Consider the following 55832-nt stretch of genomic DNA (forward strand, 5'->3'; position numbering starts at 1 on the left):
CAGGAACGTGGTCGCCTTGGAGACGGACGCCGGGCTGACCTGAAGGCGTCCGGCGAGTTGGGAGGCGCTGAGGCTGCCGGCGTCGGTGGTGTAGAGGCCGGCCAGCACCCGTGCCGTCATCTTGGGCAGGCCCGATTGCATGAAGACCGTGGCCAACACCTCCTCGTACTCGCGCACCGCCTCGGCATCGCGTCCGTGGGCCTGGGAGGGGGCGCCGGGCTCCCGGGGCGCGGTCTTCCTGCGGCGGTGGGTGCGGTGTTCGGTCGCGCGGTGGGCCAGGTCGGCGCGGTAGGCGGTGGGGCCGCCGTTTCGCATCACCTCACGCGTGATCGTCGAAGTGGGGCGGCCGAGTCCTCTGGCGATCTCCGCGTAGGCGAGGCCGTCGGCCAGTCCCAGCGCGATCTGCTGGCGGTCCTGCTGGGTGAGCCTGCCTCCCGGCATCGCGGTCTCCTCCGTGGTCTGTGGCCCCTCCACCATAGCGTTCACTTTCTATCGGTTGCAACGAACGAGCGAAGCTAGGTTGCGTTGATTTCAGAACCATTGCAACGATTCTATGGCTGTGAACTGCGATTATTGGTCTACAACGCAAGAATCAAGTTGCAGTAGTTGGAAACGCAACGTAGCGTTTTCGGTGTACGAAACGAGCGTCCGACTCATCGCCGACCTGAAGGAGCCCCACCATGTCCGTCACTCTCACCGGCCAGGGCCGCCCGGAGCTGCAGAAGATCATCGAGGAGATGGTCGATTCCGGTTTCGTCGGGGTGACGCTGCGGGTGCACGACGAGCACGGCGAGTGGACCGGCAGCGCCGGGCTGCGCGAGCTGGGCGGGATCGAAGAGCCGCCGATCGACGGGCACGTCCGGATCGGCAGCAACACCAAGACCTTCACCGCCACGGTGGTGCTGCAACTGGTGGCCGAGGGCAAACTCGGGCTGGACACCGCGGTGGACGACTATCTGCCCGAGTTCGGGCTGGACCGGCGGATCACGGTGCGGATGCTGCTGCAGCACACCAGCGGGGTGTTCAACTTCACCGGCGAGTACTTCGAGGACGGCACGTTCGTTTCGGGGATCCCCGCCACCCCCGCGGGCAGGGAATGGGTGGACAACCGGTTCCGCACCTACCGGCCGGAGGAACTGGTCCGGCTGGCGTTGTCCAAGCCCGCACGGTTCGAGCCGGGCACCGATTGGAGCTACTCCAACACCAACTACGTGCTGGCCAGACTGCTGATCGAGAAGGTCACCGGCTGCTCGGTCGCCGAGGAGATGCAGCGGCTGATCCTGGGACCGCTCGACCTGACCGGCACCATTCAGCCGGCCGTCGAGACCGGGATCCCCGAGCCGCACGCCCACGCCTACTACCGATATGAGGAGGACGGCCAGACCCGGACGGTCGACGTCACCCGCCACAACCCGTCCTGGATCTCCTCCGGCGGCGACATGATCTCCACTACCTGCGACCTGCACACGTTCATCTCCGCACTGCTGGGCGGCAGGCTGCTGCCGGCCGGGCTGCTGGCCGAGATGTGCACGCCCGAGACGAAGGCCGGCTACGGCCTGGGGGTGTTCGTCCAGGAGAGGCCGGGCGGCGGAACCGTCATCACGCACAACGGCGGCATGGCGGGTCACGCGGCGCTGATGTACAGCACGCCCGACGGCAGCACGACCCTGACCGCCGCCCTGAACTATGTGGACGACGCCACGATGTCCATGGGAGTGGCGTTCCAGCAGGCGACGCAGCGCCTCGTCGCCGAGGTGTTCGGCGACGGGCGGGCCGGATCGGCCGAGGCGGCCGAGCCGGCCCGGCAGACGCGCTGAGCACCCGGGGCGGAGGGCCCGGCGGTGGGCTCAGGGACGGCGGCGGGCCGTCCAGAGCCACATCGCCGTCAGGGCGGCGATCGCGACGACGCCCCCGACGGCCATGCCGGCGAGGAAGCCCGGCTCGTCGCCGTCCGACGGCTCCCACAGGATCGCGGGCACGACCACGGCGAGCAGGGCCGCGGCCAGCACGAGGTAGAACCGCCGGCTGAAGAAGACGCTGCGCCCGGGGGCCGCGGGCGGGGAGTCGAGCTGCGCGGCCGGTCCCATGCTGGCGGCTCTGGGCCGCTTGAAATACCGGTAGTACACCCAGGTGCCGCAGGGCTCCCAGCCCTCGGGCGCCAGGCGCGCGGCCAGCGCGGAGCCGCCGATCGACAGTTCCCGGCGATACTCCCACCGCTGCGGCCGTTCCGGGTCGCGGTGGCTGACGAACCTGCCGAGATGGTCCACCCGGTCGATCTCCCAGCCCTGGTCGCCGAGCCGGGCCAGCATCTGGCGGTCGGTGAAGATGTCGGCGGTCCACCGCCACTCGGTGGCGTCCGTCGCGTCGGCCTCGGGCGCTCGCGCCGCCAGCAACTGCCCGGCGAACTCGCCCACCGGCCCGAACTCCTCCTCCGGGTCGCCGCCGGTCTCCGCGACGTACGACGCCAGGTCGGCGATGGTGGCCTCGACCTGATCGGCGGGCACGCCGCCCGCGTGTAACAGGGCCTTCAGCTCGTCGAGGTAGGCGCTCACTTCAGCCCTCCCGTGGCCAGCCCTCCCGAGGCCAGCATCGTGCGTACGGACTCGTCGAACGCCAGCCACAGGCGGCCCTGCTCGGCCAGCGTCCGCCTGCCCTGCTCGGTCAGCCGGTAGTAACGCCGGCCCCGCCCGCGCTCGGTCACCCGGAACTCGGCCGACACCAGGCCCGCCTCCTCCAGGCGGTTGAGCACGGGATAAAGCGTGCCTCCCCGGATCTGCCCGAGCCCCGAACCGGCGAGCATCTTGGCGATCTCGTAGCCGTAGTTCTCGCCCTCCGTCAGGCTGGCCAGCACCAGCAGGTCGAGGACGCCCTTGAGCCAGCTCGCGCGGCGGTCGGTCGCCATGTGCTTCATCCTCGCACGGTAGGACCACTATCTAGACCGCGTGACCGACCGTCTTCGGGGCGGGCCGTGGCGTGAACACGAGGCCCCTGATGTCCATCAGGGCGTGCATCAGGATCGGCAGCAGGAGGCTGCCGGTGGTGAGGTAGAGGGCGGTGAACACGCAACCGGCGATGGCCACCCCGAGCATGCTCGTCCATCCCTGGTAGAGGTGGCCCACCACGAAGACCGCCAGGGCCAGGGCGGCGGCCACGGTGGTGTTCAGGCCCAGCGCGCCGACGCCGAGCGCGATGAGCAGGCCACGGTAGACGATCTCTTCGCAGACACCGGCGGTCACCGACATCGCGAGGGCGTGCCACCGCTCGGCGGACGTGCGCGGCAGCAGCTCCCGCACACCCTCCAGACCGGGCATGCTCCGGCCGGAGCGGGCCAGCCGGCGCGCCGTCACGATGCTGATCACGAAGGCCCCCGCCATGCCGGCGACCGCCGGGGCGACCGTGCCGAAGTGGCTCGGCATCGCGAAGCCCAGATCCGCGAGGCCGACCCCCGGCGACAGCACCAGGACCAGCGCCGTCACGGCGACCCAGGCCCACTCCTCGGCGATCCACAGCCGGTAGGCCCGCACCAGCGCCCCGGGGTCGTGGTCGCGGAGTCGCGCCAGCCGGTCGTACTGACGCTTGCCCAGCACGGGGGCGGCGAAGGCCAGATAGGCGGCCAGCGCGCCCGCCAGGAGCAGGCCCGGGGTCGAGAAGCTCGCAGAGATGTCCATGGATCGCCGCCCTTCTTAGCCATGTTGGCGATCTAGACGATAAGGCGAGCTAGTTAGGAATGCAATCTATTCGGATCGCGATGGGTCAGAGATCCGCCGGACCGCGGCGACATCGAACTCCAGCACCACCTTCTTGCCGACCAGGCCCGCGGCGGCGATCGAGGCGACACCCCAGTCCTTGCGGTTGATCGTGGCGCCGCCCGTGAAACGAACCCGGACACCGCCCTGCGGGTCGTGCTCGGCGCCGATCCGTTCGAGGACCACGGTGACCGGCTTGGTCACGCCGCGGATGGTCAGGTCACCGGTGACTTCGAAGGTGGTCGCGCCGGTCTGCCGTGCCGCGGTCGAGACGAAGGTGATGGTCGGGTGGGCGGCCAGGTTCAGAAACCTGCCGCGCAGCATCTCGTCGCGTCGCGCATTGCGGGTATGGATGCTGCCGGCCTGGATCGTGAGCTCGACGTTCGACTTGGCCGGGTCGTCGCCGTCCAGGTGCGCGCGGCCCTCGAACTCCTCGAACCACCCGCGCACCTTGGGACCGATCGTGTGCCGGGCGACGAAGCCGATCCGGGTGCGGGCGATGTCGAGGGTGTAGTCGCCGGTCAGAGCCGCGGTTGTCACGCTGGTCGCTCCTGGGGAAAAGGGGAGGCGGTGATCCTTCGCCTGCCGCCTCTCCGGTGGTGTGGTGTGTCCAGCATCAAGGCACGTCAGCGGCGGAACAATGTACGATTCGCGGGGCGATCCATAACAGTGGGGTTATCAGTGGAGCTGCGCGACATCGAGATCTTCCTCACGCTGGCGGAGGAGTTGCACTTCGGCCGCACGGCGGAACGGCTTCACGTGTCCCAGGCCCGCGTCAGCCAGGCCATCAGCAAGCAGGAACGGCGCCTCGGCGTGGCCCTGTTCGATCGCACCAGCCGGCGGGTGGCCCTGACCCCTGTGGGCCGGCGCCTCCGGGAGGACCTCGAGCAGGCCCTCGACCTGATCAAGGCGGGGCTCGCCCGCGCCGAGGCGGCCGGTCTGCGCACGGGTCAGACCTTGCGGCTGGGCGTGTTCGGTCATGCCGCGCACGAACTGCGCCCCCTCGTCGACGCGTTCCGCGCCCGCTGCCCGGGCGGCGACGTCCAGTTCGGCGAGATCTACGGCAGCGACCCGTTCACCGCCCTGCGCACCGGAGAGCACGACGTGAACGTGCTGTGGTTGCCCATCGCCGAACCGGACCTCACGGTCGGCCCGACCGTGCTCACCGGGGGCCGCGTGCTGGCCGTGCCGGCGGACCATCCGCTCGCCGGGCGCGGCACCGCGTCCCTGGAGGACCTCGCCGACAACCATGTCGTCGACCTCGGCCCCGGCGCCCCCGAGTATTGGGTCGAGTCCATGGTCCCCACGCGTACACCGCTCGGCCGCCGTATCCCGCGCGGGCCCGCGGCGCGGACTTTCCACGAGATCCTTTCCCTGGTGGCCTCCGGGCAGTGCGTCCACCCGCTGGGCGAGATCGCCGCCCGCTACAACAGACCTCCCGGAGTCGTGTTCCTGCCCATCCACGACGCCCCCGCCCTCCACTGGGCCCTGACGTGGCGCTCCACCGCCGACAACCCCGCGATCCACGTGCTGGCGCAGACCGCCGCCGACCTCGGCCCCATCTCGCTGTGAGAGCGGCGACGGGAACGCGGTCCGCCGCGCGGTGAGAAAGCGGTGAGAAAGTGGTTCAGAGACGATCAACGGCTGTGCTAGCGTTCGCGGCATGAAGCGCGCCTGCCTGACGACGACGCCGGAGACCGTCCCGGCGCGCTGACACGTACTTTCGACGAAGCCCCGGGGCGAGTGCCCCGGGGCTTCGTCGTCCGGTCACTCGCCTCGCCGCACACGAACCGCGAGGAGACCGCGATGCACGACCACCCGATGCACGACCACCGCAAGCTGGGCCGCGAGCTCGGCCTGTTCGACACCGACCCGCTGATCGGCTCGGGGCTGCCTTATTGGCTGCCCGACGGAGCCGTGATCCGCCACACCCTGGAGGAGTACATCCGCGACGCCGAACGGCGCGCGGGCTACCGGCACGTGTACTCCCCCGTGCTCGGCAAACGGGAGCTGTACGAGATCTCCGGGCACTGGTCGCACTACAGCGACGACATGTTCCCGCCCATGGACCTCGGGGGAGAGCAGGTCGTGCTGCGGCCGAGCCTGTGCCCCCACCACGCGCTGATCTACCGCTCGCGCTCGCACAGCTATCGCGAGCTGCCGCTGCGCGTCGCCGAGCTGGGCGGCATGTACCGCTCCGAGCTGTCGGGCGTGCTCGGCGGGCTCACCCGCGTGCGGGCGATCCAGCTCAACGACGCGCACATCTTCTGCACCCTCGACCAGGTCGCCGCCGAGGCCGCCGGGGCACTGGAGATGATCGGGCGCGCCTACGCCGCCCTCGGCATCCGCCCGGTCCGCTACCGGCTGTCCCTGCCCGGGGCCGGCGGCAAGTACGTCGCCGCCCCCGAGATGTGGCGGCGGGCGACCGCCATGCTGACCGACGTCCTCGACCGCTCCGGCCTGCCGTACGAGGCGGTCGAGGGCGAGGCGGCGTTCTACGGCCCGAAGATCGACGTGCAGATCGCCGACGGTGCGGGACGGGAGGCCACCCTGTCCACCGTGCAGGTCGACTTCCACCAGCCCGAGCAGTTCGACCTGCACTACATCGGCCCGGACGGCGGCAGGCACCGACCGGTCATGGTCCACCGCAGCATCATCGGCAGCGTCGAGCGGGCCGTGGCGCACCTCATCGAGGTGTACGGCGGCGCCTTCCCGGCCTGGCTCGCCCCCACCCAGGTGGTGGTCCTGCCGGTGACCGAGGCCGAGCTGCCCCGGGCCGAGGCGCTCGTACGGCGCTGCGCCGAGCTGGGCCTGCGGGCGGAGGTCTCCGGGCCCGAGCACGGCAGCCTGGGCGCCCGCGTCCGGGCCGCCCGGCTGGCGCCCTACCAGGCCGTGATCGGTGCGAAGGAGGCCGCGGGCGACGAGATCGCGCTGCGCCTGCGCGACGGCCGTGCCCTCGACGCGATGCCCGCCGCCGAGGCGCTGGCCCGCATCGGCGACCTCGTCGCGGCCCGCACCACCGCCCTGTGGGAGCCGGCCGTCCAGCGGGCCTGACGTGCACCGGCGAGGCTGACGACGCCGGTGCGGTCAGCCTCCGTCGCCGGTGAGCCGGGCGAACAGGCGCGCGGCGTCGGGCTGCTTCCACTCGATCCGGTTCGGGTCCTTCTCGTAGGGCCGCCAGGGCACGGTCAGGGCCGTGACCCGGGTGCCGGCCCGTCGCACGTCCTCCGCCAGCGCGAGCATGGTGTCCAGGTCCAGACCCGCGTCCGTGGTGACGGACGTCGCGGCCACGCGGACGAGAGCGGACAGGGCGGCGGGGGTGTCGATACGCGAGACCTTCTTGAGCATCGCCTGCATCAGGGCCATGTTCCGCTTGATGCGGGCGATGTCGGAGCCGTCGCCCACATAGCGCAGGCGCGCGTACGCCACGGCGGTCTCGCCGTCGACCACCGAGCGGCCGGCCGGCAGCCTGAGCTTCGACCTGGGGTCGTCCACGGCACGGGGGAGGGTGACCTCGACGCCGCCGAGCGCGTCGACCAGCTTCGCCAGCCCGTCGTAACGGACGGCGACGGCGTGGTCGACGCGCACGCCCGTGGCGGTCTCCACCGTCTTCCACGCGCAGGTCAGGCCGCCGATCGCATACGCCTGGTTGATCATGTCCTCATGTGCGGCGATGGTCCGGCCGTCGGCCGACCGGCACTGCGGGATCCGGACCATGGAGTCGCGGGGCAGGCTGACGGCCGTCGCCTGCTTCCGGTCGGCGGACAGCCGCAGGAGGACCATGAGGTCGCTGCGCTCGCCCAGGTCGCCGACGCGTGCGGACGTCGGGCGCCGGTCGGAGCCGAGGAGCAGCACGGTCAGGGCCTCGCCCTTCCTGGGAGGACGGTCTCCCGCGGGCGGCGCCACGGTGTGCGCGCCGGTCGTCCCGCGCAGCAGCACGGTCGGCAGCACAACCAGCGCGGCGGTGACCACGGCGACCGCCGCCAGCGCGATCCAGCCCGCCCGGCGTCCGCCGGTGAACCACGTCGGGCGCCGGCGGCGCCCGCCCGCCGCCTCGTCGAGCAGGCGGCGCCGCCGGCGCGCGAGCCCTGCCGGGGGCTCATGTTCGAGGTCGCGGCCGAGGTCGCGGAGCATCGTGAGGTCGTCCATGGCTACTCCTCGTCCCGCAGCGGATTGGTGTGGCCGAGCGCCTCGCGCACCTTGCGACGCGCCCGGTTGAGACGTGAACGCACGGTGCCCACGGGGATGCCGAGGGCCTGCGCCACCTCCTCGTACGTCAGGTCGGCCCACGCGATGAGCAGCAGGACGTCGCGGTCGCCCTTCGGCAGGCGCGCCAGCGCGGCGGCCAGCAGCGGGCGTACGGCCGTGGCACGCACGCCGTCCTCGACGCGCTCGGCGGGGGACTCCGCGACGTCGTCGAGCGGGCTGCGGGTGAGCGCCCGATAACGGGCGGCCTCGTCACGGTGGTGCCTGGAGACCAGCTTGCTGACGATGCCGAACAGCCAGGGACGGGCGTCGGGGCGGGTCAGGTCGTAGCGGTCCCGGCGCCGGAACGCCACCAGGAACGTCTCGCCCACCAGGTCCTCGGCGACCTCGGGGCCGAGGCGGCGGGACACGTAGCGGTAGAGCATCGAGGCGTAGCGGTCGAACAGCGCCGCGAACGCCTCGGGCCGCGCCCTGGACTCGGCGATCAGATCCGAGTCCAGGCGTGGAGTGGCAAGGGGAATCATCGACGACACCATGGCATCGAGCCGGCCTGACCCTTCGTGGGGGAACGGACAGCCATGTCTCGCCACTCGCCGCGTTCCGGGTTCACGGCATGGACGGCCCCGGCCGGTACGCCTGCGGCCCGCCGCGCGGCGTCCGGGCCGGCGAGCGGCCGTCAGTGCGACGCGGCCGGCACGCTCGCGGGCTCGTCGCCGGTGACCCGCAGACCGCGTACGCCCGGGGCGAGCAGCGCGGCCAGCGTGACCAGGATGATGATCGCCCCGCAGGCGACCAGCGCCGGCCGAGGCCCCACCGCGATGGCCACCGGCCCGGCCAGCAGCAGGCCGAGCGGCCCGAACATCAGGGACCCGAGCGCGTCGTAGGAGCTCACACGCGACAGCGACTCGGGCGGGATCTCGCGCTGCATCGTGGTCTGCCACAGCACGCCGAAGATGTCGAAGCACACCCCCATCACGAACGCCCCGCCCACGACCGTCCACAACGGCGCGTCGATGCCCAGCAGCACGTACGGCAAAGCCGTGGGCAGCGTGAAGAGCGTGCCGAGCAGGATGGGCCGCCGGGGTCGCAGGCGCAGCGTGACGACCACCCCGACGATCGTGCCGACGGCCTCGCCCGCGAGGACGGCCGACCAGGCGGGCGCCCCGCCCAGCGACTGCTTGGCGACCAGCGGCCCGAGCACGCCGTGGGCGGCCTGCAGCGCCATGACCAGAATCGAGAACTGGGCGACGACCACCCACAGCCACTGCCGCGAGACGAACTCGCGCCAGCCGTCCCGCAGGTCGGCCAGCACCGAGTGCCCGCCGCCGGCCGCGCGCTCGGCGGGCGTGAGGCGCAGCAGCGCGATCAGCACGGCGGCCACGGCGAACATCGCCCCGCTGGCCGCCAGCGCCCACCCGCCTCCCAGCAGGACCACGGCCGCGCCGCTCAGCACGAGGCCGGCGACGCGGGAGATGTTCTGTCCCAGGCCAAGCAGCGCGTTCGCGGTCTGCAACCGGTCGGCCGGCACCACGTCCGGGATGATCCCGGTGAGGGCGGGGAACAGGACCGCGGAGGCGACCCCGCTCACCGCGCTCGCCGTCACGAGGGCGGGAAGCGGCGTCCAGCCCGTGAGCATCATCGCGCCCAGGCAGAAGTACGCCGCCGCGTTGAGCGACTCCCCCGCCATCATGACCCGGTTGCGCGGCAGCCGGTCCGCGATCACCCCGCCGACGAGCATGAACAGCACCATCGGCAGCGCCTCGGCGGTGAGCACGGCGGACAGTGTCTTGGCGGTCGCGCCCGGCAGGCCGAGCACGCCGAAGGCGAGGGCGACCGGCGCGAAGGCCGTGCCGAGTACGGAGATCGTCCGGGCGACCAGCAGCAGGGCGAACCGCCGATCCCTGAGCAGGCCGAGATCACGGTTGAGGCCAGGCATGGGGACAACTCCGGAGGACGTGGAATTACGTGGAGCGTGGAAAGGAAGGCGACAAAAGAAAGCGACCCAGAAAGGCCGACACTTCATCGTGCCGTCCCCGCCCGCGCCCGTCACCTCATTTACGCCCGGGCGCGGCGCTTCGGTCAGCCCCGGGATCTCGCCGTACGGGTGTGGCGATCCCGGGTCGCTGGACGACGAGCGCGGCACATCGGCTGGGCCTGGGGCCTCGCTGGACGGCCAGCGTGCGTGACCGTCCCCGCCCGCAGCGCGTCCCCGCCCGGCCGTAGTGAGCGCGCCCGGCGTCGCCGTTCCCGGTCAGACGTCTTTGGTATAGCGGTGGCACCTGCCGTCGAGCCAGGCGCGGTAGTCCGCGGTGTGGCTGGTCATCACGCTGTTGGCAGCCTCGTCGAGCACGGCCTGCCATCGCGGTTCGTTGAGCTGCCAGGGAGGCGGCGGCTCGTCCCACTTGACGCCGTCGGTCCACTTCGCCGCCGAACCACGCAGGTGGTCCGGCAGCCGTTCGGCGAGCTCCGCCTTGATCCACTTGTCACGTGAGTAGACGAGGATCGGCTGCGCGTCCTGCCGTTCGACGATGGGATCGATGATCTCCCGCCAGGCGGCGGCGCCGTGCACCGGGTCGGCGAGCACGGGCGCGACGGACTTCTTGATCTCCAGCAGCGCGAGCAGCCCTCGGGCGCGGACGTGATCGAGCCACTCCCGCAGGGTCGGCACCCGCTCACCCGCGTACGGCCCGCGGGCGATCCGGCGGTCGCGCAGGTTGCCGGGTCCCTCGGCCCACCCGATCTCGCGGATCTCCTGCAGGGGGCCGGTCAGCCCGTTGGTCGTCCTGTTGTGCCACATGACGGCCTTCGTGCCGCGCCGGGTGAGCTGTACGTCGGCCTCTACGCCGTCGGCGCCCCACGAGGCCTGGTCGTCGACCGCCCGCAGCACGTTGGGCTGGCGGATCAGGTCCTTGGCCTTGGCGCCGGTGCTCTTCGGGTAGCCGCCGTGGCCGATCACCAGCGGACACGGCGGCGGCTCCTCCGCCTGCGCGAGTGCGGGCGTGGCGGTCATCGCGACCACGAGCGCCATCGCGATCACGAATACCCGCACCGCGACCACGGAGGCCCGGGTGACGACGAGCGCCGCGGCGACCACGAGTACACCCGCTGCGACCACGAAGGCCCGGGTGACGACGAGCGCCGTGGGGACCACGAGTACACCCATCGCCTCTACGAGGGCCCGTGCGGCTGTGCGGGCCCGTGCGACCACGAGGGCAGGCGTGGCTTTCAGCGTTGCCCTGGTCATCGCTCGCCCTCCCTGCCCACTCGCCGCCCGCTCCTATGCCCGCTCGCCGCCCGCGCCGTGCGCCCGCCCGCGCCGTGCCCGCCCGCGTCGTGCGCCCGCCCGCGTCGTGCGCCCGCCCGCGTCGTGCTGGACCACGGCCGACGAGCGCATTGTGAGCGGCCCTCCGGGGATCATGCTGCTCATGCCGCGCGGACGGTGATCCTTTCTGGACGGCTATGGGGATTCTTGACGACTACAGGGAACGGCTCAGACGAGCTGGGCGGCCTGGAGCCGATCGACAGGTGCTGCATCCTGCGGCACAGCGCGGAGCGCAGTGTCAGCAGGTCGGCGACGGGCGCGTGCCGGACGAGCGCGTCGATGACGTTCGCGGTGACCAGCGGGAGCAGCCAGGCCGGGCTGTGCTCGACCACGAACCCGAGAAGGGTAAAAAGCCCGTAAAGATCCTTGAAGTCGAAGGTGGATGTGCCCAGGGACGGGCAGCGCCTCGCGAGGGAGAACGCGGGGCATCCGGTGCCTATCCTGAAGGGCGGAGGGTAGCCTCGTCGGCAGCGCAAGAGCGATCCTCCCGACCGTCCGCTCTTGCGGATACCTCGCGAAAGGTGGCCCATGGGCGGAGGTGATCGCGTGACGCGGCTCGGCCCTGTGAGCGGCCTCGAGGGAGACGAAACGGCCCTCGCAACCATGATCGGCCTGGTGCAGGGCGTGCTCGACGCGATCGCGCTCCAGGGCGTGTGGCTGGTCCCCATCGGCGATCAGGAGGCCGGGGCGACCCTCGACTTCGAGGTGTGCGCGGCCAGTCCCGACGCCAGGGACATCCACGACAGGACCGGCAAGGAGCTCGTCGGCCTGCGCGTGCTCGAGGCGTATCCGAGCGTCGCAGGCTCCCCGCTGTGGGACGCCTACCTCCGCGTCATGGAGACCGGGGAGCCCGAGGACATCGATCCCTACGTGCACCGCGAGGACGAGGACGGCGTGCCTCATCTGTCCGCCTACGGTGTGCGCCTGGCCCGGCTGCACGGCGGCCTTCTCGTCTCCTGGGTCCGCCGAGACAGGGAGGAGCGCCTGTCGGCCCGGCTGCTCCACACCGAGCGCCTGGGACACCTCGGCTGGGGGCACTGGAGCCTGATCACCGGCGAGGCCGAATGGTCCGACCAGCTCTACGTCATCCACGGCCGTGACCCGGCCGACGGGCCGTTCGCGCTGGAGCACTACCGCGAGATCGCCCACCCCGACGACGTCCCGATCGTGGAGCACGCGCTGACGACGCTGAGCGGCAGCGGCGGGCCGCACGAGTTCGAGATCCGCATCGACGTCGACGGCGAATATCGGCACATCAGGGCCACGGCCGAGGTCACCAGGGATGTGAGCGGACAGCCCGTCGAGATCCACGGCGTCGTGCAGGACGTGACCGACTGGCGCCGTACGGCCGACGAGCTCGCCGAGGTCACCCAGCGGCTGGAGGAGGAGTCGCAGGTCACCGCGCGGCTGCAGAGCATCATCCTGCCGATGCAGGACGCCGTGCCCGGCCTGCAGATCGGCGTGCGCTACTTTCCCGCCGAGACGGCGCCGCTGGGCGGCGACTGGTATCAGGCGATCCATCTCGATCACGGCGAGGCACTGCTGGCCGTGGGCGACGTCGCCGGGCACGGCCTGGCCGCCGCCTCCGCCATGGCCAAGCTGCGGCACGCGATCACGGGGCTGGCCTTCGCCGACCACGATCCGGCGCAGATCCTCGTGGCGCTGAACCGGCTGCTCAGGCGGATGCGGCCCGACGTGCTGGCGACGTCCGTCGTGGCCCACTACCGCACGAAGGACCGCACACTGACGTGGACCCACGCGGGCCACCCGCCCATGCTGCTCGTCAGAGGAAACGGGGTGCACCGGCTGCTGCACCCCGGCGTGCTGCTCGGCGTCTTCGAGGACGTGAGCTACAGCTGCGCCGAGATGCGGCTTGAGCCCGAGGACCTGCTCCTCATGTTCACCGACGGCCTCATCGAACGTCCGGGCCGCGACCTGTTCGAAGGCCTCGACATCCTCAGCGCGGCGGTCGCCGAGACCGTGTCAAGGGTGCCACCGCAGGCTCGTGTGGCGGCGGTCATGGAGGCCCTGGCCCCGAGCAACACCGGCGACGACACCTGCATCCTGGTCGCGCGCATTCTGCCGAACTCCTTGGAAGTGTTCTGATGTCCGATCTTCCTGACCTCTCGACAGCCGAGACCACGTTCGCCGCCGAGAGCAGCGGAAGCATCGGGGTGCTGACGGTGCGGGGGACGCTCGACTTCACCACGCACGAACAGGCCACCGAGTTCTTCGACAAGGCGTTCGCCCAGTTCGGGCCATACCTGGTGGTGAACCTGCTCGAACTGGGCTTCCTCGACTCCAGGGCGACAGGGCTGCTGGTCACCCGCTGGAAGCGGGCGCTGGACGAGGGAGGCTGGCTGGGCCTCGTCGCGGTCGAGCGCGGCGCGGCCCGCGCGTTGTGGATCACCGGGCTGGCGTCCCACATCCCGGTCTTCCCCACCGTCGTGGACGCCCTCGCCGCCGCGCCGGCCCGCGACGCCGAATAGCCGCTTTGTCGTGGATCGTCACCTGGCGTCCAACTCCTCATCACATGCCCGCCGTGGGCGGGATAGAGCCCATGAGCGGGGGTAGCACCCGAGGAAGTCGGCCGTGGAAGGGGCGAAGCCATGAAACGTCTCGTTGCCGGAGCGGCGGCGCTCGCGGCCGCCGGCCTGGGGATGGCGCGATGGGCGGCCTCGCGTGGCCGGGTGCCGGGCGCGGCGAAGGACCCGCTGGAGTCCAGCCGCTGGCTGGGCATCACGATCAACCGTCCGCCGGACGAGGTCGCACCGGGCGGGCATCTGCCCGAGCCGCTGGGCCGGATGGACGCCGAGGTGCGGATGAACCGGGCACCCGGCGACCGGGGGACCGAACTCTACGCCCGGCCCAGGGCACAGCGGCCCGGCACCCTCGCCCGGCTGCGTGGCGGGGAGGACCCCCGCACCGAGATCCGTACGGCGTTGCGCGAGACGAAGTCGCTGCTGGAGACCGGCGACGTGCTGCGTTCGGACGAGGAGATGGAGACGACCCGGCCGACCCTGCCGGGCAAGGTCCTCGACATGGCGCTGGGACGCGCGGCGGAAGGAGGGCGGCTGTGAAGGCGCTGTGCTGGCAGGGCGTGAACGAGCTGTCGGTCGAGCAGGTGCCCGACCCCGCGATCCTCAACGCCCAGGACGCGATCGTGAAGGTCACGGCGAGCACCACCTGCGGCTCCGACCTTCACCTGCTCGGCGGCTACATCCCGGCCATGCGGGCCGGCGACGTCATCGGGCACGAGTTCATCGGCGAGATCGTCGATGTCGGCCCCGAGGTGAGCCGGCACCGGCCGGGCGACCGGGTGGTGGTCTGCTCGATCATCGGATGCGGCCGCTGCTGGGCCTGTCGTCACGACGAGTGGTCGCTGTGCGAGAACAGCAACCCCTCGCCGGGCATCACGGACCTCATGTGGGGCGGCACGACCGCCGGCATCTACGGCTACTCCCATGCGATGGGCGGCTTCCGGGGCAGCCACGCCGAGTACATCCGGGTGCCCTTCGTGGACTACAACGCGTTCACCATCCCCGAGGGCGTCTCGGACCTCGACGCCCTGTTCGCCTCCGACGCGGCCCCGACGGGCTGGATGGGCGCGGAGCTCGGCGGCGTGAAGCCGGGAGACGTGGTCGCGGTGTGGGGGTGCGGCGGTGTCGGTCAGATGGCCGCCCGGGCCGCCATGCTCCTCGGCGCCGAGCGGGTCATCGCGATCGACCGCTATCCGGAACGGCTGGCCATGACCGCCCGCCACGTCGGCTGCGAGGTGATCGACTACACGAGCACCGACGTCACGGCCGAGCTGCGCGAACGCACCGGCGGCCGGGGCCCGGACGTGTGCGTCGAGGCCGTCGGCATGGAAGCCGACAGCACCGGGATCCAGCGCGTCTACGACGGGATCAAGCAGCAGCTCCGCCTGGAGCAGGACCGCCCGATCGCGGTGCGGGAGGCGATCCACGCCTGCCGCACGGGCGGCTCGGTGTTCGTGCTGGGGGTCTTCGCCGGCTTCGTGGACAAGTTCCCGCTCGGCGCGCTGATGAACAAGGGCCTCACGCTGCGCGGCGCGCAGCAGCACGGCCAGCGGTTCATCCCGAAGCTTCTCGACCGCATCGCGAAGGGGGACCTGAAGACCTCCTACCTCGCGACGCACGTCATGACGCTCGACGAGGGGCCCAAGGGCTACGAGCTGTTCAAGCACAAGAAGGACGGCTGCGTCCGCGCCGTCTTCCGCCCCTGGGCCTGACGCGCCGTCGGCCTGACGCGTGAGAGGGCGCCCGCCGCCTCCCTGTGAGGCGGCGGGCGCTGATCTCAGCGGACGGCCGGGGCGGCCAGCCGTTCCGCCTCGTGATGCAGTGCCTCGATGAGGACGAGCTCCAGGCGGAGCTCGTCGTCCACGAGGCTCTCGAGGACGTCCATCCGGGCCTCCTTGTTTCCAAAGACGTCCCGCGCCGCGCGACGGTTGACCATGGCGCGATGCGGATTCGGATGGAATGTGGCAATGCGTCCCGCCGATCGCGCCGCTTCCCGGTTACCCAGGAAAGACGCGACTTCACTCACTTCAGCCACAAAGGTCCCGTGAAAAACAAAAAGTCCACTCCGACCGGAGCGGACGCAGGCATGAACACGCCACAGAAGCGCGAGTGCCGTATAGTGAGAGATTCCCGATCATCTGAAAGTCAGACGCTCTCACTAGGAGTTTATCACAGGAATGGGTGACCGTCAATCCGAGTCCGCTCGCGCCGAGGCCCTGCGGATCGAACAGTCCTACGTCTCCATGCTGTACGGCCGCCTCGACGTCGCCCGGGAACGGGCCGAGCGCGGCATGCGGGAAGTCCTGGCCCGGGGCGGCACGGGCACCCGGCAGGCCGTCGTGGAACGGGAGGCGGCGGCGGCCGAACATGCCCGCCGCCTCGCGCAACTGTCGGCCGTCGAACGCGGCCTGTGCTTCGGGCGCGTCGACGACGCCGAGGGCGAGACCCTCTACGTCGGCCGCATCGGGCTGCGCGACGACGATCACACGTCCGTGCTCGTCGACTGGCGGGCCCCCGCCGCCCGCCCCTTCTACGTCGCCACCCCCGGCGACCCGGGCCCGCTCGTACGCCGCCGCCACCTGCACACCCGATATCGCGAGGTCGTGGGCATCGACGACGAGGTCTTCGACCTCGACCGGATGGCCGACGGAGACCGCCGTACGCTCGTCGGCGAGGCCGCGCTGCTCGCGGCGCTGCGCCGTGGCCGCACCGGACGCATGGGCGAGGTCGTCGCCACCATCCAGCGCGAGCAGGACCGGGTGATCCGCTCGGGCCTGGCGGGGGCGCTCGTCGTGCAGGGCGGGCCGGGCACGGGCAAGACCGTCGCCGCGCTGCACCGGGCGGCGTACCTGCTCTACACCTACCGCGACACGCTGGAACGGCGCGGCGTGCTCGTCATCGGCCCCAACGCGACGTTCTCCCGCTACATCAGCCAGGTGCTGCCCGCGCTGGGCGAGACGCAGGTGGTGCTGACGAGCATGGGCGGGCTCCACCCCGGGGTGCGGGCCACCGCCGAGGACGAGCCGGCCGTCGCGGTCGTCAAGGGCGACCCGCGCATGGCCGAGGTGATCGAAGGGGCGGTCCGCGACCGCGAGCGGGTGCCCGAGGGCGACCTGGAGGTGAAGATCCCCGTCCGCACGTCGGTGCGCGGCGGCGTGGAGGTCGTGGTCGAGGAGATGACGCTGCGGGTCGACCACGCCACGTGCCTGCGGGCCCGCGACCGCGCCCGCGGCCTGCGGCGGCAGCACAACATCGCCCGCTGGACGTTCGTGGACGAGATGCTGCGGGCGCTCGCGTGGGACGAGGCGGAGCGGCTCGACCGGCCGCTTGAGGACGGCGACCTGGAGTATGCCGCCACCACCCTGTGGGAGCACCGGTCGGTGCGCGACGCGCTCGACGCCCTGTGGACGGAGATCACTCCCGAGCGGCTCGTCCGCGAGCTCCTGTCGGACGAGGAACGGCTGCGCGCGGCGGCCGTGCCCCACCTCACGGAGGAGGAGCTGGCGCTCCTGCTGCGGCCCCGCGAGGCGCCGTGGACGGTCGGCGACGTCCCCCTGCTCGACGAGGCCGCCGAGCTGCTCGGCGCGTACGACTACGGGGCGGGGGCCCGGCGTCGCCGCGCGGAGGACGAGCGCCGCGAGGAGGAACTGTACGCGCGGGAGGTCCTGACGATCACCGACGTCGATCCGGTGCTCGACGCGGCCCTGCTGGCCGGCCGCAACCGCGACGACGGGCCGTACGTGACGACGGCCGACCGGGCCGGCCGCGACCGCACCTGGGCGTATGGGCACGTGATCGTGGACGAGGCGCAGGAGCTGTCGGCGATGGCCTGGCGGACGGTGATGCGGCGGGGCCCGGCCCGCCCCCCGACGGGCGTCGGCGACATCGCCCAGACCGGCTCGGCGGCGGGCGCGCGGTCGTGGGGCGAGATGCTCGACCCGTACGTGAAGGGACGCTGGCGGGAGGAGCGCCTGCTGGTCAACTACCGGACACCGGCCGAGATCATGGAGGTCGCCGCCGACGTGCTGCGGGCCGTCGCGCCCGGGGAGGAGCCGCCCGAGTCGGTCAGGTCCGGCGGCGCCCGCCCCCGCGCCGTGCCCGCGGACGGCACCGACCTGCGGCTGCTGGTGGAGTCGGAGCTGCGCGAGATCGGGGAGGGGCGGGTCGGCGTCGTCGCGCCGGACGCCCGGCACGCGGAGGTCGCCGCGCTGTTCCCCGAGGCGGTCGATCCCCTGGACAGCCCCGTGGCCGTCCTCACCGTACGCGGCTCGAAGGGCCTGGAGTTCGACGCCGTGGTGGTCGTGGACCCCGAGGGCATCCTGCGTCAGTCGCCGCAGGGCGGCCAGGACCTCTATGTCGCCATCACCCGGGCGACCCGGCGGCTCACCGTGGTCTACGAGGACCGCCTCCCCGCCGTACTGCACCGCCTGGAGGCCCCGGCCCCCTAGACACGCGACGAGGGAAGACCCGGCCTGAGGGCGTCCCGGGCAGCCGAGCAAAGCGAGGCGAACGAACACGGCGACCAGGCGCGACGAGGGAGGCGTTCATCACGCGCCCTCGGCGCGACCCCGGCGGATCACAGCGCCCCGATGAGCGACGCGGGAGACACAGCACGGCCGGCGTTGGGGGAACGCCGGCCGTGCCGGGTGGCTGTGAGGGACGTGCTAAGGCATTTTTCCCGAGATCTCGTCGGCGGCCTTGTCGGCCTTCTCACCGGCGTCCTCGGCCTTGTCTCCGACCCACTTGCTGGCGTCGGAGCCGGTGTGCCGCATGCTCTCCCGCATGGTCTCGGTCCAGCGCTGGGCGTTGTTCCGATACATCGCCACACCGACCGCGCCGATGGCGACGCCGCCGAGCAGCGCGACGACGGGCCAGCGCCGGCGGGGCCTCCTGGTGCTGGTCACGTCGATCCTGCGGGCCAACTCGGCCAGGAACGCGCTCACGATCGGAGCGATCTGCTCCTCGACCGACTGCGCCGCCTGGTCGAGCTTCGGCGCCGCCCAGACCCTGGCGTCCTCGAGCCGGTGCGACGCGAGATCGCGTGCGCTCTCCGCCACCGGACTCATCCGCCCACTGGCCTTCATCGCCTGGTCTTTCATCCTGGTCAGCCACGTCTGCGGGATGACCACCTCGGCGCGACGCCTTCTGTTCATTGTCAGGGACACGATCAACCTCCCCAATCGACGGGGCCCCGGAACGACCCCTTCCCGGATGGTTGTGGCTCAATCACGAACGGTGCTTGAAGGCATGCTCGATACCCTGTTCACCGGACAACTAACACGAGCAACCAAAGGGGGCGGCCCTCGTGGCTGACAACCTCATCGCGAATCTGCGCACGAACCACGGCACGATCCGCGTCCAGCTTTTCCCCAACAAGGCGCCGAAGACCGTGCGCAACTTCGTCGAGCTCGCCGAGGGCACCCGGGAGTGGACCCACCCGGAGACCGGTGAGAAGCAGACCAACACCAAGCTCTACGACGGCACGATCTTCCACCGTGTCATCAACGGCTTCATGATCCAGGGCGGCGACCCGCTCGGGCAGGGCGTCGGCGGCCCCGGCTACAGCTTCGACGACGAGATCCACCCGGAGAACCAGTTCAACCGGCCCTACCTGCTCGCCATGGCGAACGCGGGCAAGCGGTTCGGCAAGGGCACCAACGGCTCCCAGTTCTTCATCACGGTGAGCCCGCAGCCGCACCTCAACCAGGGCCACACGATCTTCGGTGAGGTGATCGAGGGCACCGAGGTGGTCGACGCGATCGCCAAGACCCCCACCGGCCGCAACGACAGGCCCGTGAACGACGTGGTCCTCGAAGAGGTCACCATCGAGCGGTCCTGACGCCGCTCCGTCCGGCGCTCTGGAGACGCCCCGGCCCCCGCGAACACGCGGCCGGGGCGTCTCCGGCTTATAGGCTGGCTGGTGGATGCGCCCCCACCAAGGGACCCGCCAAGGAAGGACCCCATGACCTCCCTGCCTCCGCCGCCCCCGCAGCCGGGGGCGCAAGCCGTGCCCACCTGCTATCGGCACCCCGACCGCGAGACCTACGTCCGCTGTCAGCGCTGCGAGCGCCCGATCTGCCCCGACTGCATGCACGACGCGGCGGTCGGTCACCAGTGCCCCGAGTGCGTCCGCGAGGGCAACCGCGAGGTGCGGCAGGCCCAGGCGACGTTCGGCGGCGCCGCCGTGGCCGCGCCCCGCGTCACGTGGACCCTGCTGATCCTCAACGTGCTCGCGTACGCGGCCGAGGTCCTGCGCCCGGACGAGGTCATCCAGCGGTTCGCGATGTGGTCGCTCGGGGTCCACATGGGCGAGTGGTGGCGGCTGATCACCAGCGCCTTCCTGCACTCCCCGCCGCCGTCGTTCTGGCACATCCTGTTCAACATGTGGGCGCTCTACGCGCTGGGCCCGGAGCTGGAGCGCAGGCTCGGCTCGGGCCGGTTCGCGGCGCTCTACCTGCTGTCGGCGCTGGGCGGCTCGGTCGCCATCTATCTGTTCGGCACGTCGGCCGTCGGCGCCTCCGGCGCCATCTACGGCCTGTTCGGCGCGTTGTTCGTCGTCGCCCGCAGGCTCGGCTACGACGCCCGCGGCGTCCTGTGGCTGATCGGCATCAACGTGGTCATCACGTTCGTCGTGCCGGGCGTCAGCTGGCAGGGCCATCTCGGCGGGCTCGTGACCGGCACGATCATCGCCGCCGGCTTCGCCTACGCGCCACAGCGCAACCGCACCCTCGTGCAGGCCGGGGTCGCCGCCGCGGTGCTGGTGGCGCTGGTCCTGACCGTCACCACGCTCCCGCCGTACGGGCTGCTGCAGGGCGCGTTCACCTGACGCTTCCCGCGCCGGGCCGCGTGATGCGGTCGAGCCAGCGCCGCAGCAGGGCGGTTTCGGCCGGCTCAAGGGCGTCGGTGCCGGCGAGGTCGAGCTGCGCGCGCAGGCGCAGCGCGGCCTCGCGGAGGGGATCGGCGTCCTCCCGCGTGGTCGTCTCGGTGAGCACATGCGCGAACACGGCGTCGCGCATGCGGTGAGACAGCGCGGGGTCGTCGAAGAGCTCCGGATTCGCGAGGTGGTCGAGGGCGGTCCCGACGCACGCGGACATGATCAGCCGGGCGGCGACCGGTGGATCCACCCGCAGCGCGCCGATCGCCGCGCACCGCACGAGCGTCGCCTCCAGCAGCTCGAACACCCGGTCGCGAGCCGTGGACCGGGACCATGGCCGGGGCGTGAACATGAGCCGATAGAGGGCGGGGTTCTCCCGTGCGAACGCCATGTGACCGTCCCAGCCGGCCCGGAGGTCGTCGACCGGGTCGGCCGTCTGCTCCTGCGCGGCCTTGATCGCGGCGTAGCGCTCGTATCCGTGGTCGGCGACGGCGTCGAGGAGCCCTCGCTTGTCGCCGAACAGCCGGTAGAGCACGGGCTGGGTCACGCCGACCGCCTCGCAGACCGCCCGCGTGGCGATGTCGCTGTCCGGGGACGTCGCCAGTTGCTTCTCGGCGGCCTCGATCATCGCCGCATGTAGGGTGTCCGCGCCTGTCATGTAATCGATGATACGAAATTTTACTAGCGCCGATATTGCGGTCGTGCTAACGTCGCCTTCGTAACGCCGATATGGCTACCTCCTATCAATGATATTGGAAGCCAAGGGGGGGTCTCCAATGAGTGCTCAGCGCGTGGCCGTCGTCACCGGCGGCTCCCGCGGCATCGGCCGGGCGATCGCGACGACGCTGGCGGCGCGCGACTTCGCCGTCGTCGTGGGATACCAGGGAGCGGCCTCGGCCGCGGCCGAGGTGGTCGACGCCGTCACGTCGGCCGGCGGCCGGGCGATCGCCGCCCAGGCCGACGTCGCGGACGAGAACGCGGTCGCGGCGATGTTCGACGCGGCGGAGAAGGAGTTCGGCGGGATCGACGTCGTCGTCAACTCGGCGGGGCGTCTGACCCTGTCCCCGATCGCCGACCTCGATCTCGACGATCTGGACGCCCTGCACCGCACCAACATCCGCGGCACCTTCGTCATCGCGCGGGAGGCGGCGCGCCGCGTGCGCGACGGCGGCACGATCATCACGATGTCCACGTCCGTCGTCGGCCTGCAACTGCCTGCCTACGGGGCGTACGTCGCCAGCAAGGGCGCTGTCGAGGCGATGACATTAGTGCTCGCCCGTGAGCTGCGAGGGCGGCAGATCACGGTCAACGCGGTGGCGCCCGGCCCGACCGCCACCGAGCTGTTCTTCGAGGGCAAGGACGAAGCCACGATCGAGCGGATGGCCAAGCAGCCCCCGCTCGAACGGCTCGGCACCCCCGAGGACATCGCGGAGGTCGTCGCCTTCCTGGCGAGCCCCGCGGGGCACTGGGTCAACGGGCAGGTCGTGCGCGCGAACGGCGGCATCGTCTGACCCCGGCCGCAGTCCTCCGCCGTACCTCGCCGCCGCATTCCGGTCCGAGAACACCGGGCGACCACCCTGGTCCTGCTCGAAGAGGTGCCTGACGGCGGCTGGGGCCTCGGCGGGAACATCCTCACCGCCGAGATGCTCGGCCGGAGCTGACGATTCCCGCGCCGGGCCGGGCAATTCACCGCCCGGCCCGAGCCCGGCGCAAACCCGTCAGAGGGCCGCTCATTCTGCTGCCCACAGGCTGTGGATAAAGGCTGTGGAAAGAATTTTAAGAAAGCGGCCTAACGCCACTTCGTCGACAGTACGACGCCGACGATGATGAGTCCGAAACCGATCAGCAGGTTCCAGTTCGCCAGAGCGGAGATACCGGGAACGCTCGGCGCGATGTAGTAGATCGCGATCCAGGCGATACCGATGATCCAGCAGGCCACCATGACGGGGGCGAGCCAGCGGGGGCTGACCTTCACCGTCTGCGCCTTCTGCGGCGGCGTGTATACGGCCTTCTTGCGGGTCTTCGACTTGGGCACGGGAGCTTCTCCTGGTGGGTACCCGCGCGGTCGTGCGGGCTGGTGTCAATAGCGTAATCGCTGTGGCGGTGAAGTCCCGAGCAAGGATAGTCGGCGCGGGCCCCGCCGGGCGATCCCCCATGCGGGATTGCCGTACGCTGAAAGTCCGATTTCCGCTTGGCACACCCAGCCACCCCGGCGAAGCGGGAGACAGCTATGAGCCCGATCCGGGTGCTCGTGGTCGACAATCACGACAGCTTCGTGCACACGATCGTGCAGTACCTGCGCGGCCTGGGCGCGGACTGCGACGTACGGCCGCGCGACCACGTCACCGTGGGCGACGCCGACGCCTTCGACGCCGTGCTCGTGTCGCCGGGACCCGGCACGCCGGAGGCCGCCGGGGTGTCGGTGCCCCTCGTACGGCACTGCGCCGGGCGCGGCCTGCCGCTGCTCGGGGTCTGCCTCGGTCATCAGGCCATCGCCGTGGCGTACGGCGCCGCGGTGGACCGCGCGCCCGAGCTCATGCACGGCCGCACCAGCCTGATCTCCCACGACGGGCGGGGCGTGTTCCGGGAGCTCCCGTCTCCGGTCACGATGACGCGCTACCACTCGCTCGCCGTGGTCCCCGGCACCGTGCCGGACACGCTGGAGGTGACGGCCACCACCCCGGACGGCGTCATCATGGGCCTGCGCCACCGCGACGCCCCCATCGAGGGCGTGCAGTTCCACCCCGAGTCGGTGGTGTCCGAGCATGGTCATCGGTTGCTCGGAAATTGGCTCGCGCAGATTGTGTAACGCTTTCCGCTCTCGTTACGACTAGAAGAGTGAGGGCTTCCGCCATTGCCCCCGAGTGGCGGAAGCCCTTCCTCATGTCCGGCACCTCTCCCACGGCCGGCAAGGGTCTGCAGGGGTCGGCAGGGGTCGGCAGAGGTCGGCCAGGTGACCGGAGACGCCGGGAGGTCGCGCTCGCCGGGAGGCCGCGGTCCCGTCCACGCCGACGCCCCATCCAGGCCGCTCGCAGGGCCGTTGATCCCCGTGCGAAAGGTCCCCGGTCGCCGAGCCGGCGCCTGATCCGGGCCGCTCGCCGAAACGATGGTCCTGCGGAAGACCCCGGCCGCTGAGCGACGCCGGGCAGCCGCTCACCGGGCCGCTTTCCGGGCCACATTGGCCGAAACGCCGACGGCGGCCACCGCCTCGCAGTGACCGCCGTCCGCTCGTCTCGTGCTAGTTGCCGAACGGGTTGTCGCCGCCGTCGCCGGGCGGGCCGATCTGGACGCCGCCGCCGTCCCCGTTGTTGGGGTCGTTGGGGTCGCCGCCGCCGTCCCCGGTGTCGCCGCCGTCGCCGGTGTCGTCCGACGGCGGGTCGCTGTTGGGCTGGTCGTTGGTCGGCGGCTGCTCCTGCGACGGGCCGGTGGAGACCGTCAGCGTGATCGTGGTGTTGGGGTTAGCCTTGGCCCCCGCCTGCGGCGACTGGTCGATCACGTTGCCCTTGGCCACCACGTCGCTCGGTTGCGGCGACGTCTTGACCTTGAAGCCGGCGCTCTTCAGCATCTGCGTCGCGTCCTCGAGCGTGTAGCCGACGACGCTCGGGACCTCGGTCATCTCCAGAGGCACGTACAGCCGCACCAGGGCGCCCTTCGCGACCTTCTCGCCCGGCTTGGGGTTGCTGTCGAAGACCTTGCCCTGCTCCTTGGCGGAGGCCTTCGGCACGATGCTGACCTTCAGCTCCAGCGCCTCCAGCTCGGCCCTGGCCTCCTCGGGCGACTTGCCGATCAGGTCGTCCGGGACGGTGACCTTCTCCTCGCCCTTGGACACGATGACGGTGACCGTGGCCCCGCGGTCGGCCTGCTCACCTCCGGCGGGGTCGGTGCTCACGACGGCGCCCTTGGGCACGTCGCCGTTGAACTCCTCCGGCCCGAACGCGACCTTGAACCCGGCCGCCTCCAACGCCTGCTTGGCCGCCGCCTTCGTCTGGTTCGTCACCGACGGCACCTGGACCTGGTCGGCGGCGGAGGAGCCGCCGGACCCGAGGAAGGCGTAGCCGACGCCGATCATGGCGCCGATCACCACCAGCGGGATGAGGATCCACAGGGCGGTCTTCAGCGCGGTGTTGCCGCCGCCGCTGCGCCGCCGTCCGTCGTATCGGCCGCCGCCGCGCTCCTCGCGGGCGTACTCGTAGTCGGGGATGGCGCGGGTGCTCTGCGTCATGGGCGCGCCGCCGGCCGTGGTCATCGTCCGCGTGCGGTCGGCCCCGCCATACCCGTTGTACTGCTGGGTGGCCATCGCCATCGTCTGCGGGTCGACCGGCATGCCCGACAGCGCCCGCTGGATGTCGCCGCGCATCTCCGCGGCGCTCTGGTAGCGCTGGACCGGGTCCTTGGCCATCGCCTTGAGCACGATCGCGTCGGCCCACTGCGGGATCTCGGGGTCGATCCGCGACGGCGGGATGGGGTCCTCCCGCACGTGCTGGTAGGCGATCGCCACGGGGGAGTCCCCGGTGAAGGGCGGCTGGCCGGTGAGCAGCTCGTACAGCACACAGCCGGTCGAGTAGATGTCGCTGCGGGCGTCCACGCGCTCGCCGCGGGCCTGCTCGGGGGACAGGTACTGCGCGGTGCCGATCACCTGCGCGGTCTGGGTCATCGTGGCGGCGGAGTCGGCCATCGCCCGGGCGATGCCGAAGTCCATGACCTTGACCTCGCCGTTGACCGTCAACATGATGTTGGCCGGCTTGATGTCCCGGTGGACGATGCCGCCCCGGTGGCTGTAGTCGAGCGCCCGCAGGATGCCGTCCACCAGCTCCATGGCCCGCTCGGGCAGCAGCCGCCGGTCCGCGCGCAGCAGGTCGCGCAGCGTCCGCCCGTCCACGAACTCCATCACGATGTACGGCACCGGCGTGCCGTCCATCATGTCCTCGCCGGTGTCGTACACGGCGATGATCGACGGGTGGTTGAGCGAGGCGGCCGACTGCGCCTCACGCCGGAAGCGCGCCTGGAACGTGTGGTCCCTGGCGAGATCGGAGCGGAGCGTCTTGATGGCGACGACACGGTCCAGCCGGATGTCCCGGGCGCGATACACCTCGGCCATGCCGCCACGCCCCACGACGCCATCCAGCTCGTAGCGTCCGCCGAGAAGTCGTGGCTGAGTCATTTCCTGCACTGTCCCTTGCCGTTCATCGTGGGGTGCCACCGGTCTCCATCATCGACCCCTGTGCTCATCACTCCCCCTCATCCGGAGGGTTCGTGTCGGGTGGGGCCTCCGTAGGGGGCGGAGTCTCACTGGGTTCCGTGGCCGGGGTGGACGTCGGAGTAGGGGTCGAGGTCGAGGTCGGGGACGAAGCCGGTGTGGGCGTCTGGGTTGATGCCGACGTGCTTACGGTAGCCGACGGAACGGCGCTCGGCTCGTCCGACGCCGCCGGAGTGGTCGGCGTTTGCGACCGTGGAATCTCTGACCTGTACGAACGTGCCGACGACGGCTTCGGCGACGGCGAGGGGGCCGGTGAGGCGGGCGGCGCGACCGTCTGACCGGGGTCCTGCGGCGGTTCGCCGGTGTGGGCCGCGGTGAAGGCCAGAACGCCGATGCCGACCGCGGCGGCGCAGCCCGCCGTCACGAGAAGCAGGGTCGTCCGGCGGCGCCGTCCGCCCACGGGTCCCGTGGGTCCCATGGTTCCCTCGGGGCCGCCGGGGCGTCGCGTACGGGCGGCGGGGGCGCCCGCGGGCGCCCTCCGCGTCACGGGCGTGACCGGGCCCAGCGGCGCGGTGGAGCCGGAACGCGGAGCGGCGGAGCCCGGACGCGAGCCCGTGGCTCCAGGACGCGGTGTGCCGGCGCCCTCGGGCTCGCCCAGGGGCGCCGTCAGGCCGGGCGTGGCCGGAGGCGTCGTACGGCCCGCGCCGCCCGCCGCCGGGAAGCCCTGGGGGTCGGTCAGCGAGCCGAGGGCCGCCGTCGAGGGGCCCGTGCCCGCGAGGGCGTCGCGCAGCGTCCGCACCCTGTCGAGGAGCACCGGCCCCGTCTCCGGCCGCGTGGCGGGGTCCTTGGCGAGCATGGCCGTCACGAGAGCCGCCACCGGAGCGGGCACCGTTCCTGGCAGCGGCGGAGGCGTGTCGTTGAGGTGCCGCAGCGCGAGCGCCACCGCGGTCTCCGCCGTGAACGGCGGCCGGCCCGCGAGGCACTCGTAGGCCACCACCCCGAGCGAATAGATGTCGCTCGCCGGGGTGAGCGTGGTGCCGGACGCCTGCTCCGGGCTCACATACTGGGCGGTGCCGAGGATGGTGCCGGTCGCGGTCAGCGGCGCGGCCTCCAGCGCACGGGCGATGCCGAAGTCGGTGATCTTGACCTGGCCGGTCCCGGTGACGAGCAGGTTGCCCGGCTTGACGTCGCGGTGGATCACACCGGCCCGGTGGGCCGCGTACAGGCCCCGGGCGGTCTGCTCGACGACGTCGAGCGTGACGTCGGGGCCGAGCGCGCCGTTGCGGGCGAGGATGGCCGACAGCGGCTCGCCCCGCACCAGCTCCATCACGAGGTAGGCCAGGCCGTCGCTCTCGCCGTAGTCGAAGACCTGGGCGATGCCCGGATCGGTCAGGCCGGCGGTGATCCTGGCCTCGGAGCGGAACCGGTCGCGGAAGGTGGCGTCGCCCGCGACGTGGCGGCCGAGCAGCTTGATCGCCACCTCCCGGCCGAGCAGCTCGTCCTCGGCCCGCCAGACCTCGCCCATGCCGCCCGCGGCGATGGGGGAGATCAGCCGATATCGGCCACCGAGCACGGTGTCGGTCATGTGTCGGTCACCGCCCGAGCACCGCCTGCATGACGTCGTGCGCGATCGGCGCGGCCACCGCGCCGCCGGTCGCGTCGTTGCCTGCGCTGCCCGACTCCACGAAGACCGCCACGGCGACCTTCGGGTCGTCACCCACCGGGGCGAAGGAGATGAACCACGCGTGCGACGGCTTGCCCGGCAGGGTCTCCGCCGTGCCGGTCTTGCCCGCCACGGTGATGCCGGGGATCCTGGCCGCGCCGCCGGTGCCGTGCTCCACGACGCTGATCATCATCTTGGTCAGCTCACCGGCCACCTCGGGCGTGACGGCCTCGTCCAGCTCCTCGGGGTCGGTCCCGTCGATCTCCGCGCCGTCCGGCCCCATGATCTTGTTGACCAGGTACGGCTTCATGACCGTGCCCTGGTTGGCGATGCCGGCCGCGACCATCGCCATCTGCAGCGGGGTCATCTGGTTGCTCTGCTGGCCGATCGCGGTCTTGGCGAGAGCCGCCTTGCCCTCGTCGGGGCCGATGTCGCTGGGCGCGACCTCCATGGGGATCTTCAGCGGCTGGCCGACCCCGAACTTCTCGGCCTGCTCCTTGAGCTTGTCGTAGCCGACGTCCATGCCCATGATCGCGAACGGCGTGTTGCAGGAGATGGTGAGCGCCTGCACCAGCGTCGCCCGGCCGCCGCACGACTCGCCGTGATAGTTGGGCAGCGAGATGTTCGTGCCCGGCAGCGGCAGCGCGTCGGGCGCGTCGACCTGCGTGTTCTCGTCGCGCGAGGTGTCCTCGCTGAGGTAGGCCGCCGAGGTGACCGTCTTGAACGTGGACCCCGGGGCGAACGTCAGGTTGATGGCCCGGTTGAGCAGCGGCTTGTTGTCGTCCTTGTTCAGCTTGTTGTAGGCCTTGTTGACGGTGTCCTTGTTCGCCTTGGCCAGCGGGTTCGGGTCGTACGACGGCACCGACACCATCGCCAGGATCTTGCCGGTCTTCGGTTCGAGCGCGACGACCGCGCCGCGCTTGCCGGTGCCGGCCAGGTCCTTGTACGCGACCTCCTGGGCCTTGGTGTTCAGGGTGAGGTCGACGCTCGCGCCCTTGGCCGGCTTGCCGCTGACCAGGTCGATGGCCCGGCGGACCACCAGGTCGGGGTGGCTGCCGTCGAGGTAGCGGTTCATGGCGGCCTCGATGCCCGAGGCGCTCTCCGGCGCGAACCAGCCGACGACGTGCGTGAACGGCTTGCCGAGCGGATACTCCCGCTCGAACCGGAACTGCTTGTCGCCGGTGTCCACCGTCTTGGCCAGCGTCGTCTTGCCGTTGTCGGCCGTGATCCAGCCCCGGTCGATGTTGTAGCGGTTGAACAACATGCGCACGTTGCGCGAGTCGTTGCGCAGGCCCTCGGCCTTCACCGAGCCCAAGTAGGTCACGTTGGCCATGAGCAGGCCGAACATGAGCAGGCAGGCCACGGCGACACGCTTGAGCGGGCTGTTCATCGCTGCATCACCTGGGTCAGTCCCTCGTCCTGGATCGCCTGCGGCGGCGGCCGGCGGGCCGCGTCGGACATCCGTACGAGCAGGGCGATGAGCATCCAGTTGGCCAGCAGCGCCGAGCCTCCGGCGGACATGAACGGCGTCACGAGACCGGTCAGCGGGATCAGCCGGGTCACGCCGCCGACGATGATGAAGATCTGCCAGGCGAGGATGAACGACAGGCCGCCCGCGAGCAGCTTGGTGAACGGGTCGCGGGCGGCCAGCGCGGTGCGCAGCCCCCGCTCGACGATGAGCGCGTAAACCATGAGGATGGCCATCAGGCCGGTGAGACCGAGTTCCTCGCCCGTCGCCGTGAAGATGAAGTCGGAGAACGACAGCGGGACCTTGTACGGGTACCCCTGCCCGAGGCCGGTGCCGAGGATGCCGCCCGAGCCCATGGCGAACATGCCCTGCATGAGCTGGAAACTGCCGCCGCCCGCGTCGTACAGCGCGGGGTCCTCGGCGTGCAGCCAGACGTTGAAGCGGGCCTCGACGTGACTGAAGATCTGCCCGGCGAGGAAGGCGCCGCCGACGAACAGCAGGATGCCGATGAGCACCCACGAGGTGCGCTGGGTCGCGACGTAGAGCATCGCGACGAACGCGCCGAACAGCAGCAGCGAGCTGCCGAGGTCCTTCTGCATCACCAGGACGCCGAGGCTGATTCCCCAGGTGATGAGGACGGGACCGAGGTCGCGGGCGCGGGGCAGGTCGATGAACAGCAGGCGGCGGCCCGCCAGAGCCAGCACGTCGCGCTTGGCGACCAGATATCCCGCGAAGAAGACGACCAGGGCCAGCTTGGCGAACTCGGCGGGCTGGATGCTGAAGGGGCCGATGCCGACCCAGATGCGCGCGCCGTTGATCTCCCTGCCGATGAAGGGCAGCATCGGCAGCACCAGCAGCGCGATGCCGGCGAAGCCGGCGGTGTAGGTGAAGCGCTGCAAGACGCGGTGGTCCCTCAACGCGATCAGTGTCGCGGAGAACATCACCACGCCGAGCGCCGTCCACATGAGCTGGTTCGCCGCCGAGGCGAGATGCTCCCCGGCCAGCTCGATCCGGTAGATCATCACCAGACCGATGCCGTTCACCAGCGTCACGAGGGGAAGCAGAAGGGGATCGGCCCAGGGTGCCCACTTGGCCAGCACCAGGTAGGCCGCGAGCATCAGACCGCCGAGGCCGAGGCCGTAGCCGAGCATGCCGGACGGGACCTTGCCGTTGATCCCGAGCCCGACGCTGGCGTACGCGCCCATCACGATCAGCACGGCGAAGGCGAGCATGCCCAGCTGGGCGCCGCGCCTCTTCGCGGTCATCGGTACGGGCGTGGCTTCGACAGCAGTCACTTACTGGACCTCGTGGGGGTCGGCGTCGACTCGGCGTCCGCCTTGGGGGCCGCCGAGTCGCCGAAGCTCTTGATCTTGGATATCCCTGCCTGCAGGTCGTCGACCGGGATGCCGCTGCGGACCTGGTCCTGTTGCACCGCAGGCAGCGACGAGACGCGTACGTGGTCGGTGTAGGCGACCTTCTTGAAGGACACCGGCCCGACCTCCGCGTCGACGCCCTGGAACACGACGAGCTCGTCCCCCTTGGCGCCTATGTAGAACTGGCTCTGGGTCCACTGGTAGCCGAAATAGCCCCCGGCCCCGAGCGCGGCGGCGACGACCAGCACCCCGACGGCCACCTTCGGGCCCGATCGGCCCTTGCGCGAACGCCGCGCGGAGGCCTGGGCCTCACGCGCGGGTTCGTCGTCCAGGTCGTCGTCGATGATCACGGGTTGGGGCGCGGTCACGGTCGTGGCCCGGCCCGCGGGGGTGTCGGGCGGCGCCGAGCGGATCCGGCCGGAGCCGGCCGCGCCGACGACCGCCGCCGTTCCCGCGGGCGGCTGCACGTCGTCCACCTCGATCACGTCGGCGACCACACAGGTGATGTTGTCCGGCCCGCCGCCCCGGTTGGCGAGGTCGATGAGCTGCCGGACGACATCCTCGGGATCGTCGATCGTGCTCAGGGTGTGGTGCAGGGTCTCGGCGCTGACCACGGTGGAGAGACCGTCCGAGCACAGCAGGTAACGGTCGCCCACCTGGGCCTCCCGGTCCTGCAGGTCGGGATCGACCTCGCCGCTGCCGTCCAGCGCGCGCAGCAGTATCGAACGCTGGGGATGGTTGGCGGCCTCCTCCTGGGTGATCCGCCCATCGTCCACCAGCGACTGCACCAGCGTGTGGTCGTGCGTGATCTGGTACAGCTCGCCGTTCCTGAGCAGGTACGCCCGGGAGTCGCCCACATGGACCAGGGCGAAGCGCGAGCCGCTCCAGAGCATCGCGGTGAGCGTGGTGCCCATGCCCTTGAGGCTGGGGTCCCGGGCCACCATCGCGTGCAACTGGTGGTTGGCGTCCCGGACCGCCGCCTCGATGGCGCTGAGCAGATCACTGCCGAAGGCGTCCCGGTCGAGGGACGACAGTGCGGCGATGGCGACCGAACTGGCCACCTCGCCGTGAGCATGCCCGCCCATGCCGTCTGCGACGGCCAGCAGGCGGCCGCTGGCGTACGCCGAGTCCTCGTTGCCTTCACGGAGGAGCCCGACGTCCGAGCGAGCGGCGTAGCGGAGTGCGATGGTCATTTGCGCAATTCGATGACGGTCTTGCCGATGCGGATCGGAACTCCGAGGGGCACCGGGGTCGGGCGGGTCACTTTCGAGCGTTCGAGGTACGTGCCGTTCGTGGAGCCGAGATCCTCCACGATCCACTGGCCGTCCTGAGGAAAGAGCCGGGCGTGCCGGCTCGAAGCGTAGTCGTCGCTGAGAACCAGCGTGGCGTCGTTCGCCCGGCCGATGGTGATTGGCGTCTCCGTGAGGTTGATGATGGTCCCTTGCAGGGGGCCACCGGTGACGATCAGCTGGCGGGGTTCGCCCTTTTTGGGCTTGGAAACCGATCGGGGTTGCTTGACCGGTTTGCGTGCGGGCGCGGGAGCCGTACGCGGACCGAACAGGTCTGTCCGGATGACGCCGACCGCGGCGATCACGAAGAACCACAGCACCGCCAGGAAGGCGAGCCGGATCAGCAGCAGCGTTAGCTCGGACATGGACCGTTTGTCTACCTCTAATCGCGCCTGAACACCAGTGTCGTGCGGCCGAGCGTCACCCTCGTCCCGTCCTGCATCTCGATCCTGCGGACCGGCTGGCCGTTGACGAAGGTGCCGTTGGTCGACCCCAGGTCCACGAGCACGACCTGTGGTCCTTCCACTCTTAGCTCGGCATGATGCCGTGATACGCCCGGATCCACCAGCCGAAGATCACAATCGGTCCCGCGGCCCAGCAAAGTGACCGGTGTGGTCAGTTCGTACGACCGCTGGCCCTGGGGGTCGTCCTGGGTGGAGACGAGCAGCCGGGGGCGGCCCTGGAACGCGCTGGGACGGCTGGCGGGCAGGTCGCTCGGGGGCTGACGGATCTCGTCCTGCTCCACCGTCGCGCCCCTGATCACACCCGAACGGATGCGGAAGAGCCCGACGGCGAGGTCGTCTGCGGTCTCGAAACGCACCCGCACCGGCCCGACGAACGAGTAGCCCTGTTCCTTGGCGTACTCACGGGCGAGAGTGGCGAGCTCGTGGCTGATGCTGTCGGCGTACACCTCCAGCCGTTCGCTGTCGGTCGTCGACAGCTCCACCACGAAGTCGTTCGGCACGAGCGTGCGACCCTGAGCGACGATCGCGGCGCGCTCGTCCATCTCCCTCTGCACGGCGCTGGCAACCTCGACCGGCTGGAGATCAGACTTGAACGCCCGCGCGAAGGCCCCTTCAACCAACCCTTCGAGCCGGCGCTCGAAGCGCTGAAGGACTCCCACCGGATCCCTCCCTTCCAATGCCACTACGGTCGCGATCGCTCCGGTGCTGCACTGAGCTCCTTCGCATCGTCGTTTAGAAGGATCGTATCCGGGTTCGTAAGCACGGGCGGATACGTGCTAACCTTTCCAGGCACCCAGAGATGGGGGCCAACCGCAAGGGCAAGTGGCGGAATGGCAGACGCGCACGGTTCAGGTCCGTGTGTCCGAGAGGACGTGGGGGTTCAACTCCCCCCTTGCCCACGAGAAAGCAGCCTCGTCTGGTCGGAAGCGAAGCTTCCTTCCCGCGAGGCTTTCTCTTTGTGCCGCCCAGGGGGACAACCCCCTGGAACCCCCGGCCAGACGGGCCACCTCGGGTGTCAGCAGCCCAGCGGGGCTTCTTCTGAATGTCACTCCGACGGGCGGCTCCCTGGGACCTTCGGACACGTGAGCAACCTCGCTCGGCAGGAGGAGAATCTTCCGCCCGGCGGGGCTTTTTCTTTGCACCACCGGAGGGGATCACCCCCCGCGATCCCGGGGCGGACGGGCCACCTCGCCTGATCGCGAGCGAAGCGTCCACGTCCGGCCTCCCGTCCCGGCCCGTACGGCGCGGGCCCTCCTGGCGATGTCGCGGCGAGGGCCCCGAAGATCGGGGCCCCTCCGTCGCGCACTGCACATTCTCAGGAGACCGGCTTTCAAACCACTTTCCCCGCGCTTGCAGGGAGCGACCTTTACCTTCTGTCCCAGTTCGTGGGCGCGGACGTCTCGCGGTGGGAGATGCCGGGTGACGTCGCGGGCGCGGGGGCAGGGCCGTGCCGCCACAAAAGCGCCCGTGCCGCCACAAGCGGGACCGAACCGCCACAAGCGGGACCGAGCCGCACAAGAGCGGGTCGTGCCGCAACGAAGCGGGCCGCGCCGTGCCGAACCGACGACCTGGCCGGGCTGCGCCTGGTGCGTGAGCGGCCCGACGCCGACGAGCACGCGACGGGCGTGTCGTCCGGGCCCGGCGCGCCCGCTCACACGAGTGGGCGCGCCGCGCCGAATCACGAATCAGGCGGCGAGCAGCTCGCCGACCAGAGTGGTGAGATCGATCACACCGACGGGCGTGCCCTCGGTGTCGGTGACGAGCCCGAGCTGCGCGCGGACCTCCTGCAGCAGGGTCACGGCGTCGGAGATCGTGGTGTCCTTCGCCATGCGGGGGACGGGGATCGCCAGCTCGCCGGCCCTGCGCCCCGGCTGGAGGACAGCGTCGCGCACGTGGAGCACGCCGACCACGTCGTCGGGGGTGACGACCAGCATGCGCAGGCCGCCCCCGCGCGCGGCCGTACAGCGGACGAGCACGTCATCGGCGTTCTCGGGCACTGAGAGCGCCTCGCCGACGGGCACCATCAGCCGCTCGACCGGCTGGGAGTGGACCCGCAGCGCGCGGATGAGCAGGTCGTGCTCGTCGCGGTCGAGCATGCCCATCCGGCCCGACTCCGCGACCAGCATGGCGAGCTGGCGGGGGGTGCGGGTGGTGGCCAGCTCGTCGCGGGGCCGCACGCCGGCCAGCCGCAGGATGCCGTTGGTCATCGCGTTCAGCAGGGCCAGGATCGGGCGGACGACCCAGGCGAAGCCGCGGAACGGCAGCGCCAGCCCCATCGCGGCGCGCTCGGGGTGCGTGAGCGCCAGCGACTTGGGCGCCATCTCGCCGACGACCATGTGGAGGAACGTCACCAGGGCGAGCGCCACGACGTACGCCACGGGGGTGCGCAGCGACTCGGGCAGCAGCGTGAGGACGGGCTCCAGGAGGTGCTCGATGGCGGGCTCGGCGACCATGCCGAGGCCCAGGGAGGCCAGCGTGATGCCGAGCTGAGCCCCGGCGAGCATGAGCGACAGCTCGCGCCCGCCCCTGACCGCGGCGCGGGCCGTGATTTTGGCCATCCGGCCGCCGCTGACGGCGATCTCCTCCAGCCGGTGGCGGCGGGCGGAGACCAGGGCGAACTCGGCCGCGACGAAGAACCCGTTGACGGCGAGCAGGACGACGCCGAGCAGAACACCGGTGAGAGCGCTCATGCGGGCCTGCCCTGGAACAGCGCGGAGAACAGCTCGGTGGCGTAGTCGACGCCGCCCGAGCCGCGGGCCGCAGCGCGGGTCTTCTCCCGGCCGGGCGGCTCACCGGCGTCCGCATCCGCGTCCGCGGACTCCTGGGCCTGCGCGTCCGCCGACGTCTCCGTCGACACCCGCACCCACTCGGGGACGCGGCGGCGCACGCTCAGGACCGTGAGCACGGCCCGCTCGGCCTCGTCGCCCTCGTCGTCGAAGAGATGGGGCTCGGGGACGAGCGGGGAGACGACCCGGTCGCCCGGCTCGGCCATCCGGCCGAGGAGCGCGAGGACGAGCCCGGCCACGGTCTCGTAGTCCTCGCTCTCGGGCAGCCGGATGTGGGTGGCGCGCTCGACCTCGTCGAGGCGGAGGGTGCCCGGCACGTCCCAGACGCCCTCGCCCTGCCGTACGACGCCGAGGGGTTCGGGGTCGTTCTCGTCCACCAGCTCGCCGACGAGCTCCTCGGCCAGGTCCTCCAGCGTCACGACGCCGGCCAGGCCGCCGTACTCGTCGATCACGCAGGTGAACGTCTCACCCGAGGAGGTCATCCGCCGCAGCAGCTCGGGCAGCGGCAGCGTCGCGGGGACGAGCAGCGGCGCGTGGGTGATGCCGCCGACGAGCCCGTCGGAGGGACAGCCCGCCTTCAGATATTCGGGCAGCCCGGCCACCCCGACGACGTCGTCGGCGTCGGTGCCCAGCACCGGATAGCGGGAGTGGCCGTGGGTGCGCAGGGCGTCGAGGAACTCGCCGATCGGCCACTCGGCGCGCAGCGAGACCACACGCGGACGGGGGACCATGACGTCCTCGGCGGTGCGGTCGCCGAACTCCAGCGCCCGCTCCAGCATGTCGGCGAGCCGGGGCGGCAGTTCGCCGGCCGCGGCCGACTCGGTCACGATGCGCGACAGCTCCTCGGGGGTCGCGCCGTGTTCGAGCTCCTCGACGGGCTCGATGCCGAACAGGCGCACGAGCCGGGTGGCGGCGGCGTCGAACAGGCGGATCAGCGGCCCGGCGACCACGAGATAGACGTGCGTCGGGCGGGAGAGGAACTTCGCGACGTCGTTGGGCCGCGCGATGCCGAGGTTCTTGGGGGCCAGCTCGCCGAGGATCATCTGCACGACCGTGGCGATCGCGACCCCGAGGGCCACCGCCACACCCGGAACGGCCGAGCCGGGCAGCCCGGCGGCCTCCAGGGGGCCGCGTAGCAGGTCGGCGATCGCCGGCTGGGCGATGAAGCCCACCAGCAGGGTGGTGACGGTGATCCCGAGCTGTGCGCCGGAGAGCATGAACGACAGGCGTCCGGTGATGTCGAGCGCCCGGCGCGCCGCGGCGTCACCGGCCGACGCCTGCTCACGGAGAGTGCCGCGGTCCGCGGCGACGAATGCGAACTCCTGCGCCACGAAGAATCCGGTGGCCAGGGTCAGAAGGAGAACGGCCAGGAGGCCCAAAGCGGCGCTCATCGGGCGCTCGCCATGCGATCATGAGATCCCGTGCCTGTGCACGGGCAGGTACTCCAGGGGTCCGGAACGGACACGACGATCCTTTCGTGTAGTGGTATACCACCGTAACGGCTGGAATCTCTCCTGTGTTTCCCGGCAGCCTTTACCGACTGCTTAGAAGCCGTCTGGGTACCGTGAAGATGGGGGCGCATCGGCAAAGACTTCCGCCGATGCCGACAAAGCAGTCGCAAGCATGTTGAGGGCTGGGGGTTCACGTGGCCGACGAGAACGAGGCGACCCGTGCGTACCGGCGTCCGGCCGGACCACCCGCGGCCCAGCCGGCAGCGCAGCCCTCTCCCGGCCGTCCTCAGCCGGCCGCCCCGGCAGGCTCCGGCCGTCCTCAGCCGGCCGCATCGGCGGGCTCCGGCTCCGGCAGGGAGGACACGGTCCCCCGCGTGCGGTCCAAGGTGTACGGCAAGCCGCGCTCCGGCAGCAGTCCGGTCCGTCCGCTCGGCGGGAGCAGGCACGAGGCCGCGGACCAGGTGGGCTCGCCGCACGGCGGTGGCGGCGGTCCGACGGGCCGCGACGGTTCCGTACGCGGCGGCGGACGCGGGCCGCGCCGGACCGGCAGGATCGTCCTGCGGGTCATCGTCATCGTGGTCGTGCTCCTGCTCGTCGCCGCCGTCGCCGGATATTTCTGGATCGGCTCCCGGCTGAAGCCGGTCGAGTCGCTGACCGACTACGACGGACGGCCCGCAGAGACGCCGGGCCAGGACTGGCTGCTGGTCGGATCCGACAGCCGGGCGGGCCTGACGGCCGCGCAGCGCAAGAAACTGGCCACCGGAAAGGCGGTCGGCAAGCGCACCGACACGATGATGCTGCTGCACATCCCCGAGAGCGGCCGGCCGACCCTGGTCAGCCTGCCCCGCGACTCGTACGTCCCGATCGAGGGGCACGGCAGCACCAAGCTGAACGCGGCGTACGCCTTCGGCGGGCCGAAGCTGCTGACCAAGACGGTCGAGCGGGTGACCGGCATCCGGATCGACCACTACATGGAGATCGGCTTCGGCGGTTTCGTCGGCATCGTGGACGCGGTCGGCGGGGTCAACATCTGCGTGAAGCAGGACATCAAGGACCCCAAGGCCGGGATCAACCTGAAGAAGGGCTGCCAGGACATGGACGGCGGCACCGCGCTCGGCTATGTCCGCACCCGGGCCACCGGCGCCATCCCGGACTTCGAGCGCACCCAGCGGCAGCGTCAGTTCTTCTCGGCCGTCGTCCAGAAGGCCGCGAGCCCGGGCACGCTGATCAACCCGTTCACCTCGATCCCGCTGGCGCTGAGCGCGGCCGACTCGGTGGCCGTCGACCCCGGCACCGGCCTGTTCGACCTGCTGTCGGTCGGTCTGGCCATGCGCGAGGGGCCGCTCGCCACCGCCGTGCCGATCGGCTCGCTGCCGACGATCGGCGGCCAGGCGGTGGTCAAGTGGGACACCCAGAAGGCGCTGCGCCTGTTCGAGGCGCTCGCCGCCGACAAGCAGGTGCCCAAGGACGTCATCACCAATTGACGCGCTCCCCGGCCTGAAGACCGGGGATTCAGCCCGTGCCGCGTCATGCGGCACCTCTGTGGCTTCCTGTTTCACCGGGTCCTGCCCTCCGCTGGGCGGCGGGTCTTACGGTCCCTCCGCAGGCGTTTAGTCCTCTCCGCCCGTCCGGCGGCGAGGACGTTGCGCCAGGGAGATGGTGTGCGCGGACGCCGAGTGCGAGCCGGCCGGGTCTAACGGCGAGCCCACCCACGTCCACCTGCTGGTGAACTTCCCGCCGAAGGCCGCGCTGTCCCGCCTGGTCAATTCACTGAAAAAGGGGGTGTCCTTTCGGCGGCTGCGACAGGAGTTCCCCGAACTGGCCCGTCACTACTATCGGGCGAACAAGCTGTGGTCGGGTTCCTACTTCGCCGGATCGGCAGGCGGCACGCCGGTCAGTGTCCTGCGGCAGTACATCGAGCGGCAGAACCGCCCGGTCTGAGCCGGGCAGACGCTGGATCGCCCGGGAGCGCTCCAGCTTTCCCTGCCCCGCTACACGGGAGGGTCCGCTTCACCCCCGGCCCGAAGGCCGGAGCACTGCGGGCGAATCCGGTAGCGGACCCCGCTCGCGCGAGCGGCGAGAACGGCAGGGGCCGGCATCAGGAGGTCAGGAGGCCGAGGGGGTCAGCTCCCGGAGGCGGTGGCGGCGGCCGTCGCGGCGGTCGTGGCCGCGATCACGGCGGCGTGGATCGAGGCGATCGTCTTGCGGACGGCCTCGGCGGTCCACTGGCCCTCGGCGATCTCCTTGACCCGGCCCTTCGGCGCGCCGGGGAAGGCCTTGCGGTCGAGCTTGGCCGCGTGGACGACCGCGATCAGGACCGCCGTCCGCTCGTCCGGCTCGGCGCCGGCCAGCACGCTCTCGACGCGATCTCGTACGCCCTGCTCGTGGCTCGGGTCGAGCTCGGGATAGCGCGTGGTGGGGAAGATCCCCAAGATCCTGCCCGCCTGCTCGCTCAGCACGCCCCGGGCGGCCAGGCGGGTCAGCAGCCGCTTGCGCAGCCTGTCGGCGCGGAGCTTGCCCACCCACCAGTCGGCCTTGTGCGGACGGCGCTCCTCGGCGATGCGGGTGAGCGCGGCGTCCAGCTCGTCATCGCCCATCGGGGTGGGATCGACGGGCACGACCTTCGTGCCGTCGAGGTCCACCCGGCGGCGTACGGCCAGCTCCGCGAGCAGGGCCCCGGCCAGGGCGCAGTCGAGCTCCACCGAGCCGATGATCGGCTTCCCGGTGTCCTCCCGGTAGGCCAGCAACACCACTTCCTCGGCGATCGTCAGTGTCACGGAGTCGAGCCTAGCTCCGGATTAAGGTCACAATGAGCCCTTATGGGAATCTCTGCTGACCTGCACGCCATCGGGCGGCCGATGCTGGACGCCCAGCTCGCGCACCCGACCGTACGCGGCATCGCGGCGGGCGACCTGCCCGAGACGGTTTTCCGGTCATGGCTGGAGCAGGACTACCTGTTCCTGCTCGACTACGTCCGGGTGTTCTCGCGGCTGGCCTGGCAGGCTCCGGACGCCCACCTCGGCGACCTGGTCGACCTGGCGTACGCGACCTGGCACGACGAGCTCGACCTGCACCGGTCGCTGGCGGCCGGGTTCGGCGCCGACCTCGACGGCGCGGTGAAGGGGCCGGCCTGCGCGGCGTACACGTCGTTCCTGCTGGAGTCGGCGGCGAACTACGGCGAGGGGCTGGCGGCCCTCTATCCCTGCATGTGGGGCTACTCGACGCTCGGCAAGATCCTGGCCGCCGACCCGCCGGCCGAGCCGCGCTACCGCGCCTGGGTGGACACCTACGCCGATCCCGGGTTCGCGGCCCTGGCCGCGCGCATCGGGACGATGATCGACGAGGCGGCGCCTGACCCGGCGCGCGCCCGGGAGCTGTTCGTCCGCGGGATGGAGCACGAGCTCGCGTTCTGGGACGTGCCCTGAGGGGCGGGGTTAGTGTGAGGGCATGCCGGAGCTGCCCGAGGTCGAGGCGCTCGCCGAGTTCCTCCGCGAGCACGCCGTCGGCCGTGCCGTCATCGGGGTCGACGTGACCGCCTTCCAGGCGCTCAAGACCGTCGACCCCCCTGTCACCGCGCTCGCCGGGCTGCTCGTCACCGGCGTGGCGCGGCACGGCAAGTTCCTCGACGTCGACTGCGACGGCCTGCACTTCGTCACCCATCTGGCCCGCGGCGGCTGGCTGCGCTGGCGTGACGACCTCACCGGCGCCAAACCGGTGCGGCCGGGCAAGGGCCCGCTCGCCGTCCGGGTGCGGCTGTCACCAGGCGAGGACGGCCGCGCCCCCGGGTTCGAGCTGACCGAGGCGGGCACACAGAAACGCCTGGCCGTTTACGTGGTGCGCGATCCCCAGGACGTTCCCGGCATCGCCGGCCTCGGACCCGACCCGCTGTCGGAGGACTTCACGCCCGACCTGCTCAAGACGATCGTGAGCGGCAGCCGTACGCAGATCAAGGGCCTGCTGCGCGACCAGAAGGTGATCGCGGGCATCGGCAACGCCTACTCCGACGAGGTGCTGCACGTCGCGAAGATGTCCCCCTTCAAGATCGCCGGAACGCTGACCGACGGCCAGGTCGCCGACCTGCACGACGCGATCGTGAGCACGTTGCGCGACGCCGTCGGGCGGGCCAGGGGGCTGGCGGCCAAGGACCTCAAGTCGGAGAAGAAGTCGGGCCTGCGCGTGCACGGCCGTACGGGCGAGGCGTGCGAGGTGTGCGGCGACACGATCAGGGAGGTGTCGTTCGCCGACTCGTCGCTGCAGTATTGCCCGACCTGCCAGACCGGCGGCAAGCCGCTGGCCGACCGCCGGTTGTCGCGCCTGCTCAAGTAGCGCCCGCGGATCACCGTGGGTCACAGCTCGCCGCACGGGCCCGGGCATCGGTGGTGTGCCGTCAGAATGGGCGCATGACTTTGCCGGAAATCGCCCCCGAGGCACTGCCCGAGGACGCGTACCTGCTGGACGTCCGCGAAAAAGACGAGTGGGTGGCGGGCCACGCGCCCGGCGCCGTCCACATCCCGCTCGGCGAGCTGCAGGCGCGGGTGGATGAGGTGCCGCACGACCGGCCGGTGTACGTGGTCTGCCGGGTCGGCGGCCGGTCGGCGCACGCCGCGATGTGGCTCAACCACATCGGCCGCGACGCCGTGAACGTGGACGGCGGCATGCGGTCCTGGGCCGCGGTCGGGCGTCCCATGGTGAGCGAGACGGGAGAGACGCCCTACGTCGCGTAGCGACGGAAACGGCGGTCGTCTGGGGACTGGGCGGCGATCGCGTACGGACGGGGCGGCGGTCGCTTGGACACGGTGCGCTGCGGTCGCGTGGACACGGGGCGTATCGCTCGCGTACGGCGGCGGCGGTCGCGTGGGGAGCGCGGGCGTGGCTTGTGCACGGACGCGGGCGTCGACCGCGTACGGGCGGGGGGTGGCGTAGGAAAACGGTCAAATAAGTGTCATAATCCCCAAGACATCATCAATAACTCGCGGGAGCTCGGGCGAAACCGGGCTGAGAGGGCGGATCGAACTCGTGCCGCCGACCGCATGAACCTGTCCGGATAATGCCGGCGTAGGGAGCGTGTGATGACTTCTGCCGTCGTCGACGACGCGCACGCGGAGGTTCCCCTCACTCTGGACGAGGAGGCTCCGAGGACCCTGGGGCTGCTCGACCAGGGCGCGTTCTGGGCCAACCTCGGGGTCAGCCTTCTCGGCTTCTCGGGGGCGTTGTTCCTGCTCGACCCGCTGGGCGGCAAGCCGCTCACGTTCACCGCGGCGGTGCTCGCCGCCGTCGTCGGCAGCCTGCTCGGCACGGCGATGGTCGGCCTGGCCGCGATCCCCGGCGTGCACACCGGGCGGCCCGCCATGGTGCTGCTGCGGGGCCTGTTCGGGGCCCGGCTGTCGTACATCCCGACCGTGCTGAACATCATCCAGATGCTCGGCTGGGGCGCCTTCGAGCTGTGGGTCATCGCCAACGGCGCGCAGGCGCTGTTCGGCACGGCGGTGCCGTACGCGGTGTGGGCGGTGGCGGCGGGCGTGCTGACGATCGCGCTGACGATCCGGCCGCTCGGCGCGCTGCGGCTGCTGCGGCGCTACGTCACCGCCGGCGTGGTGATCGCGATGATCTGGCTGTCGATCGCCCTGTTCCGGCAGGGGCCGTCCGTGGGGGGTGGCTCCTGGGACGCCTTCGCCCCCGCCGTCGACTACGTCATCGCGCTGTCGGTGTCGTGGGTGCCGATGGCCGCCGACTACGCCAGGCACTCGCGGTCGAGCGGCGCGGCGTTCACCGGCGTGGTCGCCGGATACACGATCGCCCAGGTGGCCTGCCTGGCCCTCGGCATCGCCGCGCTCGCCCTGGTCGGCAACGACGGCGACAAGGTGTGGGACCCGTTCGTGGCCGCTCCTCTCGGAGTCGTGTTCTTCGGCATCCTGGTGCTGCGCGAGGCCGACCAGTCGTTCGCGAACGTCTACTCGACGACGGTGTCGATCCAGAACCTCGCGCCGCGCTGGGACCGACGGGTGATCTCGGTCGTGATCGGGGTGCTCACCACGCTGATCGCGCTGTTCGCCGACGTGAACTCCTACGGCGCGTTCCTGAGCGTGATCGGCGCGGTGTTCGTGCCGATGTTCTCCGTGCTCGTGGTGGACTACTTCCTGCTCGGCGGCAGGGGCCGGTGGAACACGGCCGAGGACGCCCCCTCGCGCTGGCTCATGGTCGTGCCGTGGGTGCTCGGGTTCGCGGCGTACTGGATCGTGACCTCCACCCCGACCGTCGCCTGGTGGGACGGGATCTGGACCAGGGTCCGCGACGCCATCGGGTTCGTCCACCAGCCCTGGATGAACGCCGCGCTCGCCGCGTTCCTCGTCGCCGGGCTGGCGACCGTCGTGCTGTCTCTCCCGGGCCGCCGCCTGCGGTCTCGCCGCTGAGCGCACAGCCTCATCGGCGTCCGCGAGAGTCGTCCGAGGGCGTGGTCCGGTGGTTCAGGACGGGTGGCCGCTCCTGTCCGCAGTGCGTACGAACGGCTCCAGCAGGGCCCGTGCGGACTCCCCGACAATCTGCGCATCCGTACCGGACTCGATCAACCGGGACCCGGCGAACACGATGGCATTGATCATCTCCGCGGTCTCGGGCACCGCGGAGACGCCGAGATCGCGCAGCGCCTCCACGAGCGGCTCCAGGAGCTGCCGGTGCATGGCACGGCTCTGCTCGGCGACCGTGTCGCCCGGCGCGACCTCCGCGAGGACGGTGGCCAGCGCGTGCTCACCCTCGCCGATCAGCTCGAAGTTGGCCAGCACGTAGGCGAGCACACGGTCGGCGGGGGTCGCGGCGGCGTCCATCGCCGCCGCGACTTCGGCCGACCAGCGGGGGAAGACGTCCTCCACCAGCGCGTTGAGCAGGTCCTCGGAGGACCGGAAGTACTGGTAGAGACTGGGCCGGGCCAGCCCGGCGCGCTCCGCGACCCGGGTCAGCGTCGGCGGCCGGCCCGTCTCCGCGAGGATCTCCCTGGCGGCGTCGAGCAGCGCGCGGTGCTGGGCTGCCCGATGCTCGGCGACGGTGGACGCCCGAATGCGTGGCACCTGCTCCCCTCCGCCATGGTCGGCCCTATTCCGACAGTCTCCCATCCACCATCGACAGGACGCGATCGCAGTGGCCGAGCACATCGTGATCGTGGGTGACCATGATCGTCGCGACCCCGGACTCGTGCGTCTCGTGCGCGAGCAGCGTGACGATGTCGTCGCTGCGGGCGCGGTCGAGCGCGGCCGTCGGCTCGTCCACCAGCAGCACGGCCGGACGGGTGACGAGTGCCCGGGCGATGCCCACGCGCTGCCGTTCGCCGCCGGACAACTGGTGGGGGCGGTGCTTGGCGCGGTGCCCCATGCCCACCCGGCCGAGCAGCTCTCGCGGGTCGTGACCGTCAGCCGGGCGTACGCCCGCCACGTCGAGCGCGAAGCGGAGCTGGTCGAGCGTGGTGAGGGCCGGGATGAGGTTGCCGGACTGGAAGACGAACCCGATCCGTTCGCGGCGGTGCCGCGCCTTCTCACGGGCGCTCGCCCGGGTGATGTCGACGCCGTCGAGCAGGACCCGGCCGGTGTCCGGTGTGGTGAGCGCGCCGGCGACGGCGAGCAGGCTCGACTTGCCGGAGCCGGACGGCCCGACGATGGCGACGAACTCGCCGGCCGCCACCTCGAGGTGTACGTCGTCGAGCGCGGTGACTGTGGCGTCGCCGTCGCCGAGGGTCAGGGTGACGCCCTCCATCAGCAGGCCGCCGCGTTCCTGGGTGCCGGACCGGAGCGAGTCCGGGCGTGGGGACGTGGAACTGGTGGTCATCTTTGCCCTCCCAGGGCGGCGAGCGGGTCGACGCGGACGATGCGGCCCACGGCCGCCACGGCGCCGGCGAGGCCGAGGCCGATGAGGAGCAGGGCGGCGAGGACGAGCGGCCCCACCTCCAGCAGGAACGGCATGGGGGTCGTGGTGAGCAGGCTGCCGCCGCCCACCCCCAGCAGGAAGCCCACGGCGGTGGACACGGTCAGGATGACGGTCGCCTGGATCAGCGTGTCCCGCATGAGGTAGCCGGTCGAGGCGCCCATGGCGCGTATGACGGCGAGTTCGTGCTTGCGCTGGATCGTCCAGACAGTGAAGAACGTCCCGACGACGAGCGCGGAGATGGCGTACAGGAAGACCTGGATCAGCGTGAGCGTGGAGGTCTCGGCGGAGTAGCCGGGGGAAGCGCTGAAGGACGCGTCGAGCGTCATGCTCGTGGTGCCCGCCGCGGCGTCGCCGCCGGGCAGGTCGATCCGGTCTCCGTCCCGGGCGCGCAGGGCGATGGCCGTCGCCTCCTCGTACGCGCCGTCGCGCACCTCGTCCCCCGGCCCGGCGCCGGCGTGCACCTGCTGCCAGGTGCGCAGCGGCAGGTACGCCACGTCGACGTGCCCGAAGGTGCGCTGGTCGCCCGTGGTGCCGACGACCTTGAGCCGGGTGCCCAGGCGGTCGATGACGACGGTGTCGCCGATGGCCACGCCCTCGTCCAGGACGGTCTGGCTGACCACGATCCCGTCGGGGTCGCCGAGTCCGGCGCCGTCGGAGACGGCGGGTGCGAGGAAGGAGCCGGGATCGACGCCGAACAGGGCCAGGTCGACCGGCACCTGTGCGCCGGCGGAGGTCGTGGCCTTGGCGTTGACCAGCATGGTGCCGAACGGCGCGGCGTCGCCGACGTCGTCGCGGCTCTTCCACACCTCGGCCAGGTTCACGTTGACGGTGCTGCGGGAGAAGGCGGAGTCGGTCTTGGTGCCCTCGGCGAAGGCGAACGCGGTGACGGGCAACCGTTTGAGCCCGGAGACGCCGTCATTTACGAGCCCGGAGGACAGGCCTGACAGCAGCACGACGAGGATCGCGATGAGGGCGACGACTCCGCCCATCAGGCCGAAGCGTGCGCGGGCGAAGACCAGCTCGCGCCAGGCCAGGAACATGACACTCCTAAGAAGCAGGGATTCAAGGACGACGAGCGCCCCGATTTGCCGACGCGCCGTTGGTAACATACCAACGGCGCGTCGGAAAAATTTCGCACACCCGTCGTCGTGGAGAGGTTTGCGAGGCCGTGGTCCGTGGACGGTGGCCATCACCGCAGGCGTCGCAGGCATCGCGGGTGATAGCAGCGGGGCCATCGGCCGCCACGCCCACCTCAGCCTGCGACGCATCCGCGTCGCCGCCGTGCCCGCGCTCGTCCCCGAGAACCTCGCCGCCCTCGGCGAACTCCTGGACGTCACCAGCGCGCACAGCGTCCTGCACCGCGATGACCTCGTCGTACGCACCGAGCGCACCGTCTGGACCGCCGGGCGCACCTGACCCCGGGCCGTCCCCGGCTCGGCCTAGAGAGCGCCCTCCAGGCGGAGCAGGTGTTCCTTGGCCGCCGGGCCGCCGGCGTACCCGCCGAGCGAGCCGGGGCCCTCCACCGCCCGGTGGCACGGCAGGAGCACGCAGACGGGGTTGCCCGCCAGGGCGTTGGCCACCGCGCGAGGCGCCTGCGGCCGCCCGATCCGCTCGGCGATCTCCTGGTAGGTGGTGACGCTGCCGTACGGCACGGCCGGCATGAGCTGGATCACCGTACGGCTGAAGCCGGTGACCAGGCGCAGGTCCACGGACAGGGAGAAGGTGCGCAGCCTGCCCGTGAAGTAGGCGTCCAGCTCTCTGCGCAGGGGATCGATGCGGCGCGGGTCGGGCCCGATGAACGAGCCGACGGCGCGGGAGACCCGGGCGAAGACCTCGTGCTCGTCCTCGTAGGTGCAGGCCAGCACGCCACGGGCGGTCACCGCGAGGACCAGACGGCCCACCGGCGCGTCCATGGTGCCGAAGGCGACCTCGGGCGGGGCCACGCCGACGTAGCCCGGCGAGGTCACGCGGAGCAGGGCCTCGAGGTCCTCGGTGGACATGGGCGCCCCACTTTCTCTTCTCTGCGTGCTGGCAGCGTATCGGAGCGGTCGCGAGGTGACGGAAAAGGCCAAGATCAAAAGGTGAAAGAAGGCACGATGGGGACGTGGGTGACAGCAGCGTGGACGGCCGGGCGGCGGATCTCGCCCCCGCGGTCCCGGACCCGGTGAACGCGGGCGCCGCGGACCCGGACACCGTGGCTGCGGACGTCGCGATCCTGGAAGACGCGACGCCGGGAGAGGCGGCCCTCGGCGACCCGGCGTCGCGCGACGTGGCGTTGGGCGGCGTGGCGTTGAGCGGCGTGGCGTTGGGCGATGCGATGTCGGGCGGCGCGGCGTCGCGCGATGTGGCGTCGGGCGGCGTGGCGTTGGGCGATACGGCTTTCGGCGACGTGATCCTCGGAGACGCCGAGGAGGGCCTCGCGCGTGCGGTCCTGGCCGGCTCCCCCGACGCGATCGTCGCGCTCGACCGCGACCTGGCCGTGCTGAGCTGGAACGCGGCGGCCGAGCGGCTGTTCGGCTGGCCCGCGTCCGATCTGCTGGGCAGGCGTGCCCCGATCGTGCCCGACGAGCTGATGGCCGAGCACAACGCCGTGCTCGAACGCGTACGCGCGGGCGGCCGGGTGTCGCTGACCACCAAGCGCCTCCACCGCGACGGACGGCTGCTCGATCTGCGGGTGGACACGAGCGCCTTGAGCTCGCCGGCCGGCGCCCTGCTCGGCTACGTGAGCGTCTACCACGCCGCCGAGGACGACGACGCCGCGCACGGCAGGATGGTGCGCCGCGCCCGCCTGGTGCGACGGCTGACCGACGTGGTCGGCGACATCAACGCCGAGCTCGACCTGCCCGTCGTGCTCGACCGCATCGCCGCGAGCCTGACCGAGCTGACCGGCGCCGACGCCGGTGGTTTCGTGTCCATCGAAGGGGAGCGGCTGCGCCTGGTCGGCGTCCACCAGTTGCCGGAGACGCTGCGCGGGGCCACCGCGGGGCTGCACACCAGCCTGGTCGCCAAGCTGCTGCGCACCGGCAAGACCGTGCTGCTGGAGACCGGACCCGAGGGCTTCCAGGACCTGATCTGGGCGCGGCTGCCCGGCCTGCACACGATCGCCGTCGGCATCGCCGCCGTGGGCGGGCGTCCTTATGGAGCGCTCTACGCGTTGTTCGCCCGGCGCAAGGCGAGCCATCTGGAGCTCGAACTTCTCGAACTCCTCGCCGGGCACGCCGGGATCGCGGTCGCCAACGCCATGGCGTACCAGGAGGCGGTGCGGCAGCGCGCCCACGAGCGGGCCGTCTTCGACGCCAGCGCCGACGGCATCGCGGTGCTGGACGGCGCGGGCGCGGTCGTACGGTGGAACCCCGCGGCGGCCGAGCTGACCGGCCACTCGGCGGACCAGGTCATCGGAGGGCCGCCGCCCTTCCCGCTGCCGGCGCCGGGGGAGAAGCTCACCTTCCAGCTCCCGTCCGGCCGCTGGCTCGACGTGCTGTGCGCGGAGATCCGGGAGACGGGCGAGACCGTCGTCGACTTCCGTGACGTGACCCGGGCCAAGGAGCTGGAGGAGGCCAAGGACCTGTTCCTCGCCACCACCAGCCACGAGCTGCGTACGCCGATCACGATCGTGCACGGCTTCGCCAGCACGCTCGACTCCCGGTGGGACCACCTGTCCGACGAGGAACGGCGGTCGGCGGTCCACACGATCGCCGAGCGGGCCCGCTCGCTCGGCCAGCTCATGGACCACCTGCTGCTCGGCGCGCGGGCCGGCGCGGAGGAGCTGAAGGTCAGGGTCGAGCCCTTCGATCTGGCCGCCCGGGTGCGCGCGGCGACGCTCGGACTGCCGGTCCTGTCCGACCGCCACCGGCTGGAGGTGGACATCCCGCCCGATCTCCCCCTGGTGTACGGGGACGCTCTGGCCACCGACATCCTCCTCGCCCAGTTGCTGGAGAACGCGTTCAAGTACTCCCCCGACGGCGGCCTGATCCGGGTCGAGGCGTGGCCGGAGGACGACCGGGTCGTGCTGGTGGTGGACGACGAGGGAGTGGGCATCGCGGAGGGCGACCGGGAGCGGATCTTCGAGCGGTTCGTCCAGGCCGACAGCGGCAACCGGCGCAGGTTCGGCGGGGTCGGGCTCGGGCTCTACATCGTGCGCAACCTCGCCCGCGCCCAGGGGGGAGACGTCGCCGCGCTGCCCCGATCGGGTGGGGGAACCCGGATGCGCCTGGTGTTGAACTCCGCAGGATCTTCATCCTGATAAGACAGATCGGAGCGTGGCGTCACCACTTAAGCACTGAACTATTGTCCAATGTGCACAAGCTGTGATCCGGGGCACGGTTTCCCGGCCGAGTTAGCGGGGCATTTCGGTCGTACTGGCTTGTGCAGCAGAAACGGGGGGAACGGGGAGGTGAGTGCGTCGAGCGTCGTGATGCTGCCGTACGCACCGTCGAGCGTCGCCGTCGCACGTCAGCGCCTCAGCGCCGATCTTTCGAACGCGGGGTTGCTCGCCTCGGCCGTCGACGACGTCGTTCTGATCATGAGCGAACTGCTGAGCAACGCGCTGCGCCATGCCCACCCTCTCCCGTCCGGGCAGCTCAAAGTGGCGTGGCTCTGCTCGGACACCCAGGTCGAGGTGGCCGTGAGCGACGGAGGCGCGTGTACGGAACCCCGTGCGGGCCGCCCGACCCTGTCGTCCCTCGGCGGCCGTGGACTCGGCATCGTCGAATACCTGGCCGAGCGCTGGGGGGTCAGGCACGACGAGGAGGCGACCACCGTCTGGGCCGTCGTCCCCGCCTCATGGCCCGCCCGAAACGGACATCACGAGATGTCCGAAACCCCCGTACTGCGCGAAGTCGTCTGAAACACCCCCGCCCACCACGCCCTCCGTCACCCCCCGGGTTACCGACTTGCCCCCGTCGCCGCCCCCGCTACGGCTTGCCCCCGTCGCCACGACGGGCCCCGGTCGGCTACGCCGCGCCTCTCGCCCACTACTGCCTGCCGTGACCGCTGCACTGCGCACCTGCCGACGCGGTGTGCCTCCCGGCATTGTGCTGGGCTCCCGTCGTTATGCCGCGATCCCGTCCGCAGGCCGTCCCCGCCGGTGTCCCCGGCCGTCCCGGGCATGTATGCGTCGTCACGGGTCACGCCGTGAGCATTCCAGCTCCCCGGCGTGACCCCGTGTTCCCCGGCTTTATGCCGTGCGCGGATAGAGCACGGCCCGCTCGGCCGTCGTCCAGGCGCTGCTCACGAGCAGGTAGACGCCTGCCGCGAGCGGGAGGAAGGCCGCCACGGCCACGGTCCAGAACGGCGCGAGGAGCTGAAGGCGTCGCATCGGAGCCGTGGGCTCGACCCTGCGGGCGGCGATCACGGCCACGACCACGAGCAGCGCGAGCAGCCCGGCGAACACCGCGACCGGTGGGCTGACCAGGCCCGCCCCGGCGACCGCGGCCGCGAGGTGCTCCCCCAGCGGCACGCCGAGCACGCTCTGCGCCAGCAGCAGGTTCGGATGTCCCGCGATCACGGCGGCCGTGAACAGCCGATAGGTCACCATGAAGAACGGCGACTGCGCGAACCCCGGAAGATAACCGGTGAACTGGCCGACGCCCTCCTTGGCGTATACGGCGTTCACCTCACGCAGGAGCCGCTGCGGGTCGTTCTTCCACCGCTTGCGGAGCTTGTCCACCTGGGGAGCGAGCCGCATCCTGATCCGCTGGGCACGGGCGACGCGGATGCTCAGCGGCAGCAGCGAGAGCCGTACGGCGAGGGTGACGAGAACGATCGCGAGCCCGCCGCCGGTGACGTGGCTGAGCGCCTCGATGAGCCGGTAGGCGGGGTCGAGCACGAAGTCGAACATGGGAAGCCTTTCGTCTGGGGCCTTCTGCCGATGAATGAGGGCATGACGAAAGCGCTCGTGACCGGAGAAGACCGGTCAGGCGAGCGCTGGGCTTCCTGATGGTGCGCGGGGACGAGGACGGCCAGGCGTGCCGGGATCGCGCAGCCTGACCATCGCCGTCTCACCGTTGTACGACGGCCTGCCCGGCCCCTGAGACAGAACGGGGACGCCGGTCAGCCGGGAGAGCATCCAGGCGAACACCAGAACGGCCACGCCGGCCAGGCCGGCCGCGGTCAGCGCGCCGGGGCCCGAAGACCCGGCGACCGACCCGGCCAGCAGCCAGACGAGCGATTCGATGACGGCCTGGAGAGCGTTCACGTCAGCGGGACAGCTTCCCGACGACGGTGACCACGACGACGGCGACGAGGGCGATGATCCCGATGATGAGCAGGAACTTCAGCGTCGCGAACAGCGCGGGGATCACGAATCCGAACACCAGCCACAGGGCCAGGAGGATCCCCAGTACGGTCAGTATGGTACGGGCCATGGCTTCAAGGTACGCGGTGCCACCGACAACCGCGAGCTTGATCCAGAATCGGTTCGCATCCCCATGATCCGTAAGGTTTCACGTGAATCATCGCGTTCGACCGGGCTTTCGGCGGGGTCCGGCGGCGAACCGCGCGAGCGCTCGCGCAGCCGGCTCTCGGGAGACGGGCGGCAGGTCCGTACGGGGCGTCGGCCGGCTGTGATGAGATGGCCGGCTGGTTCTCGCGAGGCGTCGGCCGGGTTGCGGCGTGACGGGCGGCAGGTCCGTACGAGGCGTCGGCCGGGTTGCGGCGTGACGGGCGGCCGGTTCTTACGAGACGGTGACGTGGCTCGGCCACGGTGGCCCGGCGGACGTACCGTTTATGACGTGCCTGCCCCGAAGAGCCCTCAGAATCCCGCCCGTGTCCTCGTGGTGGACGACGACCCCACCGTCGCCGAGGTAGTGGCCCGTTATTTGGAGCGGGACGGGCACGAGGTCGAGTGCGTGGGCGACGGAGCCGAGGCGCTGCGGCGGGCCCTGGCAGACCCGCCCGACCTGATGGTGCTCGACCTGATGCTGCCCAAGCTCGACGGCCTGCAGGTCTGCCGCAAGCTGCGCGAGCGGTGGCCCGTCCCGGTGATCATGCTGACCGCGCTCGGCGAGGAGATGGACCGGGTGGTCGGCCTGGAGACCGGCGCCGACGACTACGTGGCCAAGCCGTTCAGCCCGCGCGAGCTGGCCCTTCGAGTGCAGTCCGTGCTGCGGCGGGCCCGCGGAGCCCTGGTGCCGACGGGCACCGGCGTGCTGCGCGACGGCGACCTCGTGGTGGACGTCGGCGCCCACGAGGTGCGCCTGGGCGGAAAGGAGATCACGCTGACCGCCCGGGAGTTCGACCTGCTCGTCTATCTGCTGCGCAACCCCCGTCAGGCGTTCAGCCGTACGGCCCTGCTCGACCAGGTCTGGGGCTGGTCGTTCGGCGACTCCTCCACGGTGACGGTGCACGTGCGCAGGCTCCGGGAGAAGATCGAGGACGATCCCACCGATCCGCGCAGGATCGTCACTGTCTGGGGCGTCGGCTATCGATACGAGCCCCTGCCGTGATCGTCCAGATCGTCGCGGTCGCCGCCGGGCTCGGCCTCGTCATCGCGGCCCTCGGCCTGGCGCTGCTGCGGGTGCTGCGCCGCCACTCCATCGGCGTGATGCTCGCGGTCGTCGCGGCCGTGACGGTCGCCGCGACGCTGGCCGGGGTGGTCGCCATCACCCTCGCCATGATCATCGACGGGGGGCCGAAGGACATCGTGCTCAGCGTCGTCGCCATCGGCGGCCTGGTGGGCCTCGGCGTCGCGCTGGTGAACGCCCGCACAGTGGTGCGCGCCAGCAGGAGCCTCGTCGACGCGCTGGAGAGCGTGCCGCCCTCCGGCCTGTTCACCCCGCCGCCCGCGCCGCTCCCCGCCGAGCTGCAGAAGATCAGCACCGCGCTTGAGCAGGCGTACGAGCGGCTGCGGCTGGGGCACGAACGCGAGCGGGCGCTGGAGAGCGCGCGGCGCGAGCTGGTCGCGTGGGTGAGCCACGACCTGCGCACTCCCCTCGCGGGCATGCGAGCGATGGTGGAGGCCCTGGAGGACGGGGTGGCCGACGACCCCGAGACCGTCAAGCGCTACCACGTCCAGATCAGGGTGGAGGTCGACCGGCTCGCCGGCATGGTGGAGGACCTGTTCGAGCTGTCGCGCATCCACGCGGGCACGCTGCAACCCAGGCTCACCCGCACGGGGCTCGGCGACCTCGTCGCGGACACCCTCGCCGCCGTCGAACCGCTGGCCCGCGCGCAGGGCGTACACCTGACCGGCGAGGCGGACCCGCGCCTCCCGGTGTACGCGGACGCCGGGCAGCTCGGCCGGGCCGTACGCAACCTCGTGGTGAACGCCATCCGCCACACGCCCGCCGGGGGGACGGTCGACGTGCGGGCGGTCGCGGAGGGGACGACCGCCCGCCTGTCCGTGCTGGACGGTTGCGGCGGCATCCCGGAGGCGGACCTCCCCAGGGTCTTCGACGTGGCGTTCCGGGGCGAGGCGGCTCGGACGCCCGGTCCCGACGGCGGCGCCGGGCTCGGCCTCGCCATCGCGCGCGGCATCGTGGACGCCCACAACGGCGAGATCGGCGTGGTCAACGAGGGGCCCGGCTGCGTCTTCACGATCACACTGCCCCTGGCCTGACGGCCTGACGGCCTGACGGCCTGACGGCCTGACGGCCTGACGCACGCCGACGCCTATGCCCTGGCGGCCTGGCGCACGCCGACGCCTATGCCCTGGCGGCCTGGCGCACGTCGGCGCTTGAGCCTGGACGCCCCGCCCCGCCCCCGGCGTCGGTTCGACACCGGCCGGCCTGGCGCCTCTCCGCCTGAGTCGCGAACCGGGCTCGGTTGCGAGCAGATTCGCTTCAGCCGTGCCCCGCGTCGGCAGGAGCCCGCTTGAGCGGGGTGCTCGCATCGGCCGGGCCCCCGCACCGGCCGGGAGTCACTCCGGCTCGTTTCCGGCAGTCCCGCCCATGGTGAAGGGCGTGGTGATCCCCTCGTACATGAGGTGGGCGACGAGACCCTCCGTGGCGTGCGGCAGGTTGTGGCAGTGGTCCATCCAGATGCCCGGGTTGTCGGCGACGAAGGCGATGTCGTACGACTCGCCGGAGCCGACTTCGAGCGAGTCCACCCACCACGGGCTGCCCGTCGCGCGCACGCCGTCGCGGGCGAGCACCACGGCGTGGTGGCCGTGCAGGTGCATAGGGTGCGGCTCACCGCTGTCGTTGACGATGCGTACGCGTACCACGTCGCCCTCCGCGACGACGAACATCGGCACATCGGGGAACATGTGGCCGTTGATCGTCCACCAGATGCCGGGGCGTCCGTCCAGGAAGCCCGGGCGGCGCCCGATCTCGTAGCCGAACCGCCGGTCGGGCCGGTCCGGGTCGAACCCGAGCGGCGCCCGCGTGCCGTACGAGAGCAGGTCGAGCGAGGTCGCGGGCCGGGGGACGGCGGGCAGGTCGTACGACCGCGAACCGAGCACGACGCCCGCCGGGCCGCCGATGTGCACCCGCACCGGCGAGCCGTCCTCGGGCATGGTCACCTCGATGTCGGCCCGGCCGCCCGCCGTGACCATCACGGCGGTGTCCCGTACGGGAGCGGGCTCGTGCAGGTCCGTCCCGTCGACGGCGACGAGCCGGAACGGGGCGCCGCCGACCCATACGGGCGTCTGGCCGTTCTCCGTGTTGATCACCCGTACGCGCACCCGTTCGCCGGGACGTGCCTCGGCGTGGACGTCCCCCTCCTGTCCGTTGATCGTGCGGGCCCCGTCGTAGAGGTGCAGCAACGCCACGACGTCGGCCGTGCCCGCCGCCGGGCGTGCCGCAGGGGTCACCACGAGGGCGCCGAGCAGGCCGCGGCGCACCTGCTCGTGGGACACCTGGTGGGAGTGATACCAGAACGTGCCGGCCTGGTCGGCGACGAACCGGTAGGTGAAGGACCGGCCCACGCCGACCGCGTCCTGGGTGACGCCGGCGACCCCGTCCGCCGCGTTGGGCACGTCGACGCCGTGCCAGTGCAGCGTGATGCCGTCCGGCACCGACTCGTTGACCAGACGGACCTGCACCAACTGCCCGAGGGTCGCGTGGATGACCGGGCCGGGCGAGGTGCCGTTCAGCGTGTAGCCGTCCACGGAGCGGCCGGTGGCGAGCCGGAACCGCTGCTTGCGCGCGACCAGGGTGATGGCGACGTCGGCGGGGCGGTCCGGGTCGGCCGTCAGCGACGTCAGGGTGCGCGCCGACGCCGAGTGCTCCGGGTGGCCGCCGTCCTTCCCATGGGCGCTCTGGTCGTCATGTTCCCCGTGCGCGGTGTGCTCTCCGTGCGTGTGCTGTTCTGCGTGCGCGGTGTGCTCCGCGTGCGTGTGCTGTTCTGCGTGGGCGGTGTGCTCCGCGTGCGTGTGCTGTTCTGCGTGCGCGGCGTGCTCTGCGGAGGCGTCCGCGGCCATGTGCGTGAGCGCGCCGCCGTAGTCCGCGTACCCCATGTCCATGACGGAGTACGCGCCGGGCATCAGGCTGTCCTGCCACATCCAGGCCAGTGGGCCGAGCAGGGAGATGGCCGCGGCGCCCGCCAGGGCGAGCCGGAGGCGGGCGCCGCGACGACGGTTGCCTTCCATGTGCGATGTCCGTCAGACGACGGTCTCGACACGGGCGTGGGGCCGGGTGGTCGCGTCCGCCGCCGCCCGGCGTCCGCGGAGTGCGGCGTGGACGGCCGCGCTGAACAGCAGCAGCGCGTTCAGACCGTGTAGGGCGCCCAGGGCGGGGATCTGGTGACCGAGGAGGCCCAGGGTGATCTGGACCGCGACGAGCACGACCACGAGGGCGGCTCCCCTGACCGCTCCGGGGACCTTCGTGAAGAACGAGCCGACCAGCAGGAACAGCGCGATCGCGGGGATGACCATCATCCCGTTCATGCCGTGGACCATGAAGGCGAAGAACTCGGGGAACTCGATGCCGCCGCTCTCCGCGCTCGCCTTGTCGATGACCCCGCCCTGCTCGACGTACTTGAACAGCCCGGCGTCGCCGAGCACGACCATCATCGCCTGCACTGCGACCTCGGCTGCGACGAGCGAGGCCAGGATCTTGTAGACCAGCTTCATGACGATCTTCCCATCCGGGACCCGGCGAGCCCTTCGACACCCGGGCACCGCGGTCCTCTCCTGTGTCGGCCGGCGCCCGTCTCGGGGCGCCGGCCCTTACGCAGAGGACGGTAGGAACGCCTCCATGGCGAATACTTAATGACCACTTCGGTGACTCTTGGCGTCGCCGGTTCCGCGCGCGAAAGCGCAGCTCGGGACGGCGCGGCACCGCTCGGAGCCGCGCAGCACAGCTCGGAAGCGCGCGGTACGGCGCGCCGCGGCTCGGTTCACGCGGGCGCGGCACGGCGAGGTCCGGCGCGGTCCGCGCGGCACGGCGTGGCACCGTGCTGGTCCGGCGTGGTGCGGCCCGGCTTGGTATGGCGTGGTGCGGCCCGGCTTGTACGGCGTGGCGCGGCGCGGTCCGGCTTGTACGGCGCGGCTCGGTACGGCGCCGCGCCGTCCAGGTCACACCTCGGTCTGGTGCTCCAGCTGGCCGCGCCAGGAGGGGATGTCGGGCGCGGCCTCCCGCTGGCGCGGGGTGAACGCCTCCGC

At 71.4% G+C, this 55832-nt stretch carries 55 protein-coding genes, 1 tRNA gene, 1 pseudogene and 1 riboswitch (2 of these 58 running past the window's edge); of the genes and pseudogenes, 24 read left to right on the forward strand and 33 right to left on the reverse strand.

Annotated elements, in window-relative coordinates; translation table 11 throughout:
- Positions 1–441 carry the 5' portion of a helix-turn-helix domain-containing protein gene (locus FLV34_RS13975; protein ID WP_142649233.1) on the reverse strand. Its footprint begins 294 nt before the window's first position, so 441 of the gene's 735 nt are visible here — the first part of the coding sequence; the start codon lies at positions 439–441; the stop codon falls past the left edge of the window.
- A gap of 239 nt (positions 442–680) precedes the next feature.
- Here FLV34_RS13975 and FLV34_RS13980 point away from each other — a divergent pair, with 239 nt between their 5' ends.
- Complete coding sequence (locus FLV34_RS13980; RefSeq protein ID WP_147943295.1) at positions 681–1817, forward strand: serine hydrolase; 1137 nt, start codon at positions 681–683, stop codon at positions 1815–1817.
- A 30-nt stretch (positions 1818–1847) separates the two neighbouring features.
- Here the strand turns inward: FLV34_RS13980 and FLV34_RS13985 are convergent, their stop codons facing one another.
- From FLV34_RS13985 to FLV34_RS14000, 4 genes are all read right to left on the reverse strand, one after another.
- Complete coding sequence (locus FLV34_RS13985) at positions 1848–2552, reverse strand: hypothetical protein (protein ID WP_147943296.1); 705 nt, start codon at positions 2550–2552, stop codon at positions 1848–1850.
- Entirely contained in the window at positions 2549–2902 is a 354-nt protein-coding gene (locus FLV34_RS13990) for a PadR family transcriptional regulator (protein WP_147943318.1), read from the reverse strand. The genes FLV34_RS13985 and FLV34_RS13990 overlap by 4 nt, the downstream gene beginning before the upstream one ends.
- A gap of 31 nt (positions 2903–2933) precedes the next feature.
- On the reverse strand, positions 2934–3668 hold the full coding sequence (locus FLV34_RS13995; protein ID WP_147943297.1) for a CPBP family intramembrane glutamic endopeptidase: 735 nt from the start codon (positions 3666–3668) through the stop codon (positions 2934–2936).
- 66 nt (positions 3669–3734) lie between these two features.
- The gene (locus FLV34_RS14000) at positions 3735–4286 is read right to left on the reverse strand and encodes a YceI family protein (RefSeq protein ID WP_147943298.1); all 552 of its coding nucleotides are present in this window, start codon (positions 4284–4286) and stop codon (positions 3735–3737) included.
- 141 nt (positions 4287–4427) lie between these two features.
- On the opposite strand from FLV34_RS14000, the gene FLV34_RS14005 reads away from it, so the two are divergent.
- Positions 4428–5318 (forward strand): LysR family transcriptional regulator, encoded by an 891-nt coding sequence (locus FLV34_RS14005; protein WP_147943299.1) that lies wholly within the window; start codon positions 4428–4430, stop codon positions 5316–5318.
- Between the two features lie 234 nt (positions 5319–5552).
- Positions 5553–6800 (forward strand): threonine--tRNA ligase, encoded by a 1248-nt coding sequence (thrS, locus tag FLV34_RS14010; RefSeq protein ID WP_142649155.1) that lies wholly within the window; start codon positions 5553–5555, stop codon positions 6798–6800.
- Between the two features lie 33 nt (positions 6801–6833).
- On the opposite strand, the gene FLV34_RS14015 is transcribed toward thrS, so the two are convergent.
- From FLV34_RS14015 to FLV34_RS14035, 5 genes are all read right to left on the reverse strand, one after another.
- Entirely contained in the window at positions 6834–7895 is a 1062-nt protein-coding gene (locus FLV34_RS14015; protein ID WP_147943300.1) for an LCP family protein, read from the reverse strand.
- A 2-nt stretch (positions 7896–7897) separates the two neighbouring features.
- Positions 7898–8476 (reverse strand): RNA polymerase sigma factor, encoded by a 579-nt coding sequence (locus FLV34_RS14020; RefSeq protein WP_185949008.1) that lies wholly within the window; start codon positions 8474–8476, stop codon positions 7898–7900.
- 152 nt (positions 8477–8628) lie between these two features.
- Positions 8629–9888, reverse strand: a complete 1260-nt coding sequence (locus tag FLV34_RS14025; protein WP_142649158.1) for an MFS transporter — start codon at positions 9886–9888, stop codon at positions 8629–8631.
- 315 nt (positions 9889–10203) lie between these two features.
- The gene (locus tag FLV34_RS14030; RefSeq protein WP_240971656.1) at positions 10204–11196 is read right to left on the reverse strand and encodes a glycerophosphodiester phosphodiesterase family protein; all 993 of its coding nucleotides are present in this window, start codon (positions 11194–11196) and stop codon (positions 10204–10206) included.
- Positions 11197–11375: 179 nt separating this feature from the next.
- The gene (locus tag FLV34_RS14035; protein WP_142649159.1) at positions 11376–11606 is read right to left on the reverse strand and encodes a hypothetical protein; all 231 of its coding nucleotides are present in this window, start codon (positions 11604–11606) and stop codon (positions 11376–11378) included.
- A gap of 271 nt (positions 11607–11877) precedes the next feature.
- Here FLV34_RS14035 and FLV34_RS14040 point away from each other — a divergent pair, with 271 nt between their 5' ends.
- The 5 genes from FLV34_RS14040 to FLV34_RS14060 all read left to right on the forward strand — a co-directional run bounded on the left by FLV34_RS14040 (position 11878) and on the right by FLV34_RS14060 (position 18262).
- Positions 11878–13380, forward strand: a complete 1503-nt coding sequence (locus tag FLV34_RS14040) for a PP2C family protein-serine/threonine phosphatase (protein ID WP_168066142.1) — start codon at positions 11878–11880, stop codon at positions 13378–13380.
- The gene (locus FLV34_RS14045) at positions 13380–13763 is read left to right on the forward strand and encodes an STAS domain-containing protein (RefSeq protein ID WP_142649161.1); all 384 of its coding nucleotides are present in this window, start codon (positions 13380–13382) and stop codon (positions 13761–13763) included. The genes FLV34_RS14040 and FLV34_RS14045 overlap by 1 nt, the downstream gene beginning before the upstream one ends.
- A 120-nt stretch (positions 13764–13883) precedes the next feature.
- A complete protein-coding gene (locus FLV34_RS42410; RefSeq protein WP_142649162.1) occupies positions 13884–14354 on the forward strand; it encodes a hypothetical protein in 471 nt (156 codons plus the stop codon).
- A complete protein-coding gene (locus FLV34_RS14055) occupies positions 14351–15526 on the forward strand; it encodes a zinc-dependent alcohol dehydrogenase (protein WP_142649163.1) in 1176 nt (391 codons plus the stop codon). The genes FLV34_RS42410 and FLV34_RS14055 overlap by 4 nt, the downstream gene beginning before the upstream one ends.
- A gap of 465 nt (positions 15527–15991) precedes the next feature.
- Positions 15992–18262, forward strand: a complete 2271-nt coding sequence (locus FLV34_RS14060) for an ATP-binding domain-containing protein (protein WP_147943301.1) — start codon at positions 15992–15994, stop codon at positions 18260–18262.
- Positions 18263–18478: 216 nt separating this feature from the next.
- Here the strand turns inward: FLV34_RS14060 and FLV34_RS14065 are convergent, their stop codons facing one another.
- Positions 18479–18967 carry a hypothetical protein gene (locus tag FLV34_RS14065; RefSeq protein ID WP_147943302.1) on the reverse strand — a complete coding sequence of 163 codons (489 nt, stop codon included), beginning with the start codon at positions 18965–18967 and terminating at the stop codon, positions 18479–18481.
- Between the two features lie 152 nt (positions 18968–19119).
- Here FLV34_RS14065 and FLV34_RS14070 point away from each other — a divergent pair, with 152 nt between their 5' ends.
- The gene (locus FLV34_RS14070; protein ID WP_142649166.1) at positions 19120–19653 is read left to right on the forward strand and encodes a peptidylprolyl isomerase; all 534 of its coding nucleotides are present in this window, start codon (positions 19120–19122) and stop codon (positions 19651–19653) included.
- Positions 19654–19776: 123 nt separating this feature from the next.
- Entirely contained in the window at positions 19777–20640 is an 864-nt protein-coding gene (locus FLV34_RS14075) for a rhomboid family intramembrane serine protease (RefSeq protein ID WP_147943303.1), read from the forward strand.
- Here the strand turns inward: FLV34_RS14075 and FLV34_RS14080 are convergent.
- Entirely contained in the window at positions 20633–21346 is a 714-nt protein-coding gene (locus FLV34_RS14080) for a TetR/AcrR family transcriptional regulator (RefSeq protein WP_142649168.1), read from the reverse strand. The genes FLV34_RS14075 and FLV34_RS14080 overlap by 8 nt on opposite strands.
- A gap of 118 nt (positions 21347–21464) precedes the next feature.
- Between FLV34_RS14080 and FLV34_RS14085 the strand changes: the two genes are divergently transcribed.
- Positions 21465–22199, forward strand: a complete 735-nt coding sequence (locus FLV34_RS14085; protein ID WP_142649169.1) for an SDR family oxidoreductase — start codon at positions 21465–21467, stop codon at positions 22197–22199.
- 278 nt (positions 22200–22477) lie between these two features.
- Here the strand turns inward: FLV34_RS14085 and FLV34_RS14095 are convergent, their stop codons facing one another.
- A complete protein-coding gene (locus tag FLV34_RS14095) occupies positions 22478–22723 on the reverse strand; it encodes a cell division protein CrgA (protein ID WP_142619141.1) in 246 nt (81 codons plus the stop codon).
- A gap of 195 nt (positions 22724–22918) precedes the next feature.
- Here FLV34_RS14095 and FLV34_RS14100 point away from each other — a divergent pair, with 195 nt between their 5' ends.
- Positions 22919–23497 (forward strand): aminodeoxychorismate/anthranilate synthase component II, encoded by a 579-nt coding sequence (locus tag FLV34_RS14100; RefSeq protein ID WP_147943304.1) that lies wholly within the window; start codon positions 22919–22921, stop codon positions 23495–23497.
- A 429-nt stretch (positions 23498–23926) separates the two neighbouring features.
- Here FLV34_RS14100 and pknB read toward each other — a convergent pair whose 3' ends face one another.
- The 7 genes from pknB to FLV34_RS14135 all read right to left on the reverse strand — a co-directional run bounded on the left by pknB (position 23927) and on the right by FLV34_RS14135 (position 32801).
- Positions 23927–25849: a Stk1 family PASTA domain-containing Ser/Thr kinase gene (gene pknB / locus FLV34_RS14105; protein WP_142649171.1), complete on the reverse strand. Its 1923-nt coding sequence runs from the start codon at positions 25847–25849 to the stop codon at positions 23927–23929.
- Positions 25850–25916: 67 nt separating this feature from the next.
- The gene (locus tag FLV34_RS14110; protein WP_142649172.1) at positions 25917–27470 is read right to left on the reverse strand and encodes a serine/threonine-protein kinase; all 1554 of its coding nucleotides are present in this window, start codon (positions 27468–27470) and stop codon (positions 25917–25919) included.
- A gap of 7 nt (positions 27471–27477) precedes the next feature.
- The gene (locus FLV34_RS14115) at positions 27478–28938 is read right to left on the reverse strand and encodes a penicillin-binding protein 2 (protein ID WP_142649173.1); all 1461 of its coding nucleotides are present in this window, start codon (positions 28936–28938) and stop codon (positions 27478–27480) included.
- Complete coding sequence (locus tag FLV34_RS14120) at positions 28935–30281, reverse strand: FtsW/RodA/SpoVE family cell cycle protein (RefSeq protein WP_147943305.1); 1347 nt, start codon at positions 30279–30281, stop codon at positions 28935–28937. Before FLV34_RS14120 ends, FLV34_RS14115 begins: the two co-directional genes overlap by 4 nt.
- A gap of 26 nt (positions 30282–30307) precedes the next feature.
- Positions 30308–31582, reverse strand: a complete 1275-nt coding sequence (locus tag FLV34_RS14125; RefSeq protein WP_142649175.1) for a Stp1/IreP family PP2C-type Ser/Thr phosphatase — start codon at positions 31580–31582, stop codon at positions 30308–30310.
- Positions 31579–32043: an FHA domain-containing protein gene (locus FLV34_RS14130; RefSeq protein ID WP_142619148.1), complete on the reverse strand. Its 465-nt coding sequence runs from the start codon at positions 32041–32043 to the stop codon at positions 31579–31581. The genes FLV34_RS14125 and FLV34_RS14130 overlap by 4 nt, the downstream gene beginning before the upstream one ends.
- 17 nt (positions 32044–32060) lie before the next feature.
- Entirely contained in the window at positions 32061–32801 is a 741-nt protein-coding gene (locus tag FLV34_RS14135) for a DUF3662 and FHA domain-containing protein (RefSeq protein WP_079313435.1), read from the reverse strand.
- A 157-nt stretch (positions 32802–32958) separates the two neighbouring features.
- Between FLV34_RS14135 and FLV34_RS14140 the strand changes: the two genes are divergently transcribed.
- Positions 32959–33041: transfer RNA gene (locus tag FLV34_RS14140), tRNA-Leu, on the forward strand.
- A gap of 786 nt (positions 33042–33827) precedes the next feature.
- On the opposite strand, the gene FLV34_RS14145 is transcribed toward FLV34_RS14140, so the two are convergent.
- Together FLV34_RS14145 and FLV34_RS14150 are read right to left on the reverse strand one after the other, a co-directional pair.
- Positions 33828–34832: a CNNM domain-containing protein gene (locus tag FLV34_RS14145; RefSeq protein WP_147943306.1), complete on the reverse strand. Its 1005-nt coding sequence runs from the start codon at positions 34830–34832 to the stop codon at positions 33828–33830.
- Positions 34829–36319 (reverse strand): hemolysin family protein, encoded by a 1491-nt coding sequence (locus FLV34_RS14150; RefSeq protein ID WP_142649177.1) that lies wholly within the window; start codon positions 36317–36319, stop codon positions 34829–34831. The genes FLV34_RS14145 and FLV34_RS14150 overlap by 4 nt, the downstream gene beginning before the upstream one ends.
- A gap of 434 nt (positions 36320–36753) precedes the next feature.
- Between FLV34_RS14150 and FLV34_RS14155 the strand changes: the two genes are divergently transcribed.
- Both FLV34_RS14155 and tnpA read left to right on the forward strand, forming a co-directional pair.
- A complete protein-coding gene (locus FLV34_RS14155) occupies positions 36754–37863 on the forward strand; it encodes an LCP family protein (protein ID WP_260617360.1) in 1110 nt (369 codons plus the stop codon).
- 175 nt (positions 37864–38038) lie between these two features.
- Positions 38039–38320, forward strand: a pseudogene (gene tnpA, locus FLV34_RS14160) (IS200/IS605 family transposase); the annotation flags it as partial.
- A gap of 182 nt (positions 38321–38502) precedes the next feature.
- On the opposite strand, the gene FLV34_RS14165 reads toward tnpA, so the two are convergent.
- The gene (locus FLV34_RS14165) at positions 38503–39156 is read right to left on the reverse strand and encodes a GPP34 family phosphoprotein (protein WP_142649178.1); all 654 of its coding nucleotides are present in this window, start codon (positions 39154–39156) and stop codon (positions 38503–38505) included.
- Positions 39157–39198: 42 nt separating this feature from the next.
- On the opposite strand from FLV34_RS14165, the gene FLV34_RS14170 reads away from it, so the two are divergent.
- The 4 genes from FLV34_RS14170 to FLV34_RS14185 all read left to right on the forward strand — a co-directional run bounded on the left by FLV34_RS14170 (position 39199) and on the right by FLV34_RS14185 (position 42789).
- Positions 39199–39804 (forward strand): TenA family protein, encoded by a 606-nt coding sequence (locus tag FLV34_RS14170; protein ID WP_142649179.1) that lies wholly within the window; start codon positions 39199–39201, stop codon positions 39802–39804.
- A 22-nt stretch (positions 39805–39826) separates the two neighbouring features.
- The gene (locus tag FLV34_RS14175; protein WP_147943307.1) at positions 39827–40705 is read left to right on the forward strand and encodes an Fpg/Nei family DNA glycosylase; all 879 of its coding nucleotides are present in this window, start codon (positions 39827–39829) and stop codon (positions 40703–40705) included.
- Positions 40706–40779: 74 nt separating this feature from the next.
- Positions 40780–41103: a rhodanese-like domain-containing protein gene (locus tag FLV34_RS14180; RefSeq protein WP_142649181.1), complete on the forward strand. Its 324-nt coding sequence runs from the start codon at positions 40780–40782 to the stop codon at positions 41101–41103.
- A 238-nt stretch (positions 41104–41341) separates the two neighbouring features.
- A riboswitch (TPP riboswitch) is annotated at positions 41342–41458 on the forward strand.
- Entirely contained in the window at positions 41449–42789 is a 1341-nt protein-coding gene (locus FLV34_RS14185) for a cytosine permease (RefSeq protein ID WP_142649182.1), read from the forward strand. (Overlaps the previous riboswitch by 10 nt.)
- A 54-nt stretch (positions 42790–42843) precedes the next feature.
- On the opposite strand, the gene FLV34_RS14190 is transcribed toward FLV34_RS14185, so the two are convergent.
- Genes FLV34_RS14190 through FLV34_RS14200 form a run of 3 tightly spaced genes read right to left on the reverse strand, consistent with a single transcriptional unit; the run spans position 42844 to position 45330 of the window.
- Positions 42844–43440, reverse strand: coding sequence for a TetR/AcrR family transcriptional regulator (locus FLV34_RS14190; protein WP_142649183.1), 597 nt, complete (start codon positions 43438–43440; stop codon positions 42844–42846).
- Between the two features lie 25 nt (positions 43441–43465).
- Positions 43466–44191, reverse strand: coding sequence for an ABC transporter ATP-binding protein (locus FLV34_RS14195; protein ID WP_147943308.1), 726 nt, complete (start codon positions 44189–44191; stop codon positions 43466–43468).
- Entirely contained in the window at positions 44188–45330 is a 1143-nt protein-coding gene (locus FLV34_RS14200; protein WP_147943309.1) for an FtsX-like permease family protein, read from the reverse strand. Before FLV34_RS14200 ends, FLV34_RS14195 begins: the two co-directional genes overlap by 4 nt.
- Before the next feature lie 142 nt (positions 45331–45472).
- Between FLV34_RS14200 and FLV34_RS14205 the strand changes: the two genes are divergently transcribed.
- Positions 45473–45706, forward strand: a complete 234-nt coding sequence (locus FLV34_RS14205) for a hypothetical protein (protein ID WP_142649186.1) — start codon at positions 45473–45475, stop codon at positions 45704–45706.
- Positions 45707–45729: 23 nt separating this feature from the next.
- Here the strand turns inward: FLV34_RS14205 and FLV34_RS14210 are convergent, their stop codons facing one another.
- On the reverse strand, positions 45730–46290 hold the full coding sequence (locus FLV34_RS14210; RefSeq protein ID WP_142649187.1) for a methylated-DNA--[protein]-cysteine S-methyltransferase: 561 nt from the start codon (positions 46288–46290) through the stop codon (positions 45730–45732).
- Positions 46291–46394: 104 nt separating this feature from the next.
- On the opposite strand from FLV34_RS14210, the gene FLV34_RS14215 reads away from it, so the two are divergent.
- The gene (locus FLV34_RS14215) at positions 46395–48533 is read left to right on the forward strand and encodes a PAS domain S-box protein (protein ID WP_261985773.1); all 2139 of its coding nucleotides are present in this window, start codon (positions 46395–46397) and stop codon (positions 48531–48533) included.
- 150 nt (positions 48534–48683) lie between these two features.
- Positions 48684–49136, forward strand: a complete 453-nt coding sequence (locus tag FLV34_RS14220; RefSeq protein ID WP_312845758.1) for an ATP-binding protein — start codon at positions 48684–48686, stop codon at positions 49134–49136.
- 330 nt (positions 49137–49466) lie between these two features.
- Here FLV34_RS14220 and FLV34_RS14225 read toward each other — a convergent pair whose 3' ends face one another.
- The 3 genes from FLV34_RS14225 to FLV34_RS40425 all read right to left on the reverse strand — a co-directional run bounded on the left by FLV34_RS14225 (position 49467) and on the right by FLV34_RS40425 (position 50655).
- The gene (locus FLV34_RS14225) at positions 49467–50129 is read right to left on the reverse strand and encodes a membrane protein insertase YidC (RefSeq protein WP_147943310.1); all 663 of its coding nucleotides are present in this window, start codon (positions 50127–50129) and stop codon (positions 49467–49469) included.
- Positions 50130–50204: 75 nt separating this feature from the next.
- Positions 50205–50486: a DUF6412 domain-containing protein gene (locus tag FLV34_RS14230; protein WP_142649189.1), complete on the reverse strand. Its 282-nt coding sequence runs from the start codon at positions 50484–50486 to the stop codon at positions 50205–50207.
- A 1-nt stretch (position 50487) separates the two neighbouring features.
- Positions 50488–50655, reverse strand: coding sequence for a hypothetical protein (locus FLV34_RS40425; protein ID WP_168066144.1), 168 nt, complete (start codon positions 50653–50655; stop codon positions 50488–50490).
- Positions 50656–51021: 366 nt separating this feature from the next.
- Between FLV34_RS40425 and FLV34_RS14235 the strand changes: the two genes are divergently transcribed.
- Both FLV34_RS14235 and FLV34_RS14240 read left to right on the forward strand, forming a co-directional pair.
- Entirely contained in the window at positions 51022–51735 is a 714-nt protein-coding gene (locus FLV34_RS14235) for a response regulator transcription factor (protein ID WP_142649190.1), read from the forward strand.
- Entirely contained in the window at positions 51732–52847 is a 1116-nt protein-coding gene (locus FLV34_RS14240) for a cell wall metabolism sensor histidine kinase WalK (RefSeq protein WP_260617362.1), read from the forward strand. The genes FLV34_RS14235 and FLV34_RS14240 overlap by 4 nt, the downstream gene beginning before the upstream one ends.
- A gap of 300 nt (positions 52848–53147) precedes the next feature.
- Here the strand turns inward: FLV34_RS14240 and FLV34_RS14245 are convergent, their stop codons facing one another.
- From FLV34_RS14245 to FLV34_RS14255, 3 genes are all read right to left on the reverse strand, one after another.
- On the reverse strand, positions 53148–54818 hold the full coding sequence (locus tag FLV34_RS14245; RefSeq protein WP_222709503.1) for a multicopper oxidase family protein: 1671 nt from the start codon (positions 54816–54818) through the stop codon (positions 53148–53150).
- A gap of 12 nt (positions 54819–54830) precedes the next feature.
- Complete coding sequence (locus tag FLV34_RS14250) at positions 54831–55301, reverse strand: hypothetical protein (protein ID WP_142649191.1); 471 nt, start codon at positions 55299–55301, stop codon at positions 54831–54833.
- 444 nt (positions 55302–55745) lie between these two features.
- Positions 55746–55832, reverse strand: the final stretch of a protein-coding gene (locus tag FLV34_RS14255; protein WP_240971657.1) for a hypothetical protein. It continues 351 nt past the right edge of the window; 87 of the gene's 438 nt are visible here — the last part of the coding sequence; the start codon falls outside the window, past its right edge; the stop codon is at positions 55746–55748.

This window comes from Microbispora sp. CSR-4, assembly GCF_008033685.1.
Lineage (GTDB): Bacteria > Actinomycetota > Actinomycetes > Streptosporangiales > Streptosporangiaceae > Microbispora.

Coding starts and splice junctions, on each gene's coding strand:
- FLV34_RS14245 (WP_222709503.1), bottom strand. CDS start 54,818: ATGGAAGGCAACCGTCGTCGCGGCGCCCGCCTCCGGCTCGCCCTGGCG.
- FLV34_RS13990 (WP_147943318.1), bottom strand. CDS start 2,902: ATGGCGACCGACCGCCGCGCGAGCTGGCTCAAGGGCGTCCTCGACCTG.
- FLV34_RS14045 (WP_142649161.1), top strand. CDS start 13,380: ATGTCCGATCTTCCTGACCTCTCGACAGCCGAGACCACGTTCGCCGCC.
- FLV34_RS14170 (WP_142649179.1), top strand. CDS start 39,199: ATGGGAATCTCTGCTGACCTGCACGCCATCGGGCGGCCGATGCTGGAC.
- FLV34_RS14145 (WP_147943306.1), bottom strand. CDS start 34,832: ATGAGCGCTCTCACCGGTGTTCTGCTCGGCGTCGTCCTGCTCGCCGTC.
- FLV34_RS14225 (WP_147943310.1), bottom strand. CDS start 50,129: ATGTTCGACTTCGTGCTCGACCCCGCCTACCGGCTCATCGAGGCGCTC.
- FLV34_RS14150 (WP_142649177.1), bottom strand. CDS start 36,319: ATGAGCGCCGCTTTGGGCCTCCTGGCCGTTCTCCTTCTGACCCTGGCC.
- FLV34_RS14185 (WP_142649182.1), top strand. CDS start 41,449: ATGACTTCTGCCGTCGTCGACGACGCGCACGCGGAGGTTCCCCTCACT.
- pknB (WP_142649171.1), bottom strand. CDS start 25,849: ATGACTCAGCCACGACTTCTCGGCGGACGCTACGAGCTGGATGGCGTC.
- FLV34_RS14020 (WP_185949008.1), bottom strand. CDS start 8,476: ATGATTCCCCTTGCCACTCCACGCCTGGACTCGGATCTGATCGCCGAG.
- FLV34_RS14115 (WP_142649173.1), bottom strand. CDS start 28,938: ATGAACAGCCCGCTCAAGCGTGTCGCCGTGGCCTGCCTGCTCATGTTC.
- FLV34_RS14250 (WP_142649191.1), bottom strand. CDS start 55,301: ATGAAGCTGGTCTACAAGATCCTGGCCTCGCTCGTCGCAGCCGAGGTC.
- FLV34_RS14030 (WP_240971656.1), bottom strand. CDS start 11,196: ATGACCAGGGCAACGCTGAAAGCCACGCCTGCCCTCGTGGTCGCACGG.
- FLV34_RS14120 (WP_147943305.1), bottom strand. CDS start 30,281: ATGACCGCGAAGAGGCGCGGCGCCCAGCTGGGCATGCTCGCCTTCGCC.
- FLV34_RS14175 (WP_147943307.1), top strand. CDS start 39,827: ATGCCGGAGCTGCCCGAGGTCGAGGCGCTCGCCGAGTTCCTCCGCGAG.
- FLV34_RS14180 (WP_142649181.1), top strand. CDS start 40,780: ATGACTTTGCCGGAAATCGCCCCCGAGGCACTGCCCGAGGACGCGTAC.
- FLV34_RS14040 (WP_168066142.1), top strand. CDS start 11,878: ATGATCGGCCTGGTGCAGGGCGTGCTCGACGCGATCGCGCTCCAGGGC.
- FLV34_RS14130 (WP_142619148.1), bottom strand. CDS start 32,043: ATGTCCGAGCTAACGCTGCTGCTGATCCGGCTCGCCTTCCTGGCGGTG.
- FLV34_RS14025 (WP_142649158.1), bottom strand. CDS start 9,888: ATGCCTGGCCTCAACCGTGATCTCGGCCTGCTCAGGGATCGGCGGTTC.
- FLV34_RS40425 (WP_168066144.1), bottom strand. CDS start 50,655: ATGGCCCGTACCATACTGACCGTACTGGGGATCCTCCTGGCCCTGTGG.
- FLV34_RS14080 (WP_142649168.1), bottom strand. CDS start 21,346: ATGACAGGCGCGGACACCCTACATGCGGCGATGATCGAGGCCGCCGAG.
- FLV34_RS14195 (WP_147943308.1), bottom strand. CDS start 44,191: ATGACCACCAGTTCCACGTCCCCACGCCCGGACTCGCTCCGGTCCGGC.
- FLV34_RS13995 (WP_147943297.1), bottom strand. CDS start 3,668: ATGGACATCTCTGCGAGCTTCTCGACCCCGGGCCTGCTCCTGGCGGGC.
- FLV34_RS13980 (WP_147943295.1), top strand. CDS start 681: ATGTCCGTCACTCTCACCGGCCAGGGCCGCCCGGAGCTGCAGAAGATC.
- FLV34_RS14100 (WP_147943304.1), top strand. CDS start 22,919: ATGAGCCCGATCCGGGTGCTCGTGGTCGACAATCACGACAGCTTCGTG.
- FLV34_RS14200 (WP_147943309.1), bottom strand. CDS start 45,330: ATGTTCCTGGCCTGGCGCGAGCTGGTCTTCGCCCGCGCACGCTTCGGC.
- FLV34_RS14065 (WP_147943302.1), bottom strand. CDS start 18,967: ATGAACAGAAGGCGTCGCGCCGAGGTGGTCATCCCGCAGACGTGGCTG.
- FLV34_RS14110 (WP_142649172.1), bottom strand. CDS start 27,470: ATGACCGACACCGTGCTCGGTGGCCGATATCGGCTGATCTCCCCCATC.
- FLV34_RS14060 (WP_147943301.1), top strand. CDS start 15,992: ATGGGTGACCGTCAATCCGAGTCCGCTCGCGCCGAGGCCCTGCGGATC.
- FLV34_RS14075 (WP_147943303.1), top strand. CDS start 19,777: ATGACCTCCCTGCCTCCGCCGCCCCCGCAGCCGGGGGCGCAAGCCGTG.
- FLV34_RS14015 (WP_147943300.1), bottom strand. CDS start 7,895: ATGGACGACCTCACGATGCTCCGCGACCTCGGCCGCGACCTCGAACAT.
- FLV34_RS42410 (WP_142649162.1), top strand. CDS start 13,884: ATGAAACGTCTCGTTGCCGGAGCGGCGGCGCTCGCGGCCGCCGGCCTG.
- FLV34_RS14125 (WP_142649175.1), bottom strand. CDS start 31,582: ATGACCATCGCACTCCGCTACGCCGCTCGCTCGGACGTCGGGCTCCTC.
- FLV34_RS14210 (WP_142649187.1), bottom strand. CDS start 46,290: ATGTCCACCGAGGACCTCGAGGCCCTGCTCCGCGTGACCTCGCCGGGC.
- thrS (WP_142649155.1), top strand. CDS start 5,553: ATGCACGACCACCCGATGCACGACCACCGCAAGCTGGGCCGCGAGCTC.
- FLV34_RS14085 (WP_142649169.1), top strand. CDS start 21,465: ATGAGTGCTCAGCGCGTGGCCGTCGTCACCGGCGGCTCCCGCGGCATC.